The sequence below is a fragment of the Hyalangium sp. genome (assembly GCF_045802625.1).
Classification (GTDB): domain Bacteria; phylum Myxococcota; class Myxococcia; order Myxococcales; family Myxococcaceae; genus Hyalangium.
The window spans coordinates 1-57333 of the sequence record NZ_JBJMQP010000234.1; the positions used below are offsets into that span (position 1 = coordinate 1).

General features: G+C 68.9%; 46 protein-coding genes (1 of these 46 only partly in view). 18 read left to right on the forward strand and 28 right to left on the reverse strand.

Annotated features, from left to right (window positions below; all coding sequences use genetic code 11):
• Together ACJ8AT_RS36185 and ACJ8AT_RS36190 are read right to left on the reverse strand one after the other, a co-directional pair.
• The coding region (locus tag ACJ8AT_RS36185) for an ABC transporter permease (RefSeq protein ID WP_407742532.1) at positions 1–1456 on the reverse strand (1456 nt) is incomplete at its 3' end.
• Between the two features lie 258 nt (positions 1457–1714).
• Positions 1715–2845, reverse strand: coding sequence for a VIT1/CCC1 transporter family protein (locus ACJ8AT_RS36190; protein WP_407742533.1), 1131 nt, complete (start codon positions 2843–2845; stop codon positions 1715–1717).
• A gap of 249 nt (positions 2846–3094) precedes the next feature.
• Here ACJ8AT_RS36190 and ptsP point away from each other — a divergent pair, with 249 nt between their 5' ends.
• From ptsP to ACJ8AT_RS36210, 4 genes are all read left to right on the forward strand, one after another.
• Positions 3095–5974 (forward strand): phosphoenolpyruvate--protein phosphotransferase, encoded by a 2880-nt coding sequence (ptsP, locus tag ACJ8AT_RS36195; RefSeq protein ID WP_407742534.1) that lies wholly within the window; start codon positions 3095–3097, stop codon positions 5972–5974.
• Complete coding sequence (gene pfkB / locus ACJ8AT_RS36200) at positions 5974–6939, forward strand: 1-phosphofructokinase (protein ID WP_407742535.1); 966 nt, start codon at positions 5974–5976, stop codon at positions 6937–6939. The genes ptsP and pfkB overlap by 1 nt, the downstream gene beginning before the upstream one ends.
• A complete protein-coding gene (locus ACJ8AT_RS36205; RefSeq protein ID WP_407742536.1) occupies positions 6936–8786 on the forward strand; it encodes a PTS fructose-like transporter subunit IIB in 1851 nt (616 codons plus the stop codon). The genes pfkB and ACJ8AT_RS36205 overlap by 4 nt, the downstream gene beginning before the upstream one ends.
• Positions 8787–8934: 148 nt before the next feature.
• Positions 8935–9156, forward strand: a complete 222-nt coding sequence (locus ACJ8AT_RS36210; protein WP_407742537.1) for a hypothetical protein — start codon at positions 8935–8937, stop codon at positions 9154–9156.
• Between the two features lie 9 nt (positions 9157–9165).
• Here the strand turns inward: ACJ8AT_RS36210 and ACJ8AT_RS36215 are convergent, their stop codons facing one another.
• Positions 9166–10920 carry a M1 family metallopeptidase gene (locus tag ACJ8AT_RS36215; protein WP_407742538.1) on the reverse strand — a complete coding sequence of 585 codons (1755 nt, stop codon included), beginning with the start codon at positions 10918–10920 and terminating at the stop codon, positions 9166–9168.
• 112 nt (positions 10921–11032) lie between these two features.
• Between ACJ8AT_RS36215 and ACJ8AT_RS36220 the strand changes: the two genes are divergently transcribed.
• The 3 genes from ACJ8AT_RS36220 (at position 11033) to ACJ8AT_RS36230 (ending at position 15303) form a co-directional block, all read left to right on the forward strand.
• The gene (locus ACJ8AT_RS36220) at positions 11033–13432 is read left to right on the forward strand and encodes a 3-hydroxyacyl-CoA dehydrogenase/enoyl-CoA hydratase family protein (RefSeq protein WP_407742539.1); all 2400 of its coding nucleotides are present in this window, start codon (positions 11033–11035) and stop codon (positions 13430–13432) included.
• 84 nt (positions 13433–13516) lie between these two features.
• A complete protein-coding gene (locus ACJ8AT_RS36225; protein WP_407742540.1) occupies positions 13517–14689 on the forward strand; it encodes a thiolase family protein in 1173 nt (390 codons plus the stop codon).
• A 77-nt stretch (positions 14690–14766) separates the two neighbouring features.
• Positions 14767–15303, forward strand: a complete 537-nt coding sequence (locus ACJ8AT_RS36230) for a hypothetical protein (RefSeq protein ID WP_407742541.1) — start codon at positions 14767–14769, stop codon at positions 15301–15303.
• A 49-nt stretch (positions 15304–15352) separates the two neighbouring features.
• On the opposite strand, the gene ACJ8AT_RS36235 is transcribed toward ACJ8AT_RS36230, so the two are convergent.
• From ACJ8AT_RS36235 to ACJ8AT_RS36255, 5 genes are all read right to left on the reverse strand, one after another.
• Positions 15353–16759 (reverse strand): serine/threonine protein kinase, encoded by a 1407-nt coding sequence (locus ACJ8AT_RS36235; protein ID WP_407742542.1) that lies wholly within the window; start codon positions 16757–16759, stop codon positions 15353–15355.
• A 116-nt stretch (positions 16760–16875) separates the two neighbouring features.
• Positions 16876–17439 carry an imm11 family protein gene (locus ACJ8AT_RS36240; protein ID WP_407742543.1) on the reverse strand — a complete coding sequence of 188 codons (564 nt, stop codon included), beginning with the start codon at positions 17437–17439 and terminating at the stop codon, positions 16876–16878.
• A 21-nt stretch (positions 17440–17460) separates the two neighbouring features.
• Positions 17461–18804: an AHH domain-containing protein gene (locus tag ACJ8AT_RS36245; protein WP_407742544.1), complete on the reverse strand. Its 1344-nt coding sequence runs from the start codon at positions 18802–18804 to the stop codon at positions 17461–17463.
• A 125-nt stretch (positions 18805–18929) separates the two neighbouring features.
• On the reverse strand, positions 18930–21179 hold the full coding sequence (locus ACJ8AT_RS36250; protein ID WP_407742545.1) for a fused MFS/spermidine synthase: 2250 nt from the start codon (positions 21177–21179) through the stop codon (positions 18930–18932).
• Positions 21176–23917, reverse strand: coding sequence for an MFS transporter (locus tag ACJ8AT_RS36255; protein WP_407742546.1), 2742 nt, complete (start codon positions 23915–23917; stop codon positions 21176–21178). Before ACJ8AT_RS36255 ends, ACJ8AT_RS36250 begins: the two co-directional genes overlap by 4 nt.
• A gap of 154 nt (positions 23918–24071) precedes the next feature.
• Between ACJ8AT_RS36255 and ACJ8AT_RS36260 the strand changes: the two genes are divergently transcribed.
• Positions 24072–24476 carry a DUF4345 family protein gene (locus ACJ8AT_RS36260; protein WP_407742547.1) on the forward strand — a complete coding sequence of 135 codons (405 nt, stop codon included), beginning with the start codon at positions 24072–24074 and terminating at the stop codon, positions 24474–24476.
• A gap of 53 nt (positions 24477–24529) precedes the next feature.
• Positions 24530–25603: an NAD(P)H-dependent flavin oxidoreductase gene (locus ACJ8AT_RS36265; RefSeq protein ID WP_407742548.1), complete on the forward strand. Its 1074-nt coding sequence runs from the start codon at positions 24530–24532 to the stop codon at positions 25601–25603.
• A 9-nt stretch (positions 25604–25612) separates the two neighbouring features.
• Here the strand turns inward: ACJ8AT_RS36265 and ACJ8AT_RS36270 are convergent, their stop codons facing one another.
• The 4 genes from ACJ8AT_RS36270 to ACJ8AT_RS36285 all read right to left on the reverse strand — a co-directional run bounded on the left by ACJ8AT_RS36270 (position 25613) and on the right by ACJ8AT_RS36285 (position 31144).
• Entirely contained in the window at positions 25613–27460 is a 1848-nt protein-coding gene (locus ACJ8AT_RS36270; protein WP_407742549.1) for a MutS family DNA mismatch repair protein, read from the reverse strand.
• A 149-nt stretch (positions 27461–27609) separates the two neighbouring features.
• Positions 27610–28356 (reverse strand): Crp/Fnr family transcriptional regulator MrpC, encoded by a 747-nt coding sequence (gene mrpC / locus ACJ8AT_RS36275; protein ID WP_224243812.1) that lies wholly within the window; start codon positions 28354–28356, stop codon positions 27610–27612.
• Between the two features lie 286 nt (positions 28357–28642).
• Positions 28643–30097, reverse strand: coding sequence for a sigma-54-dependent transcriptional regulator (locus ACJ8AT_RS36280; RefSeq protein ID WP_407742550.1), 1455 nt, complete (start codon positions 30095–30097; stop codon positions 28643–28645).
• 9 nt (positions 30098–30106) lie between these two features.
• Positions 30107–31144, reverse strand: coding sequence for a sensor histidine kinase (locus tag ACJ8AT_RS36285; protein ID WP_407742551.1), 1038 nt, complete (start codon positions 31142–31144; stop codon positions 30107–30109).
• A 43-nt stretch (positions 31145–31187) separates the two neighbouring features.
• Here ACJ8AT_RS36285 and ACJ8AT_RS36290 point away from each other — a divergent pair, with 43 nt between their 5' ends.
• The 3 genes from ACJ8AT_RS36290 (at position 31188) to ACJ8AT_RS36300 (ending at position 34833) form a co-directional block, all read left to right on the forward strand.
• Positions 31188–34070 (forward strand): methyltransferase, encoded by a 2883-nt coding sequence (locus ACJ8AT_RS36290; protein WP_407742552.1) that lies wholly within the window; start codon positions 31188–31190, stop codon positions 34068–34070.
• Between the two features lie 112 nt (positions 34071–34182).
• Entirely contained in the window at positions 34183–34437 is a 255-nt protein-coding gene (locus ACJ8AT_RS36295; protein WP_407742553.1) for a hypothetical protein, read from the forward strand.
• Between the two features lie 141 nt (positions 34438–34578).
• The gene (locus tag ACJ8AT_RS36300; RefSeq protein ID WP_224366212.1) at positions 34579–34833 is read left to right on the forward strand and encodes a hypothetical protein; all 255 of its coding nucleotides are present in this window, start codon (positions 34579–34581) and stop codon (positions 34831–34833) included.
• 127 nt (positions 34834–34960) lie between these two features.
• Here the strand turns inward: ACJ8AT_RS36300 and ACJ8AT_RS36305 are convergent, their stop codons facing one another.
• The 8 genes from ACJ8AT_RS36305 to ACJ8AT_RS36340 form a co-directional block, all read right to left on the reverse strand.
• Complete coding sequence (locus ACJ8AT_RS36305; protein ID WP_407742554.1) at positions 34961–35272, reverse strand: type II toxin-antitoxin system RelE/ParE family toxin; 312 nt, start codon at positions 35270–35272, stop codon at positions 34961–34963.
• Positions 35269–35559 (reverse strand): type II toxin-antitoxin system Phd/YefM family antitoxin, encoded by a 291-nt coding sequence (locus ACJ8AT_RS36310; protein ID WP_407742555.1) that lies wholly within the window; start codon positions 35557–35559, stop codon positions 35269–35271. Before ACJ8AT_RS36310 ends, ACJ8AT_RS36305 begins: the two co-directional genes overlap by 4 nt.
• Positions 35560–35701: 142 nt before the next feature.
• Positions 35702–36775, reverse strand: coding sequence for a 3-deoxy-7-phosphoheptulonate synthase (locus ACJ8AT_RS36315; protein ID WP_407742556.1), 1074 nt, complete (start codon positions 36773–36775; stop codon positions 35702–35704).
• Positions 36776–36972: 197 nt separating this feature from the next.
• The gene (locus tag ACJ8AT_RS36320) at positions 36973–39219 is read right to left on the reverse strand and encodes a YfhO family protein (protein ID WP_407742557.1); all 2247 of its coding nucleotides are present in this window, start codon (positions 39217–39219) and stop codon (positions 36973–36975) included.
• The gene (locus ACJ8AT_RS36325) at positions 39216–40691 is read right to left on the reverse strand and encodes a hypothetical protein (RefSeq protein ID WP_407742558.1); all 1476 of its coding nucleotides are present in this window, start codon (positions 40689–40691) and stop codon (positions 39216–39218) included. Before ACJ8AT_RS36325 ends, ACJ8AT_RS36320 begins: the two co-directional genes overlap by 4 nt.
• A gap of 6 nt (positions 40692–40697) precedes the next feature.
• On the reverse strand, positions 40698–41945 hold the full coding sequence (locus ACJ8AT_RS36330) for a hypothetical protein (protein ID WP_407742559.1): 1248 nt from the start codon (positions 41943–41945) through the stop codon (positions 40698–40700).
• 34 nt (positions 41946–41979) lie between these two features.
• On the reverse strand, positions 41980–43209 hold the full coding sequence (locus ACJ8AT_RS36335; protein WP_407742560.1) for a hypothetical protein: 1230 nt from the start codon (positions 43207–43209) through the stop codon (positions 41980–41982).
• 8 nt (positions 43210–43217) lie between these two features.
• Entirely contained in the window at positions 43218–44615 is a 1398-nt protein-coding gene (locus ACJ8AT_RS36340; protein WP_407742561.1) for an MBOAT family O-acyltransferase, read from the reverse strand.
• 76 nt (positions 44616–44691) lie between these two features.
• Between ACJ8AT_RS36340 and ACJ8AT_RS36345 the strand changes: the two genes are divergently transcribed.
• From ACJ8AT_RS36345 to ACJ8AT_RS36365, 5 genes are read left to right on the forward strand one after another with little or no spacing between them, the layout of a single operon-like run.
• A complete protein-coding gene (locus ACJ8AT_RS36345) occupies positions 44692–46017 on the forward strand; it encodes an amidohydrolase family protein (protein WP_407742562.1) in 1326 nt (441 codons plus the stop codon).
• Complete coding sequence (locus ACJ8AT_RS36350; RefSeq protein ID WP_407742563.1) at positions 46014–47000, forward strand: class I SAM-dependent rRNA methyltransferase; 987 nt, start codon at positions 46014–46016, stop codon at positions 46998–47000. The genes ACJ8AT_RS36345 and ACJ8AT_RS36350 overlap by 4 nt, the downstream gene beginning before the upstream one ends.
• A 42-nt stretch (positions 47001–47042) precedes the next feature.
• Entirely contained in the window at positions 47043–48248 is a 1206-nt protein-coding gene (locus ACJ8AT_RS36355; protein WP_407742564.1) for a protein kinase domain-containing protein, read from the forward strand.
• 24 nt (positions 48249–48272) lie between these two features.
• Positions 48273–49070: a tRNA pseudouridine(38-40) synthase TruA gene (gene truA / locus ACJ8AT_RS36360; protein ID WP_407742565.1), complete on the forward strand. Its 798-nt coding sequence runs from the start codon at positions 48273–48275 to the stop codon at positions 49068–49070.
• A gap of 36 nt (positions 49071–49106) precedes the next feature.
• Complete coding sequence (locus ACJ8AT_RS36365; protein WP_407742566.1) at positions 49107–49826, forward strand: hypothetical protein; 720 nt, start codon at positions 49107–49109, stop codon at positions 49824–49826.
• Between the two features lie 49 nt (positions 49827–49875).
• Here ACJ8AT_RS36365 and ACJ8AT_RS36370 read toward each other — a convergent pair whose 3' ends face one another.
• Entirely contained in the window at positions 49876–50229 is a 354-nt protein-coding gene (locus ACJ8AT_RS36370) for a hypothetical protein (protein ID WP_407742640.1), read from the reverse strand.
• On the opposite strand from ACJ8AT_RS36370, the gene ACJ8AT_RS36375 reads away from it, so the two are divergent.
• Positions 50221–50409, forward strand: coding sequence for a hypothetical protein (locus ACJ8AT_RS36375; protein WP_407742643.1), 189 nt, complete (start codon positions 50221–50223; stop codon positions 50407–50409). The two genes, ACJ8AT_RS36370 and ACJ8AT_RS36375, sit on opposite strands and share 9 nt — an antisense overlap.
• Before the next feature lie 95 nt (positions 50410–50504).
• Here the strand turns inward: ACJ8AT_RS36375 and argC are convergent, their stop codons facing one another.
• The 7 genes in view from argC to ACJ8AT_RS36410 are tightly spaced (at most 34 nt apart) and all read right to left on the reverse strand, a layout consistent with a single transcriptional unit that may run on beyond the window.
• Complete coding sequence (gene argC, locus ACJ8AT_RS36380; protein ID WP_407742567.1) at positions 50505–51575, reverse strand: N-acetyl-gamma-glutamyl-phosphate reductase; 1071 nt, start codon at positions 51573–51575, stop codon at positions 50505–50507.
• Entirely contained in the window at positions 51572–52633 is a 1062-nt protein-coding gene (locus tag ACJ8AT_RS36385) for a hypothetical protein (RefSeq protein WP_407742568.1), read from the reverse strand. Before ACJ8AT_RS36385 ends, argC begins: the two co-directional genes overlap by 4 nt.
• Positions 52630–53820 carry an argininosuccinate synthase gene (argG, locus tag ACJ8AT_RS36390; RefSeq protein ID WP_407742569.1) on the reverse strand — a complete coding sequence of 397 codons (1191 nt, stop codon included), beginning with the start codon at positions 53818–53820 and terminating at the stop codon, positions 52630–52632. The genes ACJ8AT_RS36385 and argG overlap by 4 nt, the downstream gene beginning before the upstream one ends.
• A gap of 34 nt (positions 53821–53854) precedes the next feature.
• The gene (argH, locus tag ACJ8AT_RS36395; RefSeq protein WP_407742570.1) at positions 53855–55204 is read right to left on the reverse strand and encodes an argininosuccinate lyase; all 1350 of its coding nucleotides are present in this window, start codon (positions 55202–55204) and stop codon (positions 53855–53857) included.
• On the reverse strand, positions 55197–56267 hold the full coding sequence (locus ACJ8AT_RS36400; protein WP_407742571.1) for a M20/M25/M40 family metallo-hydrolase: 1071 nt from the start codon (positions 56265–56267) through the stop codon (positions 55197–55199). The genes argH and ACJ8AT_RS36400 overlap by 8 nt, the downstream gene beginning before the upstream one ends.
• Positions 56264–57112, reverse strand: coding sequence for an acetylglutamate kinase (locus ACJ8AT_RS36405; protein WP_407742572.1), 849 nt, complete (start codon positions 57110–57112; stop codon positions 56264–56266). The genes ACJ8AT_RS36400 and ACJ8AT_RS36405 overlap by 4 nt, the downstream gene beginning before the upstream one ends.
• An 18-nt stretch (positions 57113–57130) precedes the next feature.
• On the reverse strand, positions 57131–57333 hold the 3' end of the coding sequence (locus ACJ8AT_RS36410) for an N-acetylornithine carbamoyltransferase (protein WP_407742573.1). It continues 802 nt past the right edge of the window; the window shows 203 of its 1005 coding nt (coding positions 803–1005); its start codon lies off the right edge, out of view; the stop codon is at positions 57131–57133.

The following is a 57333-nucleotide window of genomic DNA, read 5'->3' on the forward strand; positions in this document are numbered from 1 at the left end:
CCACGTGCCCCTGCAGCCGCGAGTCCTCGTCGATCTTCCGCGCCACCCCCTTGGCCTCCAGGGTGGACGAGCCGCCGAACAGCTCCGCCTCCGCGGACTCGCGCGGCACGTCCTTCGCGCCGCTGGTCTGCCGCAGCTGCTTGAGCTCCTCCCGCATGTCCGCGGTGACGAAGCCGTACAGATCCCGGAAGGTCATGATGTCCATCAGGCTGAAGGAGCCCGCGACCGAGGACTGCTCCAGGCCCTGGAACTCGTAGGTGCCGTAGATGCGCACGTTGACGCTCTGCATGTAGCCGCTGTGGGTGAAGCCCGTGATGGACAGGGTGTCTCCCGGCTTCAGGCGGTACAGCTCCACCAGCGGGGCCAGCTCCGAGTAGAACTGCGTGTAGCGCTGCTCGAAGGCGGCGTCGTCCATGGTGAAGAAGGCCCTCAGCAGCTTCTCCACGTCCTGCTCCTGGCTGTTGAGGATGCGCTGCAGCCGCTCGCGCATGAGCGCCAGCTTCTGGGGATCCAACTGGTAGAGGATCTCGCGGGTCTGGTTCCGGTTGTTCTCCAGCAGCCGCTGCATCCGGGCGCTGTTGTCCAGGGTGTAGTGCGTGGTCTCGCGGGCGCGCTTGAGGAGATCCATCCGGTACGCGGCCTTGAGCTTGAGCGTCTCCTCGTAGAAGAGCTTGGACAGGAGCATGCCGCGCTGGCCCGGCGGCACCGCGGTGCCATCGACGATGCGCATCCGGTCGAAGTTCTGCTGGAATGCCGCCACGTCCGTGCCGACGTAGCGCAGGTAGAGCAGGTCCCCATCCGCCATCTGCGGCGCGATGCGGTTCTCCAGGAACTCCAGCGCGCCGAACGCATCCTGATCGAAGCTGGCCCAGAACTCCTCGGAGCGGGCCTTCTCGAGCGCCTCCTTCTCGAGCGGATCGACGTTGGCGTCGTTGATGAAGGCCCGGTTGCGCTCATGGTCCTGCTGGAGCAGCGCCACGAGCTGCCGCACGTGCGCCTTCAGGTTGGCGCGCTGCTCGCTGAGCTCCGGAGTGTCCCCCTTCTCCTCGCGCTGGCGGTACAGCGCTCGGAGGCGCTCGAGCGCCCGGTCCGCGGTGTTCCCCGTGCTGATGAAGGCGGCGTTGATGCCCATGGGCACCACCGTCTTCACGTTGGGGTGGCTCAGCAGCGCCGCCTTCACGCGCGAGAAGTCCTCCAGGGCGCTGAGCTCCGCCTCCTGTCCCAGGTCTCCGAAGAGGGCCAGCTCGTCCTGGGAGCTGGCCGAGTACACCTGCAGGTGACCCGCGAGGCTGCCGATGATGCTGCGCCGCAGCGCCTCGTCCATGCTGTCGAGCATGGAGCCACCCACCACCACCACCAACGTGCCCACGAAGATGATGCCGCCGATGACGCGATTGACACGGCGGGCCAGGAGGTTTCGCAGCGCCACCTCCAGCAGGAGCTTGAGCTGGCTCATCCACGCCCTCCCCTGGCCACCGCGCTGGCGCGAGCCATCAGCTTCTGGAACACCTCGTGGGCGAGGGGAGAATGCGGGAGTCGGAGAGCCATCAGAGGAGGGTGAGCCGGAGCTTCCATGAGCCGCGCGGGGAGAAGGAGATGGGGGTGGGAAGCCGATTCACACAAGAGCCTGGAGCGTACTTGTAGGGCTCCATTCTCGTACACTTGGTTGCACGAGGACAGGGGGTTGACTCCCGAGGTGGGCTGCTCTCCTGCTTCAGCCCGCCACGGAGCCGCCAATGAGCCGCCCGATGCCAAAGGTGATGGCCGCGGCGGCCAGTCCGAACACGAGCTGCCGCAGCCCCGAGGCGAGCATTCCCCGCCCGGTGAGCAGCGTGATGGTGATTCCCAGCAGGAAGAGCCCCAGCCCGCTGAGCGCCACGCTCGCCACCATGGCGGTGAGGCCGGTGAGGAACACGAAGGGCAGCACCGGCAGCACCGCCCCCATGGCGAAGAGGACGAACGAAGTGAGCGCCGCCGTCCAGGGCGAGCCGCCCAGCTCCTCCGGATCGATGCCCAGCTCCTCTCTCGCGAGCGCGTCCAGCGCCGTCTTCGGGTTCGCGATGAGGTGCGAGGCCAGCTCTCGCGCCTCCTGGGCGGGCACGCCCTTGGACTCGTAGATGAGGGCCAGCTCCTCCTCCTCTTCCTCCGGGGCGTGAGCCAGCTCCTCCTTCTCCACGGAGAGCTGATGCGTGGACAGCTCACGGGAGCTCTGCACGGAGATCCACTCGCCGAGCGCCATGGAGATGGCCCCCGCGAGCATCCCCGCCAGGCCCGTGATGAGGATGGCACGGCCGGAGAGGCTCGCCCCGGCCACGCCCATCACCAGGCTGAGGTTCGAGACGAGCCCGTCATTCGCCCCGAGCACCGCCGCGCGCAGCGCATTGCCACCGATGGCGCGGTGCCGGCCCTCGAGCCGTGCGACGGTGCCTCCGGGGAGCCCCTCTCCCAGGGGTCCGCTCAGGGTGCGCAGCAGCCGGGCGTGAGAGGCCTCCTGGCGGCGCATGCCGGTGCCATGTGTCTCTGGCTGCGAGTCGTAGACATGACGGTTGACCTGCTCCAGGTTGGCCATGGTGGGCAGGATCCAGCTCGCGCCGAAGCGCCGCGTCATCCAGGTGAGGGTGCGCGAGCGCCAGCTCGGGCGCCGCGGAGGCACGGGCGCGCCGGCCTTGCGGAGCTGCTCTTCCCAAAAGGTTGCGTGGCGCTCCTCCACCACGGCCAGCCGCTCATAGATGCGGGTGAGCTCGGCCTGGCTGGCCCGCTCGGCCATGGCTCGATAGACGTGGGCGCTGTCCACCTCGTCCTGCCAGTTGCGCCGGTACTTCCGCACGTCGATTTGAGGAGTCATCTGCCCGCCTGCCTCCTTTCGTCCTGCGCCGGGCCCACGGTACGTCTCAAGCTAGGCACCCGTACAGGCTCCGAAAGCAACTCCGAGAGGCCCTGGGGGCTGGCGAGCAAGCGTCTGTCCGTCTCTGGGGACTGCTGCCTCCGTTCTTTCCAATCCTGGAAGTTTGCGGTGAACGCTCCAGCGTACGGCCTGCATTGGTGAAACGATTCAACCGGTTGTCTGCATGCTCGAAGCGGAGGGGCTCAATCGATGCTGACGCTGACTCGGGAGGATGTCCGGCTCGGCTGCCGTGCCGCGGATTGGCGCGGGGCGCTGGAGCAGGCCGCCTCGGCCCTGGTCGAGGCCGGCCGCGTGTCGGCTGAATACCGCGAGGGGTTGTTCGCCCGCGAGGCTCAGTCCTCCACCTATCTCGGCAGCGGCATCGCGATTCCCCACGGTACGCTGGAGAGCCGGCGCTACGTGCATGCCACGGGCGTGCGGGTGCTGCAGTTTCCGGAAGGCGTTCAATGGCACGACGGATCCCAGGTGAATCTGCTGGTGACGATCGCCGCGCAGTCCGACGAGCACCTCGACATCCTGCGTCAGCTCACGCACGTGCTGGAGCGAACGGGCGTGGCCGAGACCCTGGCCCGCGCCACGAATGCCGACGAGGTCATCGCGGCGCTGTCCCGCGAGCTGGTGACGGCTAAGTTCGACGCCGACACGCTCTGCCTGGACGTGCCAGCCCGTGACCGGCTGGAGCTGGCGCTGGCCGCGGCGGCCCGCCTGCGCCATGTCGGCTGTGTGGATGCGAGCTTCGTCGCGGCAATCGCCGGCCAGATGCCGGTCCCCCTGGGTCAGGGGCTCTGGCTCGCGTACGGAGCGACTGGAGTGAGGACTCCCGCGCTGGGGCTGGCGATGCCGAAGCGGAGCGTCAAGGACGACGCGGGAGACGTTGCCGCCGTCTTCTGTCTGGCCGCCCAGGGAGATACTCATCGCGCGCTGCTCGAGCGTCTCGACGCGCTGCTGGCTCGTGGTGACGGTGCCCAGCTCGTGAACCTGCCGGTCGAGCAGATCCTCTCCCGGCTGTCGGGCGAATCCGCCCACGCGAAGACCGCCCGGGTCCAGTTGCTCAATGCCCAGGGCCTGCACGCGCGGCCCGCCAGGGAGCTGGTGCTGGTGGCGCGAGCGCAGCCTGTCCCCGTCCTCGTTCGATTGCTCGAAGGGGATGGCGAGGCGGTCGCGGTGACCAGCCTGATCAAGGTCCTCGGGCTTGGGGCGAGGCACGGCCAGACGTTGGTGTTCTCGGCCGAGGGTGACGGAGCCGAGAAGGCCGTCTCGGCCCTGGCGGACGCGGTCCGCGGGGGACTGGGCGAGCCGGTGACACCGCTCAACGAAGTGCCCGCAGAGCCTGTGGTCCGTGCTGTGGCCACCCCCTTGGTGCCTGTGGCTCCGGTAGCACCGCTCGCCGCACCGGCGGCGGATGAACCGTTGACGGCGGTCCCGGCGGCTCCAGGGCTGGCGATCGCTCCTGCCTACGTTCTTCGCCTGCCAGAGTTCCACTATTCCGAACGAGCGGACGACGCTGCGCGCGAGCGAGCGCGGCTGGAGGGCGCGCTCGCTGGTGCTCGGCAGCAGCTCAAGATGATCGTGCAGCGGACGGCTGCTGGCGAAGTCGCGCAGATCATGTCGATCCATGTGGAGATGCTGGATGACCCGGCTCTGCGCGACGCGGCCATCGCGGCCATCGGTGAAGGCGCGTCAGCGGAGGCCGGCTGGTGGCGAGCGATCGACACCGCGGCCCGTGCGCAGGAGGCGCTCTCCGACCCGTTGCTGGCGGGACGCGCCGCGGATCTGCGTGACGTGGGCCGCCGCGTGCTCGGGCTGCTGTGTGGCATCGAGATGCCGATCCCCCCCGAGCAGCCGTACATCCTGGTGGCCGAGGACCTGGGGCCCTCCGACGTCGCGCGGCTGGACACGGCGAAGGTGCGCGGGATCGTCACGGCGCGCGGAGGAGCCACGGCGCACAGCGCGATCCTCGCCCGGGCGCTGGGTATCGCCGCGGTGGTCGGAGCGGGCGAGCGCGTTCTGGCGCTCGCCTCGGGGGTCGAGCTGATCGTCGATGGTGACACCGGCCGAGTCGTCGCCGCGCCCAGCTCGGCACGCCGTCAGCGCACCGAGCGGCGCATGGAAGAGAAGCAGGTGCTTCAGCAGGCGGCGTACAGCCGGCGCCACGAAGAGGCACGGACTCGGGATGGTCACCGCGTCGAGGTCGGCGCGAACATTGGCAACACCGCGCACGCCGCCGAGGCCATCGAGCGAGGGGCCGAGGGCATCGGCCTGCTGCGCACCGAGTTCGTGTTCATGGCCCATCCGCAGATGCCGGATCTGGCGACGCAGATTGGCGAATACCGCAGGGCGTTCGATGCATTGGCGGGGCGCCCGCTGGTTGCGCGCACGCTCGATGTGGGAGGCGACAAGCCGCTGGCGTACTGGCCGATGCCGCCGGAGGACAACCCGTTCCTTGGTCTGCGCGGCATTCGCCTGACGCTGACGCGTCCGGAGGTGCTCGAGACGCAACTGCGTGCCCTGCTGACCGCGGCGGGTGCTCGCCCGCTGCGCATCATGTTTCCCATGGTCAAGGACGTGGACGAGTTCCGAGCAGGCAAGGCCATCTTCGACCGCGTCCAGGCCGAGGTGAAGGCAGCCGATGTCCAACTCGGCATCATGATCGAGGTGCCGTCCTGTGCGCTGCTGGCACCCACGCTCGCGAAGGAGGCTCACTTCTTCTCGATTGGAACCAACGATCTCACCCAGTACACGCTCGCGATCGACCGCGATCATCCCCAGCTGTCCGCGCAGTCGGATGCGCTGCATCCCGCCGTGCTCCAGATGATTCGCCTGACGGTCGAGGCCGCCCACGCCGAGGGACGGTGGGTGGGCGTCTGCGGAGAGCTCGGCTCCGATCCCTTGGCGATTCCGGTGTTGGTGGGGCTGGGCGTGGATGAGCTGTCCGTCAGCAGCCCCCGAGTGCCGCTGGTGAAAGCCCGCATCCGTGAGTTGACGTTGCCCCAGGCCCGCGAGCTCGCCGCGCTCGCGCTGAGGCAACCCACCGCTCCCGCGGTGCGCGAGGCCCTGGAGGCAGCCTGATGGCGCGAGTCTTGACGCTGACGCTGAACCCCGCCCTGGATCTCTCGATTCGCGCCGGAGCCATCCGGCTCGGCGAGGTCAACCGGACCGAGAGCACCCGCCTCGATGCCGGTGGCAAGGGCATCAACGTGGCGCGTGTCCTCGCGGGGCTGGGGCATGACGTCACGGTGTCGGGGTTGCTCGGCGCCGACAACGAGACCGCCTTCGTGCGGACCTTCGCCGAGTGCGGATTGCGTGACGCGTTCGTCCGAGTGCCGGGCGAGACACGCATCAACGCGAAGCTCTCCGAGCAGGACGGACGAGTCACCGACCTGAACGGGCCGGGCCCACGGATTCCGGAGCGCTCGCTGGAGGAGCTGATTGAGAGGCTCTGGCCGCTGCTGCCAGGGCTCGATGCGGTGGTGGTCTCTGGCAGCCTGCCGCCCAACGTCGCGCCCGAGCAATTCGCGGGCCTCATCACCGGGATCCGTGAGCGCAAGGTGCCGGTCTGGCTCGATACCAGCGGTCCGGCTCTGGTGGCCGGTCTGGCCGCACGGCCCTCTGGCGTCAAACCCAATGAGACCGAGCTCGCCGGCTGGGCGGGCCACTCGCTCGATACGCCCGAAGAGCGCCTCAGGGCCGCGCTGCGGCTCAATACCGAGGGCATCGATGACGTGCTGCTTTCAGTAGGGGCCGAGGGAGTCATCTGGGCCCAGCGAGGCAGCGCCCTGATGGCCAGACCGCCACGGGTCTCCGTCGTCAGCACTGTCGGAGCGGGCGATACGCTGCTGGCGGGATCGCTCCACGGCGTGTTGTCCCGGTGGCCGCGCGAGCGGAGCCTGCGCTTCGCGACGGCGCTCGCCGCTGAATCCGTGCGCCACGTAGGCGTGGGCGATCCGAACGCCACGGATTTCGAAGTGCTCCAGCAACAGACCCTCGTCCAGGAACTGTCCGTGAAGCAGCTCACCCGGGAGACGCACCGATGAACGTGATCATCGTCACGGCCTGTCCCAGCGGCGTGGCCACGACCTTCCTGGCCGCACGCGCCCTCGAGCGTGCCGCGACTCGGCGCGGTTGGAAGGTGTCAGTGGAGATGCACAGCCGGCTCGAGCCGCTGGTTCCGCTCGCCCCGGCCACGATCGCCGCCGCTGATCTGGTCGTCATCGCGGCGAGCGCGCCAGTGGAGCTCAAGCGCTTCATCGGCAAGCGCGTCTATCAGGCCTCCACCGCACAGGCGCTGCCAGCGCCGGACACATTCCTGGCACGTGCCGAGAGTCAGGCCCGTCCGCTGACCGAGGCCACTGGCGCCGCCGCCGCTGGCGCCACCGGAGCTCCGTCTGCTGGACCTGCGCCGAAGTCCGCCGCTTCCGGGCCGACGAAGATTGTGGCCGTCACCGCCTGTCCGACCGGAGTCGCCCATACGTTCATGGCGGCCGAGGCGCTCACCCAGGCCGCGAGCGGACTGGGCTACCCGCTTCGTGTCGAAACGCAGGGCTCGGTGGGGGCCCAGAACAAGCTGACTCCGGAGGAGATCCGAGAGGCCGAAGTCGTCATCCTGGCCTGCGATATCGAGGTCGACACCTCACGCTTCGCGGGCAAGCGCGTGTGGCGAACCTCCACCGGCGCCGCGCTGAAGAAATCGAGCCAGACGATCCATGATGCCCTGGAGAAGGGGCAGGTTCAGGGGAGCGGAGCGATCCGCCCGGCAGCAGAAGAGCGCGGCGGTGAAGGAGGCCAGTCGGGAGCTCGGCGCGGTCCCTACCGGCACCTGCTGACCGGCGTGTCCTTCATGTTGCCGATGGTCGTCGCAGGCGGCCTGCTGATCGCGCTGTCGTTCGTGTTCGGCATCGAGGCCTTCAAGCAGGAAGGCACCTTGGCGGCGGCGCTCATGCGGATTGGCGGGGGAACGGCCTTCAAGCTGATGGTGCCGCTGCTCGCGGGCTACATCGCTTATTCGATCTCCGACCGGCCGGGAATCACGCCTGGGATGATCGGCGGGTATCTCGCGGGCGAGCTGGGAGCGGGGTTCCTCGGAGGCATCGCCGCGGGCTTCATCGCCGGCTACTCGTCACGCGCCCTGAGCCGCTACCTCAAGCTCCCAGCCAGCGTGGAGTCTCTGAAGCCCATCCTGATCATCCCGCTCGTGGCGAGTCTGCTCACCGGGCTGGTGATGATCTACGTCATCGGTACGCCGGTGGCCTCGATCATGTCCGCCATGACGGCGTTCCTGAAGAACATGGGCTCGGGCAACGCGATCCTGCTCGGCGTGTTGCTCGGAGCAATGATGTGCTTCGATCTGGGTGGCCCGATCAACAAGGCGGCGTACACTTTCGGAGTGGGTCTGCTCGCGGAGGGCGGAGCTGGCGCGCAGATGCCGATGGCCGCGATCATGGCGGCAGGTATGGTGCCGCCGTTGGGCATGGGCGTCGCGAGCATGATCGCCCGCTCCAAGTTCTCGGAGCCGGAGCGCGAAGCCGGCAAGGCGTCGTTGGTGCTGGGGCTGTGCTTCATCTCGGAGGGCGCGATCCCGTTCATGGCCAAGGATCCGCTTCGCGTGATTCCCACCTGCATGATCGGCGGGGCGCTGACGGGCGCGCTGTCGATGTACTTCGGAGTGCAGTTGATGGCCCCGCATGGCGGGCTCTTCGTGCTGCTGATCCCCCATGCCGTGAATCACGTGTTGCTGTACCTGCTGTCGATCTGTGCCGGGACCCTGGTGGTCGGCGCCGGTTACGCGCTGGTCAAGGCCGGCAAGGCTGATATGCCGGACGCGACGGGGCAGGCCCCAACCCGGCCCCTGGCCACGCAACGCACGACAACCGCATCGAACTGAGCCGCCAGTCCGGCGGAGGCGTGTGAGCGTCTCCAGCGCTGGACGGTTCGGGCTGAAGCGGAGGGGCTTTGCCCTCTGAATCACGGAAGCGGAGGTGGTGTCCCAGGTGGACTGGTCCAGCTCAGATGAGCAGCGATCGGAGGAACTGATGATGACCGTGGGGGAGAAGCTCAGGGAGCAGGGGCGCCAGCAGGGGCTTGTCGCGGGGCGCGCTGAGGGTGTGCTGCGGATCCTGACCGTGCGCGGCATCGCCGTGGACGAAGAGACTCGCAAGCGCATCCTGTCGTGTACCGACTTGCCAACGCTCGATCAGTGGTTTGATCGAGCGCTGACCGCGGCCCGTGTCTCGGACCTCATGACAAACGGATGACGTAGGGGCTCACGCCCGGGCGAGGATGCCCTCGATGCCCTGGCGGGCGATGGGGTGGTAGCGCTCGGCGTACCTCTGGAAGATCGCTCGGGCCTTGCTCCGGTACTCCTTCGAGGAGTGCAGGGTGCTGTAGAGCGGCTTGAGGTACTTCATCCGGCCCACCTCGCCCAGGAATGCCTCGGCGCGCTCCAGCGCGGGGGCGTACTGAGCCCGCAGCGCCGCGACCAACCAGGACACCAGCACCTCCGAGTTCGTGCTCTTCGTGAACTGGAAGCGCTCGTCCAGCTCCCGGAGCGTGTCACGCGGGGTGTCCGACGGCAGCCACTCCAGGAAGAGCTGCCACTCGGAGGGCGTCCACTCCTTCACCGCCTCTTGCGAGGGCACGGTGCCCATGAGGCGCTGCAGCTCCTCCAGCCGCCGCGAGCGGGGCGAGGGCGCGCTGGCCGGAATCCCCGGTTGGTGCAGGTAGCTCTCCCCATTCACCTTTCCGAGCACCCCCGGCAGCTCGCGCTCGGTGAAGGCCACCCAGTCCTCCGTGGTGAGCGCCTTGAAGCGGAACGTGTCGATGTACTTGCGCAGGTACTTGTCGAACGCCGGGCGCCCCGCCATCGCCTCCATGGCGCACAGCAGCAGGTAGCCCTTCTCGTAGGGGACCTGCGAGAAGACATCGTCCGGATCAATGCCCGTCAGGTGCGTGCGCAGCGCGGTGAGGTGCGGGTGGGCGCGGAAGTGCTCGATCGCCGTCTCCAGCGAGCGCCGGCCCAGGGCGGCATGCAGCGCGGCCTCCTCCGGGCCTTCCAGGGCCTCGAGGATGCGGCGCTCGGCGAACACGGTGAAGCCCTCGTTGAGCCAGAAGTGCTCCGCCGAGGCGTTCGTCACCAGGTTGCCCGTCCACGAGTGGGCCAGCTCGTGCGCCACCACGTTCACCAGGCTCTTGTCCCCGGCCAGCAGCGTCGGCGTGAGGAACGTCAGCCGCGGGTTCTCCATGCCGCCGTACGGGAACGAGGGAGGCATGGTGAGCAAGTCGAACCGCTCCCAGTCATACGCGCCGAACAGGGACTCGGCCACGCGCAGCATGGCGTCCACGTCCTCGAACTCGGAGGCGGCGCTCTCCAGCAGCTCCGGCTCGGCCCACACGCGCGAGCGCGGCCCGAGCTCCTTCGCCGCCAGGCTCCCCACCGCGAACGCCAGCAGGTACGGGGGGATGGGCTGCGGCATCTCGTAGTGCTCCACCGCCTCCACGCTCGGCTCCTCGCGGTGCACGAAGCCGGCGGCCATCACCGCCTTGAGCGCCTTGGGCAGGGTGAGCGCCGCCTTGTAGCGGATGCGGATTCGCGGGGTGTCCTGGAGCGGAATCACCGAGCGGGCGTGGATGGCCTGGCACTGGCTGAAGAGGAACGGGTGCTGCCCGCCCGCCGTCTGCGAGGGCGTGAGCCACTGCAGCGCGCTGGCCTGGGGAGAAGTCCGGTAGCGCACCGTGAGCTGGCGCAGCCCCGCGGGCAGCTCCACGCGCAGCCGGCTGCCCAGGATGGGCTCGGGGGGCGCCAGGTGGAAGGGCAGGGGTTTTCCCTGAGCATCCACCACTGCACGGATGTCGAGATCCCGAGTGTCCAGATCCAGCGGTCCGGCGGAGGCCTCCTTGAGGGTGAGCGTCACCTCCGCGTGCAGGCGGTGCGTCCGGAAGTCCACACGGGCCTTCCAGTCAAGGGATTCAGTCTCGGGCTGGGTGCTGTCGTTGTACGAGTGCGGGTCGAGGCGGGGCATGGGCCCACAGGTTGTAGTCGTAAGGGCGACCCACTGGCGAGACTCTCGATTGACTTTCGGGTCAAACGCCGACATTTGTGCAGTCCCCTCTTCCCCACAGGGAGCCTTTTTGATGACGACGCGGATCCGCAAAGTGGCAGTGCTGGGCGCTGGCGTGATGGGCAGTGGCATCGCCGCGCACCTGGCCAACTCGGGCGTGCGCGCGCTGCTGCTGGACATCGTCCCGCCCAAGGCAGGGCCGGGCGAGGACACCTCCTCCAAGGCCTTCCGCAACAAGTTCGTGCTGGGCGCGCTGGCCAACATGCGCAAGCAGCGCCCCAGCCCCATCGTCTCCGAGCAGGTGTTCACCGCCATCGAGGTGGGCAACTTCGAGGACGACATGGCCCGCCTCGCCGAGTGCGACTGGGTCATCGAGGTGGTGAAGGAGGACATGGCCGTCAAGCAGGCCCTGTTCGCCAAGGTGGAGCAGCACGCGCGCAAGGACGCGATCGTCAGCTCCAACACCTCGGGCCTCTCCATCGTCGGCATGCTGCAGGGCCGCGGCGCCGAGTTCCGCAAGCGCTTCCTGGTGACGCACTTCTTCAACCCCGTGCGCTACATGAAGCTGCTGGAGCTGGTGGCCGGCAAGGAGACGGATCCCGAGGTGGTGCGCACCCTCCACCGCTTTGGCGAGGAGGTGCTCGGCAAGGGCATCGTCTACGGCAAGGACACCACGAACTTCATCGCCAACCGCATCGGCGTGTACGGGATGATGAAGACCCTCTCGGACATGGTGAAGGCGGAGATGACGGTGGAGGAGGTGGACAAGATCTTCGGTCCCCCCATGGGGCGGCCCAAGTCCGCCGTGTTCCGCACCGCGGACATCGTCGGCCTGGACACCTTCGTCCACGTGGCGAAGAACTGCTACGACACGCTCACCCAGGACGAGGAGCGCCAGACGTTCGCCATCCCCGACTTCCTCCAGAAGATGGTGGAGAAGGGGATGCTGGGCGACAAGAGCGGCTCGGGCTTCTACAAGAAGTCCAAGGGCGGCGGTGGTGACGGGGAGAAGGAGATCCTCGCGCTGGACTTGAAGACGCTCGAGTACCGGCCGCAGGCCAAGGTGCGCTTCGAGTCGCTGGGCGCCGCCAAGGACGTGGAGGACGTGCGCGAGCGCGTGGCCGTGGTGATGAAGGGCCAGGACAAGGCCGCGAAGTTCGCCGAGCGGGTGACGCTGGACGTGCTGGCCTACTCCAGCCGCCGCATCCCCGAGATCGCCGATGACATCGTCAACGTGGACCGCGGCGTGCGCTGGGGCTTCGGGTGGGACCTGGGCCCCTTCGAGACGTGGGACGCGTACGGGGTGAAGGCGGGCGTGGCGCGCATGAAGGAGCTGGGCCTCAAGCCGGCCGCCTGGGTGGAGGAGATGCTGGCCGCGGGCCGCGAGTCCTTCTACGGCGTGCAGAACGGCCGTGACACCTACTGGGACATCCCCAGCAAGTCGGTGAAGCCGGTGCAGGAGAACGAGCGCACCGCTCGCGTGGAGTACCTCAAGCGCGGCAACAAGAAGATCACCGGCAACGACAGCGCCTCGCTGTGGGACATGGGTGACGGCGTCACGCTGCTGGAGTTCCACTCGAAGATGAACTCCATCGACGATGACATCATCGCGATGATGAACAAGGCCCTGGACGAGACGGAGAAGAACCACCTGGGCCTGGTGATCGGCAACGACGGGGCGAACTTCTCGGCGGGCGCCAACATCGCGGGCCTGCTGATGGCGGCCAAGAGCGACGAGTTCGACGCCATCCGGAAGATGGCCTCGGCGTTCCAGGCGGCCAACCAGCGCATGCGCTACAGCCCGGTGCCGGTGGTGACGGCGCCCTTCAACCTCACCCTGGGCGGCGGCGCGGAGGTGACGATGGGCGGCAACGCCATCCAGGCCTCGGCGGAGCTGTACATGGGCCTCGTCGAGGTGGGCGTGGGCCTCATCCCCGGCGGCGGCGGAACGATGATGCTGCTGCGCAACCTCTTCGGCCCCTACGCGGCGGACAAGGACTTCGACGCGCTGCCCTTCCTCAAGAAGGTGTTCCTGGCGATCGGCATGGCGAAGGTGGCCACCAGCGCGGAGGAGGCTCGGGAGCTGGGCTTCCTGAGCGCCAGCGACGGCCTCAGCGCCAACCGGGACTTCCTCCTGGCGGACGCCAAGCAGCGCGTGCTGGGCATGGCGAAGTCGGGCTTCCGGGCGCCTCGGCCTACGCGCTTCCGCCTGCCGGGGCCCAGCGGCGCGGCCACCATCGACATGATGCTGTACGACATGCAGCTCAACAACCAGATCTCCGCGCACGACCGGAAGATCGCCCAGAAGCTGGCGCGGGTGCTCACCGGTGGGGACACCAGCCCCTCCGTGCTCCTCACCGAGGAGCGGCTGCTGGAGCTGGAGCTGGAGGCCTTCATGAGCCTGTGCGGCGAGGAGAAGACCCAGGATCGGCTCATGTACATGCTGGAGAAGGGCAAGCCGCTGCGGAACTAGCTCGCGGCCTTTATCCAACGTTCGCAGAGCTACGCAGATGAGGACTTTGATTGCCTGGACGCTGTCCAGGCGAGGAGACGCAAGATGGCCAGCCGAGTCGTGATTGCCAGCGCGGTGCGGACCCCGTTCACCCGCGCGCACAAGGGAGAGTTCAAGGACACGCGGCCCGACACGCTCGCGGCCCACGTCATCAAGGAGGCCGTGGCGCGCGTGCCGGGCCTCAAGCCCGAGGACGTGGAGGACGTGATCCTCGGCTGCGCCATGCCGGAGGCCGAGCAGGGGATGAACGTGGCTCGCCAGGCCACCCTGCTGGCGGGGCTGCCGGACAGCGTGCCGGCGATGACGATCAACCGCTTCTGCTCGTCGGGCACACAGTCGATCGCCCAGGCGGCGCAGGCCATTCAGGCGGGGATGATCCAGGTGGCGGTCGCCGGCGGCACCGAGTCCATGACGATGGTGCCCATGGGCGGCAACAAGGTGAGCGCCAACCCGGAGATCATGGACAAGCACCCGGAGGTCTACACCTCCATGGGCGCGACGGCGGAGAACATCGCCACGCGCTACAGCGTGAGCCGTGAGGACGCGGACAAGTTCGCCTACGAGTCCCAGCGCCGGGCGGCCACGGCTCGCGAGCAGGGCAAGTTCAAGGAGGAGATCCTCCCCATCACCACGACGATGTTCGACGACGACGGCAAGCCGAAGCAGGTGACCGTCACGTTCGACACCATCCTCCGGCCGGACACCACGCTGGAGGGCCTGGCGAAGCTGAAGCCGGCGTTCAACGCGAAGGGCGTGGTGACGGCGGGTAACGCCTCGCCGCTGACGGACGGCGCGGCGGCGGCGGTGGTGATGAGCGAGGAGAAGGCGAAGTCGCTCGGGGTGAAGCCGCTGGGCTACTTCCTGGACTTCCAGGTGGCGGGCGTGCCGCCGGAGATCATGGGCATTGGCCCCATCCCGGCGGTGAAGAAGCTGCTGGCGAAGAACAAGCTCAAGATCGAGGACATTGACGTCTTCGAGCTGAACGAGGCCTTCGCGGCGCAGGCGCTGCACTGCATCCGCGAGCTGGGCATCCCGCTGGACAAGGTGAACCCGAACGGCGGCGCCATCGCCCTGGGCCACCCGCTGGGAGTGTCCGGTGCGCGCATGGTGGGCACCATCCTGTACGAGCTGAAGCGCCGCAACGGCCGCTACGGCGTCGTCACCATGTGCATTGGTGGCGGCATGGGCGCCGCGGCGCTCATCGAGCTGGCGAAGTAGCTGGGAGCGGTAGACCTATACTGTTGTTGGAACAGGCCTCTCCTCGGCTCGGGGCGAGGCCGTTTCTTTTGGAGGGAATGTCGATGCGAACGCGGCAGTGGGTAGCGGTGACTGCTCTGGTGGTGGGCGCGGCGGCGGTCCTGGGGTGCGGCCAGGATCCGGCCACGCACGTGAACACCAACTATTACAAGGGCATCAACACGACCCGGGCTCCGGATGGGCAGGTGACCGGGACGGGCGAGACGTTGCTGCGCCGGGTCTTCGATGGGGTCAACCACCAGATCATCGAGGACGTGATGACCAAGGATGATCAGCAGGGCGTCCAGCAGAACACGCTGACGTTCGTGGTGTCGGGCTCGAGGTTTGAGGATCCCACCACGGGCTTCACGGGCGAATTGCACGGGGACCCGTGGGATTGGAGCTCATGGACGGCCACTGGGACGCTGCCGAACGGGCTCACTGTGGAGAGCACGAGCACCATCAGCCCGAACAAGGTGATCGTCGACATGAACTTCAAGAGCGGTGACGCGGTGCAGTTCACCGTGAAGCACGAGGTGGCAGCCATCCTGGAGGAGAATTACGAGCGGATTCGCTCGCAGTGGAAGCCCCAGTAGCCAGTTGCTCGAGTGGGCGAATCAGCGACTGGCAAAAGCTTGCGCGAGTTCATCGCGGCTCCTGCGAGGTGGGTGTGGCAGAAGCGTTGAAGGAAGCCATGTAGCACTCCCCTTTGTAATCAAACATCCTATCGCCGCAGGGAGGTTCCTGACCCTTGATAGGACCGAGCCAGCATCCGCCGTTGATTGCTCGTTCTGCCCTCGGGTCGCACGGCGGCCGACGCTGATTGGGGTAGGGAGTGGCGGGCATGGAGCGGCCGAGAGACAGAATGGGGGAGTAGACGGTCTTGGGAATGTTCTCCATGCTGATGAGCGCCTCCTCGGCTACCCCACCGTCAAGAGCCTCGGGCACTGGGCGCGCCAATTCCGCTCGGCGCTCGGGCGGCAGGGCTCCAGCCGCCACGCGGGCGCAGAGGTGAATGACCACGAGCAGCATGGCCCCCGCTGCAAGGCCGCCGCCCAGAGCCGCCACCGCTGTAGACGCCCACGAAGGCCAAGACCACCGCCAGCGTGGGCGTGGCCCCGGGCTCGATGTCTCGGCTGTGTCCTCCGCTGCCGGAGTGGGCACGATGGGCTGAGCAGCCTCCCGCTCCGCCGCAGCGGCCGACAGCCCTATGGCCAGAGCCGCGGCGGAAGGGCGAGCCCGCCGATCCTGAGAGAGGCAGGCCAGGATCAGCCGATCCAGGCCGATGCTCACCGTCGCGAGCTCACGCGGGGGCAGCAGCCGCCGCTGAGGCAACGAGCCCTCCTCGGGCGCGGGCGGGTAGATGTCCGTGCAGAGGCGATAGGCGGTCGCCCCCAACGCGTACACGTCATCCGCCGGGCCGGCCTGATAGGGCTCTCCCGTCTTCCGATGCGCCCAAGCCCAGCGCACAGCCTCCGGAGCCCTGTAGCTCGAGGTGCCTGGGGGCAGCACCGTGTCCGTCACACCGTGGGCACCCTCATGCGTGCCGCACCCCCAGTCCAGAAGCACGGCGCGGCCCTCGGCAGTCACGAGGATATTGTCCCCCTTCACATCCCGGTGGACACCACCGGCAGCGTGGGCCGCAGCCAGGGCTCCAGCGAGCTGCGCGAGGATCTGGAGGACCTGAGCAGAGGTGGGCTTTTGCTGCCGCGCCCACTTGTACAGGGGCAGGCCCTCCACCCACTCCATGACGACGTAGGGGAAGTCCCGCCCGCTGCTGCTCTTCCACCAGCCCCGGTCCTCGAAGCGAGGGATGCTGGGGTGGGTGGTGCGCTGGAGCAGCCACACCTCGCGCGGGAAGCGCGGATCGTCAACGTAGAGCGCGATCTTCAGAGCGAAGAAGCCAGCCTCGGGGTGGCCGGCGCGCGTCACCTTGAACACCCAACCGAAGCTGCCCCTGTCCCGTCGCTCGCGGATCACCCACGGACCGATGATGACACCTGGCACCAGCTCGGTGTGGTGCTGCGCGTGTGTCAGGCCGCTGTCGATCATGGCTTACCTCCCAATGAGTTGGAGGCGTGGCACCCTACCTCTTAAGTTGGAGTGGTGCTAGCCATGCGCCACCGCAGTTCCCAGGGCGGCGATCTGTTTCGCGAGTGCCGTAACCGCTAAACCTCCTCGAATCTCGTGCCGGTGGCGCCCATTTTCTCCAAGCTGTCCTTGATGGCCTCGGAGACAATCAGGGGGCCTTCCCACCCCTCGCAACGAAACACCTGGGCGGTGCCCACTGCGGACTTGTCGATGCGCATGTCCCGCACGGACATGTACTGACCCACCATGTGAGGCACTCCATTTTCATGGGTCCAGAGCCGGATCCGGGAGGCCTGCTCGTCAATGCAGCGGAATCGGCGTGTGGCCACGAGGATGAGGTACTGATCTGGCTGGCCCTCTACGTCCACGGGGAGCAGTTGCACGTCATCCGAGGCCAGCTCTGCGAACAGGGACGCGACCCGGACATGGACGACTGGAAGGCCCACGTTCGCTTCCGTGAAGTCCAGCGGCTTGCCAGGGATCTCTACGGGGATTCTCAACCGTTCCTGGATGTGGACAGGAACCCCCAACCTGAACTGCCAGTAGTCCACCTCCTGACCATGACGGTCCTTCGGGGTGTCGAGATGCCAGCGGTGTGGGACATACACATCGTCAGCGAGCCTGAAGAAACGCAGGGGCATGAGCTCCATCTAGCGCGGAGGCTACTTGGTGACGAGTTGGTTCAGCTCGGTTCCCGGGGTGGCAATATCCTGGGCGAGAGTCCTGAGGGCCTCCGTCAGGGCTGCCCGGCACTCCACGATGCTGCGGCAGATCTGCGTTGCACGGTCCAGTTCATCGTAGACGAGCTGGTGATACCGCGCAGGGTGAGGACCGTAGTGCCCTTTCAGAGGCATCTTGTTCGCGGGGTCCTCCAGCGACATTCCCGCCCTGGCGAAGATCTTCCGGAACCTTGGCGTCCACGGTCCTCCGCGCGAGGCGTCCTTGTCGTTGCAGACGGTGGCGATGTGGTGCTTCTCAACGCAGGGGCCCTTGCCGCCACCGGTGCCCCGTGCCGCCATGGCCACCGCGTTGGCGGCCAGCGTGACGGTGACACCCTCGTCCGCCAGCGCGATCTCCTCCACCGTTCCCAGGGCCGGCAGAGAGAGTCCCATCTGCTCCTCGGCCTGCGCAGCCACTTCAGCCGAGCCCGGCAGCGTCTGCACCGTCGCCGCGAACCCCTGCGCCGTCTGCCCGATAGCGGCCAGCAGCAGCATGGCCACCGCCTTGGCGGACTCTTGCCCCAGAATCCTCCCGAAGCGCTCACCCGCGTCGCGGATCTGCTCGAAGGTGGTGGCCCCCTTCATCGCCTCCATCAACTCGAACCAGCCGGCCACCAGGTCATGGAGCGTGGCGTAGCCCACGTAGAGAATGACCCCCACCCCCAGCGCCGCCACCAGCGCGGGCGCCACCGGATTGAGCACCAGAATCAAGAGCAGGGAGCCCAACGTCCACAGGGCCGAGTTGATCAGCGCCTGGACGTTCACCATCTCTCCCAGCGCCTTCTTCATCTCCTCCAGCACGGGGCTCTTGCTCAGGGCCATGGCCCACATGTACCGGCCTTGCATGTCCAGGTAGCGCCCGGCCACCAGCGCGCCTCCGAGACAATCCCCGGAGGTGCCTTGCGCTCGCTGGCACCAGAGCCGGTAGCGCTCGGCCAACTCCACGTCGGCCTGGGTCAACGTGCCGTCCCAGTCGCCCGGCCCGGTGGGCACCAGCTTCTTGTCCCTCAGCAGATAGAGGTAGTTGCCGCTCATCGGGTCGAGCTGAAACGTCCGCTCCGCCGTTTGGCGTGGGGTGCCCGTGAGCCGGACCTGGCGCGCCAGCTTCCTCATGGCCTGCTGGTACTCTTCTTCCTCCAGCTCGACGGGCTGCGCCTCCACGGTGCGGGGAATCTGGATGACCGCCTTGCCCCGCTCCATCGCCACGCGGACACGAGGGACTCCCGCACAGCTGACCATCACCGCCAGCAGCAGCGGATTGAGCCGCCACAGGATGCGCCACAGCATGGGGTGCTCCCTTCAACGTGCGCTCCTAACCGGTTAGGAGCGGCAGGGGGAGGGGCACTCCTAACCGGTTAGGAGCGCTGAGGGTGGCCAGATGTGGTGCCAGAGCCGGATGCTCAGTCTCAGTCTCAGTTGTTCGAGTAGAAGAGGCCGAGCTGCCCTGGCAGCCGGCGGAACTCCAGCGAGGGCATGTCGTCGCTGTTGCGGAACGCGGGGGTCCGGGAGGACAGGTCCTTCAGGGTCTCGTCTCCCAGCAACACCAGCCGCTCGAAGCCCGCCAGCCCGTCCTTGATGCCGATCGTCCCCAGCAGGGCTCGGCCCTCGTCGTAGTGCTGCATGAACAGCTCCCGCTGGTGCGGCTGCAGCGGCTCCGCCGAGGCGATGATCGTCAGCCCGTTCCCGTACGCCGGGATGCCCTTCACGTGCGGGAAGACCTCGTGGATGCCGTGGTAGAGCGAGGCGATGTCCGGCCCGAAGATGTGCTGCGCCAGCACGCCCCCGGGCTTCAGTCGCGAACGGGCTAGCTCGTAGAACTCGTGGCTGAAGAGGCTCGATGAGCCCGGCAGGTACGGGTCCGAGACGTTGATCGAGATGATGTCGTAACGCTCAGTCGTCGTCGCCAGGAAGTGGCGCCCGTCCGTGACGTGGATCTGCACTCGCGGGTTGGAGAAGTAGTCGTGGTTACCCGGGCTGAACAGCTTCGCGTTCTCGATCAGCGCCGGGACGATCTCCACCGCGTCGATGGAGCTCACCTCCGATACTCGCGAGAAGGCCCCCGCCGTGATTCCGTACCCCGAGCCGATGACCAGCACCTTCTCCAGCTTCGGCGCGTAGAGGATCGGCAGGAACGCCTGCGACTCCTGCACGTACTGCGTGCTCGGATCCCCGTACAGGTACACGAGGTCCGTCCGGTTGTTCAGCACCCGCAGCTTGGTCTCATCCACTCGCACCACGCTGAAGATGCCGTGCGCGTCCTCACTCCGGACGACCGCCTTCTCGGCATCCACCACCGGCGGCACCTGGAGGCTGCGCGGCCCGATGATCGCCAGGAAGCCCAGCACCGCCACTCCGCCGAGCGCGTGGTCCGTGAGCTTGAACTGCGGACGGAACGCATACGCCAGCCCCGCCAGGGCCATCAGCAGCAGCACGGAGTTGAAGGCGATGAGGCCGTTGGAGCCGATCAGGTTGATGAGCACGTAGCCGCTCGCCAGCGAGCCCAGAAGGCTGGCCAGCGTGTTCATGCCGTACACCAGCCCCACCCAGCTCGCCCCGTTCGTCACACCCGCGGGCCTCGCCGCCAGCGTCAGCGGGAAGATCAGCCCCAGCGCCGTCGCGGGGAACACCACCATCAGCAGGATGAAGAGGACCACCCACTCCGGCTGCTTCGGCTGGAACGCCGAGCGCTCCAGCAGGAACGCGCCCGCGAACGAGATCAACGTCAGCGAGCACGCGTACAGCAGGATGCGCCACAGCGGAGTCGGCCCGCGCAGCATGGCGCTGCTCATGCGCGCCGCCTGTCCCATGAAGAGCAGGATGATGGCCAGCGTGATGCTCGTCACATAGATGCGGTTGCCGAAGCACAGCGACAGGAAGCGCGTCCAGGTGATCTCACACGAGAGCGCCACGAAGCCCGAGAACACCGCCAGCGCCAGCATCAGCGGGCGGCTGAGCATCCGCCCCTCCGGCGTTCCAGAGGCGCCCTGGGCAGGCTCCTCGGCGGCGGGCTCCGAGGCGGGCGGGAAGAACCGGTTGCTCAGCAGGGCCGCGGTGAAGATGAGGGCGTTGACCACCGTGGCGATGGCTCCGGCCCGGATGCAGCCCACGTAGTAGATGAGCACGAAGCTGGAGAGAATGCTCCCCGTGGCCGCGCCGATGGTGTTGACGCCGTAGAGCGCGGACACCTGCCGGCGATCCACGACGAGCTGGCTCAGCAGCGGCAGCGTCATCCCCATGAGCGCGGTGGGAATGCCAATGAGCGCCAGGCACACCGTGAACTGCGCGGCCAGCCGGGGCACCAGCGGCGCCGTGGGCGAGCCCGACAGCGAGAGGTAGAAGTCCTGGTGGGTGAAGAGCGTCCAGGTGACGATCAGCGAGCTGAGCCCCACTAGCAGCTCCACCATGCCGTAGGCCGCAAGTGGGCGCTCGGCCAGCCGCCGGCCGTTCTTCAGCAGCCGCGACATGGCCAGGCTCCCCAGCCCCAGCCCGAGCATGAACACGGTGATGACACACGCCATCGAGTAGATGGTGCTGCCGAGGATGATGCTGAACCCGCGCAGCCAGATGATCTGGAAGGTGAGCGACGTCATCCCCGTGCAGAACAGGAGCGCGCACAGGAAGCGGAAGCGAGAGCGGCTGAGCGTGGCGGGTGAGTCGTTCATGGCATCTCGGTGGCGGCGAGCCGCGAGTAGGGGGCGAGCGTGCGGACCCGCTCGAGGTACTTGTGGGCCTCGCTCTTATCACCTCGATCCAGCGCCAGCCGGGCGAGCGCCTCGGCCACGGTGAGATCCGAGGGGTTGTAGCGCAGGGCTTCTTCCAGGAGCCCTCGGGCCTTCTCGGGATCCAGCGGCGGCTGCACCTTCGCCGCCAGTCCCAAGACCTGTGCCATCCACACGGCGGCGGCGTGGTGGCGCGGGTAGATCTTGAGCGCCCGCCGGAAGTCGGCCGTCAGCGTGTCGGCGTTCGCCAGCACCTCGGCCGGAGGGCGGGCGCCAAACTGATCGAGGGCCTCGACGCCGCGGAAGAAGAGCAGGTCCGCGTCGTGGACGCGCTGGACCTCGTCGCGCAGGACTGTCAGGGCCTCACTCGACTCGGGGCCTGCCCGCAGGTGCGGGAAGACCGCGCCCGCCGGGTACACGAGGAGCTGGCGCACGGCGGCGTCGATCTCGGCGGGGGTTTCCTGTGGCAGGAAGTCCAGCACCGGGTTCATGTCCCGGTTGACCAGCGGAATGCGTGAGGCGATCTGGCGGAGCTGCTCGGGCCCGGCGCGGAAGCTGCCGAAGAAGAGCCCTGGAGAGTCCCAGCCGAAGGACTGGAGATCCTCGCGCGCCACCTGCTCGTACTTCTCCTGCCAGGCCTTGAGATCGATCCGCGCCTCGTCCCGGAAGCCGATGATGAACGCCTCCTGCGTGTTCAGGCCCAGCGGCAGCCACAGCAGGCTCTGCGGGAAGACCTCCTGGAACGTTTTCAGGATCACCATCGCCTTGCTCGTGCCCGCGTTGAGCGGCAGCCACGCGAGCGCCACGCCTCCGGGCCGCAGGTGCCGGCGCGCCTCGCGGAAGTGCTCCTGCGTGTAGAGCCGGAGGCTGCCCTCGCTGGCGAGGATCATCGAGTCCGACATGATGACGTCGTACTGCTCCTGGCTCATCTTCAGGAAGTGACGGCCGTCCATCACGTCCACGCGCACGTTGGGCTTCTGGCTCGCGTGCTCGTTGAGCGCCCCGAAGTACTGCTCGGCCATCGGGACCATGTTCTCGTCGAGCTCCACCAGGTGGAGCAGCTCCGGGTTGTAGAGCAGCAGGGTGCGCGCGAGCTCTCCCACGCCGTAGCCGATCTCCAGCACCCGCTGCGGATTCGGGTGCACGAGCATGGGCAGGTGGGCCTGGAGCTTCTGTGTCTGCCTCCGCGCCGGCACCGTCTCGCCGGACTGAAAGGGGCCTCCCAGGAGGACGCGCTCGCCCTGGGGATTCTCCGCCACCAGCACCGGCTGCAAGCTGCTCTCGCGCTCCGCGATGATCCGGAAGTCCGGACGGAGGCTGACGTGCTCGTAGTAGTGCGTGATCCAGTCTTCACTGACCCAGCCGGCCAACCCCAGCACCGCGAGCCCCGCGCTCAACCCGATCCACCGGGCACTCAGAGGGCGCACCGAGAGGACAGCCACGCCCGCCGCGATGGCCAGGTTGAGCCCCGCCACGAGCAGCAGCGTGTTCGAGGTGCCGATGGCGGGGAACAGGACAAAGCCCGTCAGGAACGAGCCCAGCACCGAGCCCGCCGTGTTGGCCGAGTAGATGTTCCCCACGGACCTTCCGAGCAGGCGCAGCGGCCCCGCGTAGAGCTTGCCCGCCAGGGGGAAGAGCCCGCCCAGCAGCAGCGTCATCGCAAACAGGATGAGGAAGCCGGCGGCGATACTGACCGTTCGGTTCCCCCATCCGCTGATCACGGATAGCAGCGGCAGGCTGACGAGCCCGAGGAACCCCAGCAGGGCCTCGAAGGCCACGAACAGCTTGAGATCGCTCAGGCCCGAGGGGCTCCAGCGGCTGAACGCGACGCTGCCAAGGCTGATGCCCAGCAAGTACACCGATAGAACGCAGGCGAAGGTGGTCAACCGGCCCAGCAGGAGGAAGTCGAGCAGGCGGAACCAGATGACCTCGTAGGCGAGCGCGCAGAAGCCGGAGATCGCGAAGGCGGGCAGGAGGATGCGGCCGTCGATGGCCTCCCTCGCCTCGGTGGGAGCAGGGGAGGTGGCAGGGGCTTCGTCATCGGAGCGCGGCGCCGAGCTCTCCCGGCGGGCCAGGAGCAAGGCCGCCAGACCCGTCACGGCGTTGAGCGTGAGCGCGAGGTGATAGCCCACCTCGTAGCCCAGCACCCACACCAGCCCGATCATGAGGATGGCGCCCGCGGCCGCTCCCAGGGTGTTGATGGAGTAGAGCTGGCCCAGCGCGGCCTTCAGCCCCTCGTCACGGTCCACCACGTACCGGGCGAGCACGGGCAGGGTGCCACCAATGAGCGTGGCGGTGATGGAGACAAAGGCAAAGGCGATGACGAAGACGAGCCACTTGATCGTGGCCTGCGGCGCCAGGGCATAGAGCGCCGAGTAGACCGAGTCGATGCGGTGGAAGGCGTAGAACGCGAGGAGCCCGCTGAAGGCGACGCCCAGCTCCAGCAGCCCATAGATGCGCAGCGGCCGGGGGTGGCGGTCCGCCATCCTGCCGAAGAGGTACGAGCCCAGCCCGAGGCCCAGCATGAACGCCGTGATGACGGCGGTGACGCTGTGGGTGGTGCCCCCGAGCAGGAACGTGAAGATCCGAGTCCAGAGGACCTCGAAGAGGATCCCTGAGAGGCCCGAGACGAAGAAGAGACGCAGCACCCAATGCTGGGCGGTGGGGGCGGGGGCGGCCATGTGGGTCGCGTGAGGATGCCACAGGAGAGGGTTCTTCTGCCCGGCTGCCTGCTGGGCATGCCGCGCGCCGCCACGAGACAGGGCTGTAGCCCACCGGCCGAGCGCCGCTCGTCACAAAGCGGCTCCAAGGCTCTCGGACACTGCGGGGGGAACCATGAAGCTCCTGACCGAGATCTTCTTCTATGGCTACGTCGGCTTGCTCATCATTGCTGGAGGCTGGGGTGTGCTCGGGGCGAGGCTCGACCACCGGCTCCTCTTCGGCATGGATCCGAGTACCCTGGAGCGCCGCACGGGCGCGAGTCTGGTCAGCCAGTATCGTTTTCTCCGGGCGATCGAGTGCGGCTTCGGGCTCTTCGCGCTGCTCTGGCGGCACGAGATCTTCACCGAGCGGCCCTTCAATCGGCTCTTCCTGGCAACGATGACCCTGGGCGTCGTGGCGCGAGTGGTCTCCCTTCTCGTGGAGGGCCGGCCGCGTCCGATCTTCTATTTCTTCCTGGGCTCCGAAGCGATCGGGGCGATCCTCATCTTCGCGTACACGCGAGGCACGCTTTGCTTCTGAAGATGCGCCGCCCGACGCACTTTGCTAGGCAAGGAAGCGGGAGGTGCCCTGTCATGGACTCAAGTGCGTGGCGCAAGCTGGCGGCTCGGCTCGGGGTGGAACATCCGCTCATTCAGGCCCCCATGGGCGGCGGAGTCACCACGCCGGAGATGGTCTCGGCGGTCTCCAATGCCGGAGGGCTGGGCGCTATCGGCGCCTCCTACCTGCAACCCGAGGACATCGTCCGTCAGGCGCGAGCCGTGCGTGCGCTCACGCAGCGGCCGTTCGCCATCAACCTGTTCTCTCCCACAAGCCCCCAGGCGAGCGTCGAGCCGGCTCCCATGCTGGAGATCCTCGGGCGCTACTATCAGCAGGTCGGGGTGCCCGTGCCCCAGGCTCCGGCGACCGCGTTGCCTGACTTCTTCAAGCAGGTCGAGGCGGTGCTCGAAGCCGCCCCGGCCATCTTCAGCTTTACGTTCGGCATTCCACCGGCCCACGTGCTCGAGGCGTTCAAGTCCCGGGGCATTCTGGTGGGGGGAACGGCCACGACCGTCCAGGAGGCTCGGCAGCTCGAGGCCGCGGGGGTTGATTTCATCGTGGCCCAGGGCGCGGAGGCCGGCGGACACCGAGGCTCCTTCGCCGGTCCGTTCGAGGCGGCGATGGTCGGGACGATGGCGCTCGTTCCCCAGGTCGTCGATGCGGTGAAGCTCCCCGTCATCGCGAGCGGGGGAATCATGGATGGCCGCGGCATCGCCGCCGCGCGCATGCTCGGGGCGAGCGGTGTGCAGCTCGGCACGGCCTTCTTGACGGTTCGCGAGGCCGGGACCGCCCAGGCTCACAAGGCTGCGCTTCGCTCGACCCGGGATGATGCGACCCGCGTTACTCGCGCGTTCACGGGCCGCCCGGGCCGCATGATCTCCAACGAGTTCATCGAGGCCCTCGAAGGCAGCAAGGCCCTGCTCCCGTTCCCGGCCCAGCACTACGCCACGAGTCCCTTGAGAGCCGCCGCGGCGAAGCAGGGCGACACCCGCTTCATGGCCCTGTGGGCGGGACAGGCCGCGGCGCTGTCTCGAGACGTGTCCGCCGCGGAGCTCGTCCGGGCCTTGATCCGCGAGTCCGAGTCAGTCCTTCGCGCGGCCCTTGAGTGAGCCAGCAGCTCAGGACGGCCGCTGGGCGGGAGAGGCTTCTGCCTCCGTGACGGGCACTCCCGCCATGCGCAGCACCCGGAGCGCGTTGGTGGTGTCCACCACTCCCGGGCGCAGCTTGTAGTCGAAGACCATCTTTCCTTCCTCGAGGTGGTCTCGGAAGTGGACGTTCACCACGAGCACACCCGGCTCGTCCGCCAGCGCGGCCAGGGACAGGTCATGGGTGGTCACCGCTCCGCAGGCGCCCGTGCCCAGCAGCAGCCGGAGCACCTCGCGCGAGGCGATCTGCCGCTCGCGCGTGTTCGTGCCCAGGAGGATCTCGTCGAGCAGGAACAGGCACTGCCCCTGTGCTGCCTCGGCCGCGTCCAGCACGGCCTTGATGCGCTGCACCTCCGCGTAGAAGTAGGAGACGCCGCGCTCCAGCGAGTCCTTCACCCGCATGCTCGTGAGCACCTGGAGCGGGGACAGGGTGAGCGCTCGAGCGCAGACCGGCGCTCCCGCCAGCGCCAGCACCACGTTGGCTCCCACCGCTCGCATCAGCGTCGTCTTCCCGGACATGTTCGAGCCGGTGATGAGCAGCGCATGGCGCGGGCCCGGCAGCGACACGTCGTTGGGCACCGGGTTGTCCAGCAGCGGGTGGCCCAGCTCCTCCGCTTCCACCTTCGGCCCCTCGGACACCAGCGTGGGCCACGCGAAGCCGGGCCGATCGTGCGCGAAGCCCGCCAGGCACGAGAGCGCCTCCAGCTCCGCGAGCGCCTCGAACCAGCCGCGCACCTCCTTGCCGTGCCGGGCGCGCCAGTTCTCCAGCGCGAACAGCGCGTGGATGTCCCAGAGCGTGAACAGGTGCACCACCGGGTGGAACTGGTGGCGCTTGAACTCGACGAACGAATAGAGCCGGCTGAACTGGTGGAAGTGGCTGGAGACCGCGGGCTCTCCTGCCCGTTGCAGGCCCGACTGGAGCCGCTGGAGCAGCGGGTGGCGTAGCTCCTGGCGCTCGAGCCGGGCGAAGAGGGGTGCATAGCGCACGAAGCCCTCCTCCCCGGCGGACATCTCCTGCTCCATCTCCTTGAGCCGCCGGCGAGTGATCACCACCACCGCGAACTGCGGCAGGAAGCTCACCCACCACACCCAGTGCGGCAACACCTCGAGCTGGCCGAGCACGTAGAGCGCCAGCGTGAGCGGCGGCAGGAGGAAGGCCAGCGGCCGGGACCAGCGGATGGAGTCGAGCGAGGGCCCGGCCTCGGCCCATTGAATGAAGTGGCCCGGCTCTGCCTTCTCACGAGACACCACGCGCGCCTCGACGCACACGTCCTGCCGGAATCCCACCAGCGGAGCCAGCTCCCGCGCCGCGCCCTGCCTCTCCGCCACCTCCTGAGCAGGCGAGGGGGCGGACAGCCAGGACGCGAGCCGCTCCTCGCCGAACCCGGTCGCCGTTTCATTCAAGAGCTGGAACAGGCTGGCCTGACCGAAGACGTCCAGGTCCGGAATGTAGAGGTGGGAGGAGGACAGGAAGCGCTCGCCCCGCTCGGTGAACTCGCGCCAGGCTCCGCTCAGCCGCGCCAGCCCTCGCTCATTCAACGAAACGTACAGCCGCTCCCGCGCCTCCCGGCGGAACACATAGTGGTGCAGCACGGCGAGCACGGCATACAGGGCCACGGCTCCCGCCACCGCCCACCAGTACGGCTTCGGCAACCGCCCGAAGAGGGTGAGGCCCGCGATCACCGCCGCCGCCAGGAAGGCGAGGCCCCGCAGGTTCGCGTACCGCGCGCTGATTCGATCCAGCTCCGCCAGCTTCGCCTGGGAGGCGGCTCGACGCTCGGCGTACGTGCGCTGCGGAGTGGACTCGGCGGTGGAGCTCATAATCCCCGGGCGTGCAGTTCAGGAGCCGGGAAGATAGCGGCGCCGGGCACGCAAGGAACCCCCAAACGAACTCCCAAAAGCACGACGGGCTCGACCGCTGCGCGCGGCCGAGCCCATTCGTGTTCGTTCACTCTGGGGACAGGAGCGGTTTACTTCTCCTTGCCGGCAATCTTGCGCAGCGCCTTCTGATCCCTCACGCAGAGGATGCGGCCCACGTTGCCGAGCACGCCCTCGCGCTTCATCTCGTTGATGAGCGTGGAGACGAACGAGCGCGAGGCGCCCACCAGATCCGCCAGATCCTGCTGCGTGATGCCGCGCAGGTCCGTCTCGCCGCCGTGCGGGCAGCGCTCGCCGTGGGCCTCGACCAGGGTGAGCAGGGTGTCCGCCAGCCGGGCCGGGACCTCCTTGAAGGTCAGCCCCAGCACGCGCTTGCGCAGCGCACGCACGCGCTCGGCGTAGGCGCGCACCACATCCAGCGCCAGGGCCGGGCGGGCCTCGAGCTGGGCGCGGAAGTCACGGCCCTCGATGGACCACACCTCGGCCTCGCCGGACGCCACCGCCATCTCCTCGATGGTGGTGCCCTCGGGGCGGAACACCTCGCCGAAGATCTCGCCAGGGCGCAGGATGCTCACCACCGAGCGGGTGCCGTTCTTGCCCACCCGCATCAGCCGCACGCGGCCCGACTTCAGCAGGTACACCCGGTCCGTGGTGTCGCCGTAGCGGTAGATGACCGAGTTGTGCGGGAAGGACTCGACCTTGAAGTAGCCCTTGAAGTCGATCGCCTCCTGGCCGGGGACGATCTTGTTCGCGGTCACCATCATGCCGGAGCTGGTGGTCTGCAGCGGGGCGACGACGTTGGAGCCGATGGGGCCGAGGGGACGGTTGAAGCCGTGCATTGAGTTCTCTCCTGCGAGCAGAGTGGGTGGGGCAGAATCCCGAGTGCCGAACGCAGGACCGTCAATCCAAGGATTGTGCCAAGCGGGAATGAAATGCTCCCAGGGCAACAAACTGAGGAATGCCGGGTACTTAGCGCTATAGGATCAAATCCCGGCGCTCGCGGTGTCCGAAACTTGAAACAGAACGTTCAAACAGTCTGATCAACGTGAACGAAACGTTCAATTCGGCGGGGGCTTTGTCGAGGGGGTGACACTGTCCGAAACGGGACGGCTCCTACACCCGACGCTAACCCTGTCCACCCAAGGACGAGGGCAGTCCCTGGGAGAGCCCAAATTTCTGGAGTTTGCGCTCCAGGGTGGGCCGGCTGATGCCCAGAATCTGGCAGACCTTGCCCTTGTGGCCCTTGGTCACGGCCATGGCGCGCTGGATGAGGATGCGCTCGGCTTCCTCGAGCGTGGGGATCTGGCTGACGTCGTCCACCGCGGGGGCCGCGAGCATGAGGCCCGGGGTGGGGAGGGGGGCGGGAGTGGTGGGGGTACGGCCGGGCTCGGGGGCTCCGGGCTCAAGGGCGGGCAGATCGTCCCCCAGCAGCACCTCGCCCGGCGCCAGCACCACGGCGCGGGTGAGCACGTTCTCCAGCTCGCGCACGTTGCCGCGCCAGGGCAGGCGGGTGAGGTGCTCGAGCACCTCCGGCGGCACGCGCGTCACCCGCTTGTGCACCTTCTCGTTGATGCGCTCCAGCAGGTGGTGCACCAGCAGCGGGATGTCCTCGCGCCGCTCGCGCAGGGGCGGAATGGTGAGGGTGATGACCTTGAGGCGCTGGTAGAGATCCTCCCGGAAGCGCCCGGTGGACACTTCGTCGGCGAGGTGGCGGTGCGTGGCGGCGATGATGCGCGCTCGCAGCTTGACCTTCTTCACGCCACCCACGCGCTCGAACTCGCGCTCCTGGAGCACGCGCAGCAGCTTGGACTGGAGCATCAGCGACATGTCGCCAATCTCATCCAGGAACACGGTGCCGTCCTCGGCCAGCTCGAACTTGCCCTGCTTGGTGGCGGTGGCGCCGGTGAACGAGCCCTTCTCGTGGCCGAACAGCTCGCTCTCCAGCAGCGTGTCCACGATGGCCGAGCAGTTGATGCCGATGAAGGGCTTGGCCTCGTCGTACGAGTAGTTGTGGATGACGCGGGCGAACAGCTCCTTGCCCGTGCCGCTCTCGCCGTTGATGAGCACCGTGGCGCGGCTGCTGGTGACCTTGCCGATCTCCTTCACCAGCTGCTGCATCAGCGGGCTGGTGCCGACGATGTCGCCCAGGCGCGCCGCCGCGTTCTCCACGCTCATGGAGGCCGCGCGGCGTGAGAGCTGCCGGTACTCCAGCGCCCGCTCCACCACGAGATCCAACGCCGCCGGCTCGGGGAAGGGCTTGTGGATGTAGTCGAACGCCCCGGCCTTCATGGCCCGGATCGTCGTCTCCATGTCGTGGTGCGCGGTGACGAGGATGATGCGCGCGTCGCCGCACAGCGTCTTCAGCTCCTCGATGATCTCCAGGCCGCTGCGGTCCGGCAGCATCATGTCCAGGATGACCACGCTGGGCATGGAGTCCTGGGCGGCCTTGAGGCCCGCGGCGGCGCTGGTGGCCGTCACCACGTGATAGCGCGGTGCGCCATCCTGGAGGATCTCCTCGAAGTGCATCTGGAGATTCTCCAGGAGCCCCACGTCGTCATCGATGATGAGAACGGTCTCCATTCGACTCACTCACACGGCGAAGGTGAGTGTGAACACCATTCCCGGCTCCGAGCTTCCCTCGGCCGAGATGTCCCCGCCCTGATTGAGCATGACACGTCGGAGCGCCGCGAGGGAGAGCCCCGCCCCCCGCGCCAGCCGCGAGCCGAAGGGCTCGAACAGCGTGCCCCGCTCCTCCGGGGGCAGGGCGGCGGCGGAGTCCTTCAGCACCATCAGCGCCCGGCCCGAGGGGCCTTGACGCAGCTGGACCTCGACCTGGGAGCCCTCGGCCAGGCCCATGGCGATGTTGAGCAGGAGTTGGGCGAGCACGGGCCGCAGCCGTGTGGCATCCACGCGCACCCGGGGCAGCTCGGGAGCCTCGTCGACCTTGAGCTCGATGCGGCGCTCGGCCAGCTCGGGCGCCACCATGGCGTGGGCCTCTTGAACGACGGTGCGCAGCGGCTGCTGCTCCAGGTTGGGCACGCTGTCGCGGCCGTACTCGGAGAGGAGCCAGAGCATCCGCTCCATGGTGCGGATCTCCCGGTTGGCGATGGTCAGCCGGCGCTTGTCGCGGTCCGACAGGCCGGTGTTCCGCTGGAGCGTCTGCACCGCCATCTTTACGGAGCTGAGCGGGTTGCGGATCTCATGGCTGAGCGAGGAGGAGAGCTTGGAGATCTGCACCGGCGGGGCGCCCTCCAGCAGTCCGTCGAGATCCTGGATGGCGGCAGTGGGCTCGCCCGTCTGCATGCCGAGCACGAGGCGGAGCGGCGCGGGCTCCTCGGGGCGAGAGGGGGGACCATCCATGAGTGGGTTCTCGCGTCGCTCCTGCGGGGGCTTCGCCTTGGGGCCGAGCCGGGCGGAGATGAACTCCACGGCGCGGTGATCCTCACGGGCGCGGGCGTCGAGCTCGCGGGCGCGCTCGGGGGAGATGCCCAGCGCCACATGCAGCGGAGTGTCCTGCAGCTCCGCGGCGGAGCGGCGAAGCACGGCGGTGCAATCGCCCTCGGCGCGAGTAACCCGGAGGCTTGGAGACCAGACGAGCTGGACGGCTTGCAGGAGCGGGGCGTTCATTGGTCGGACCTGAACATAACGAGTAAGGTTCCGCGCTGTCCCCATGCACGGCGCCTCGGGTTTTCCGAAGAATCTGGTTTCAAGCTTCCTCTTCCTGTCCGGGGCCACCGCCCTCGTCTACGAGCTCGTCTGGTCGAAGTATCTCGCCAATGTGCTCGGGAATAGCGGACAGGCGCACGCCGTGGTGCTGGCCACCTTCATGGGCGGGCTGGCGCTGGGGGCATATGTCTTCGGGCGAACAGCAGACCGGGTAAAGAGCCCGCTCGCCATGTACGGACTGCTGGAGCTGGGGGTGGGGCTGTACGCTCTGCTGTTCCCCTCGGTGCTGCACGTGCTGAGCGCGGCGTACCTGGCGGTGGCGGTGAAGGTGCCGGACGGGGTGCGCGTGGGGCCCAAGCTGGCGCTGGCGGCGCTGTCCCTGGTGGTGCCCACCATGCTGATGGGCGGAACGTTGCCCGCGCTGGTGAGGCACTTCTCCGCCACGCTGGCGCATGTGCGGCGCGAGCTGGCGCGCCTGTACGCCATCAACAGCCTGGGCGCCGCGCTGGGCGTCTTCCTCGCCGGTGTCAGTCTGGTGCCAGCGCTGGGCCTGTCGCTGTCGGCGAAGCTGGCCGCGAGCATCAACATCCTGCTGGCGCTCGGGGCCCTGGCGCTGGCTCGGAAGCATCCGCCGGCGCTCACGCAGAGCGCTCCGGCCGAGGGTGCAGCTCCCTCCGAGGGCGGGGATGAGCTGTCCTATCCCCACTCCGCGGTGCGAGCCGCGCTGCTGGGCGTGGCGCTGTCCGGCTTCACGTCCATGCTCTACCAGGTGACGTGGATCCGGCTGCTGTCCATCGTCCTGGGCGCCTCCACGTACGCGTTCACGCTCATCCTCACCGCGTTCATCCTCGGCATCGGCCTGGGCAGCTTCTGGCTGATGACGCGCAAGGGGAGGGGAGATCTGCTGCGCCTCTTCGCGTGGCTCCAGGTGGCGTTGGTGGCCAGCGTGTGTGTGGCGCTGCCGCTCTACGTCCGGCTGCCGTACCTGTTCCGCAAGGCGCAGTTCATGATGAACCGCACGCTGGACACCTGGCCGTACTTCCAGGGGCTCACGTTCGCGTACTGCTGCCTGGTGCTGCTGGTGCCCACCTTCTTCATGGGCGCGGCCTTCCCGGCGGCGGCTCGAGTGGCCACCGCCAAGGTGACGGAGGTGGGGCGGCAGCTCGGCGGCGTGTACCTGTGGAACACCCTGGGCACCATCACCGGCGCGGCCCTCGGCGGGCTGGTGCTGATGCCGTGGTGGGGCATGGAGGGCAACTTCATCGCCGGGCTGGTGGGTAACCTCATCGCCGCGGGCGTGGCCTTCGCCGCCATTCCGGGCCGCCCCGCGCAGCCGGCCCGCGCCTTCTGGCCGCTGGGGATCGGCGTGGCGTGCGGCCTCCTGTTCCTCCTGCCCATGAGCGGCTGGGCCGTCACCTTGTCCGGTATCGCCTCGTTCCGCATGCATGAGGCGCCGCCCGAGAGCTACACCGCCGCCGTCTCCAACTACGAGAAGAGCACCCAGCCGCTCTTCTACCGGGATGACACCTTCGCCACCGTGCTCGTGGGCGAGCTGAAGAACGGCCACCGCTTCATGAAGCTCAACGGCAAGGTGGACGCCTCCACCGGCCTGGACATGGAGACGCAGATCCTCGCCGGCCACCTGGGCATGCTGCTGCACCCGCGCTCGCCGGAGAACGTGCTCCTGGTGGGCGCGGGCTCGGGCGTCACCGCGGGCTCCGTGCTGGCCCACCCCGTCAAGCACCTGGACATGGTGGAGATCTCTCCGGCCGTGGTGGATGCGGCCCGCCTCTTCAAGGCCGTCAACCGCAACGCCGTGGATGATCCGCGCACGCACGTCCACATCGACGATGCCAAGACGTTCATGGCGCTGGCGCCGCTCCAGTACGATCTCATCATCAGCGAGCCCTCCAACCCCTGGGTGGCGGGCGTCTCCGGCCTGTTCTCGCGGGACTTCTTCCGCACCGCGGATCTGCACCTCACCGAGGACGGCATCCTGGTGCAGTGGATCCACACCTACGAGAGCAGCGAGGAGATCATCAAGCTGGTCATGCGCACCCTGCGCGAGACGTTCCCCTACGCCACCACCTGGCTGGGGCCCACGGATCTCATCCTCGTGGCCAGCCGCAAGCCCATCACCTTCGATGCGAAGAAAGTAGCCGAGCGCCTCGCGCTCCCGGACGTGCGCGAGGACCTGGGCCGCACCGACATCCACGACGTGTTCGGGCTGCTCGCCAAGCAGGTGCACAGCGACCAGGGCCAGCAGGAGTTCGCCAGCACCGGCCCCATCAACACCGACGATCGCAACCTGCTCGAGTACGCCGCGCCCGTGGCCTTCTTCCTCCAGAACCAGGAGACGCGCGTCCATGACGAGCGCCGCGGCCCCGATGGCGGCGCGCGGCTGTGGATCCACCGCTACCTCCAGGAGAACCCGCCCACCGCGGAGCAGGCCGCGAACCTCTACCGCAACCTCGACCGCAACCACGCCATCAATGATCCGCTCGTGCGCGGGTCGGCGGCGCTCTGGTACTCGCTGGCGCCGGACAGCCTGGAGGCCCGGGTGGCGCTCGCCAACACCACCCTCGCCCAGAAGGATCTGACGCTGGCCGAGTCCGTGCTCGCGCCCGCGCTGGAGCGGGGCCGCGAGGATCCGCGCTTCGTCACCGCGTGGATGAAGCTGATCACGGCGCGGGCCTGGGCTACGCGCACGGCGTGGACGCCGGCCTCCGGGCTCACCGAGACCGTGGCGCTAGGCCAGGCCCAGGTGGCCGCCCATCCGGATGATCCGGAGCTCTCCAAGGCCCTCAAGGCGCTCTGCGAGGTGGTGCCACAGTCTTGTAGCTCCCCAGGTTCTGCCCCCGCCGTGGCGGCTCCTGCGGGGCCGTGATCCTCCTTCCGAGCGCTGAGAAGGCTCGAGCAGCGGGTCTCCCAGGGTTTTAAACGGCCGGGACATACTGTAAGTGTAAGGGCCGTCGCGTCGTCCTCACGAGGAGTCCGTCATGAAGGCGCTTTCCCAGAAGCAGCTTCGCAAGGCCAAGGGTCAGGGCATGACCGAGTACATCATCATCGTGGCCCTCATCGCGATCGCGGCGATCGCCGTGATCATGCTCTTCGGCGACAACATCCGAAAGCTGTTCGGCGCCTCGGCCGCGTCGCTGGCCGGTAACTCCACGGTGTCCAACGACGGCGCCAGCTCCAACGACACCTTGAACAAGAAGACGATGAAGAGCTTCGCCGAGAACAACGCCTACTAACCTAAAATCCAGGAATTTCGCACCTTTCCAAGCATCCTCCCGATGACGGATGGTGGCCCTTGCCAGATCCCTCTAGGGTGCGATTGCCCTCGAAATCAAAGGGTGCCGTTTCCCACCGCCAAAACCCCCAGGGAGTCACTCATGAAGGCCCTTCCGAAGAAGCAGCTGCGCAAGGCTCGTGGTCAAGGCATGACCGAGTACATCATCATCGTTGCCCTCATCGCCATCGCGGCGATCGGCGTGATCACGCTGTTCGGCGACAACATCCGCAAGCTGTTCGGCGCCTCCGCGGCGGCCCTCGCTGGTAACTCCAGCGTGTCCAACGACGGTGCCAGCTCCAACGACACCCTGAACAAGAAGACGATGAAGAGCTTCGCCGAGAACAACGCCTACTAGTTCTCGCTCGTCGGTGGGAGCCCCGCTTTGGCGGGGCACCTTCCGGCTCGAAAAGGCGGCACGGACCCGAAAGGGACTCCGGCCGCCTTTCTGCTTTTCTGGGCTCCGGGCGCTTGGAGCCGCCTTGTCACTCCTCTTCGGCGGGTAGGTCTCGTGGGGATAGACGGTGGCCCTCGAACACCGTGAGTACGACGATGCCGGTGGGCTCGACTCGGTAGACGATGCGGTAGTGGCGCAGCAGCACTTCCCGGATGTCGTCGCGCCCGGCTTCCGGCACGCGCCTTCCGGCCCGGGGCGTGCTTGCCACCCAACGGGCTTGCTCGCGCAGTTTTTCGATCCAGGCCCTGGCGGCGACCGGGTCATCCTCGCCAATGAAGCGAGCAATCTCGAGCAAGTCGTCCTTCGCCCGCAGCGACCAACGGACGCGCGGCGGACTCACGCCTTGCGCTTCCCGAGCTGCTCGGTCAGCGCCTCATCGAGCTCCTCATCGGACAGGACACGGCCTGCCTCGGCATCCGCGAGCCCTTCATCGATGGCTGTGAGAAACCGTGCTCGGGAGGCCAGCTGATCGAAGTCTTCGGGAGCCAGGAGCACCGCGGCGGGTTTGCCCCCTTGAGTGATGATCACAGGGCGTCGATGCTCTCGCAGCTGCCGGACGACCTCTGAGGCCCGGGTCTTGAACTCGGCGATGGGCAAGATGTCCTCCGAGACTTGGAGGGGCTTCATAGAGGCTCCGATGGTCAGAACTCTGGTCTGAAGATAGCCCTCTATGGAGCCCATCAGCCAGGGCTGCGGGAGCTTTCCATCGCCGATCACCCTTGCTCGGCTGCTCTCTGGTGCAGGGGAGGAGCCAACGAGGCAGCCGTAATCAGGCCTTCCGGCGCGCGGGCAGCAGCTCGCGCAGCACCTTGTGGGTGTTTCGCAGCATCTCCTCGGTGGTGTTCCAGTCCACGCAGGCGTCGGTCACCGAGCAGCCGTAGCGCAGCTGCGAGAGGTCCGCCGGGATGGGTTGGCTGCCCGCCTCGAGGAAGCTCTCCACCATCAGGCCCATGATGGAGCGGTTGCCCTCGCGCAGCTGGTGCACCACGTCCTTCATCACCAGCGGCTGCAGCTCCGGCTTCTTCCAGGAGTTGGAGTGCGAGCAGTCGACCACGATGTTGACCGGCAGCTTGGCCTTGGAGAGCGCCTGCTCGGCGAGCGAGATGGACACCGTGTCGTAGTTGGGGCGCCCGCCGCCGCCGCGCAGCACCAGATGGCCGTAGGCGTTGCCCTTGGTGCGGATGATCGCCGACGCGCCGCTCTCGTTCAGCCCCAGGAAGCTGTGCGGGCGAGACGCCGAGAGGATGCCGTTGACCGCCGCCTCCAGCGAGCCGTCCGTGCTGTTCTTGAAGCCCACCGGCGTCGACAGCCCCGAGGCCATCTCGCGGTGGGTCTGAGACTCCGCCGTGCGCGCGCCGATCGCCGTCCACGAGATCAGATCGCCGTAGTACTGGGGCGCGATGGGATCGAGCGCCTCCGTGGCCGCGGGCAGGCCGAGCTCGGCCACGTCCCGGAGGAAGCGCCGGCCCCGCTCCATGCCCTCCTCGATGTGGAAGGAGTCGTCCATCCGCGGATCATTGATGAAGCCCTTCCAGCCCGTGGAGGTGCGCGGCTTCTCGAAGTACACCCGCATCACCACGTGGATCGTCTCGCGGACCTCGTCGGCCACCTTGCGCAGCCGGCGCGCGTAGTCCAGCCCCGCCACGGGATCGTGAATGGAGCACGGGCCGATGATCACGAACAGGCGCGCATCCTTGCGGTCCAGGATGTCCACCAGCGCCCGGCGGCCGGAGAGCACGGACTCGGCTGCTCGCTCGGTCATGGGGACTCGCGCCTTGATCTCGGCGGGAGAGGGCATGTGGTCGACACCAACGACATTCAGGTTTTCGGTGCGTGTGCTCATGGTGCGAGTTCTGCCGTCCGGGGTGCGGCGCGGGGGAGGCCCTATTGTATGACCAACGGGGCCGGTGTTCTCCACGTTCTCTGCGGAGCGGAGGGCTCGCCAGCCGCCTGCCCTCCGGGCACCCCTTAGATCAGGGGTTGAGCGCGGTAGGGGTGGACGCCCCACACCTCGGCTCTCGGACTGGACTCCCGGGATGGCTACGTGCGTGAGCGGCGTGTGGCGAAGATGGAGGTGACGAGCCCGCTCAGCGCGAGCAGGGACAGCGCGAGCCCTACGCGGAAGCTCAGCGGGGAGTAATCGAAGCGGACGGTGTGAGGGCCCGCGGGGATGCGCACGGCGCGCAGAGCGAAGTCCGCGCGGTGGATGGGCGTGGTGGCCCCGTCCACCGTCGCTCGCCAGCCCGGGTAGTGGCTGTCGCTGACCACGAGGTAGCTCTCGTCACAGGCCTCCACCGCGACCTCCAGGTGCCGAGCGCCTGAGCTCACGATCCGCGTGTGGCCTCCGCAGGACAGGCGGTCCAGCGGCTCCCCGGTGGCCAGGAACGCTGTGCTCCGGAAGGGCTCGGTGGGGTCGAGCACGGCCTTCAGCGCGTCGGCGTCCGGTGTCACCTGGGCCTTCTGCACGAGGAAGGCGCGGGGCAGGGCCGTCTTCGAGCGGGAGAGCGTGGTGCCGTCCTCCAGCGTCTGGAGCAGCTCCAGGTCCTCGAACGGTGGAGGCCCGTGGCGCACGTACCAGGTGACGCCGGTCAGATCGTACACGCTGCGCTCTCCGGCCAGGTTGAACACGTCGCTGCGAGCGGGCTCGGGGGCTCCATAGCCCTCCAGCGCGGGCAGCCGCTCCTCGACGAAGCGGTTGGGGATGAGCCGGTCCCGGCTCAGCTCGATGGTGCGCGACACGGCGTTGGGGACCTTGGTCGGATCCGCGGGGCCTCCGATGTCGGCGCTGATGCGCCCGTCGAGCGGCTCGGGCAGGTGGGGCCGGATGGCCGAAGTCCGCGCGAGCGGTTCGTAGGGCGAGTACTTCGGCACCGTGAGCAGGTGGTGTGCCGCGATCAGCTCCAGGATGGCGAGCGCCGCCAGCGCGTGGCGCACCCGGCTCGGGCGCGCGAACGAGTCTCGCAGGACGAAGAGGAAGACAGTGGCCAACCCCAGGAAGAGCAGCGGCCAGGTGACTCCGGCCTCGGCGGACTCGCGCATCGGCAGGCGATGGACGATGGGGCCTGCCACGCCCATCGCCACGCCCATCGCCACGAACGTCACCGCCGCTCGAAGCAGCGAGGGCCGCACGCGCCGGGAGAGCCGGCCCATGGCCTCCAGCCCGAAGCCGGACAGCAGGGAGAGACAGAACGCGGCCCCCACGAAGTACTTGGCCGGGTAGCGGAACAGGGAGAAGGGTGGCGCCTGCAGCAGCACCGCCGCGGGAGGGAAGTGGCGGCCCAGGCTCAGCAGCGCGAGCAGCACGGCTCCCACCGCGAAGGGCCGGGCCCGGCGAGGACCCGAGATGGCTCCCACCACCGCGAGCGCGCACGCCACCGAGCCGAGGAATTGGTTGAGGATGAACCACTGGTCCTCGCCCCAGTAGGGGCCTCGGGGCCAGTCCGCCAGCGGCCACACCATGGACAAGAGCTGCGGCCAGGATACGGACCACGCCAGCCGCTGGCTCGCGAAGCCCTCCGTCCGCGTGCGCAGAGAGTTCATCGCGAACTCGGCGGCGGGCAGCAGCACCAGGGCCGCCAGGGCTCCGGCCAGCGCCAGCCCGCCCGCCACTCGCACCACTCCGGTCCAGCGCGTGGCTCGGGCCTGAGGCAGAGCGCTCGTCCCGCGCTGCTCGGCGCCCCAAACGGCCAGGAGCGACACGATGCCCTGCCAGAGCGTCGTCTCCGGTGAGCCAGCCAGCAGGGACAGGGCCGCGAACGCCGCGAGCCTGGTCATGGGAGCAGGGCCCGGTCGGCGCGCAGCCGCGAGCGCCGAGGAGAGGATGAAGCCGCTCCACGCCGCCGCGTCGACGACGTTCTGCTGGATGCCCAGGTCCGTCATCATCGGCGACACGCCGAACATGGCCCCCGCGACGAGCGAGGCCGCCCAGGACAGCCGGAGCTTGCGCGCCAGGAGGAACATGCCCACGGCGGCCACCGCCGCGTGGAGCACCTGCATCACCGTCATCGCGGCGATGGGCCCGGCGAGCACCACCGCCAACCACCGAGGCGGGTAGAAGACCTGCGAGTAGAGCGTGGCCGCGAACGGCTGCCCCAGCCGCAGGTACGGGTTCCACAGGGGCAGCTCGCCCGTGTGCAGGGACTCGAGGAGGAAGGCCGAGTCCGGGAAGAAGATGCGGAACACGTCCCGCCCGGCGAGCATGTTGCCCGAGAACACCGAGCGGTAGAGGAAGGCCAGCACGGCCAGCAGCCCGAGGAGGGTGAGCGCGTTTCGCGTGGAGCGTTTCATCGCGAGCTTGAGCGGGTGCGGACCCAGAGGACGTACTGCCCGTCCCGGGCCTCCTCGCGCCAGCCGCCGCGCTGCCGGAGCTGGTTGAGGAGGATGTTGCCCGGGTTCTCCTCATCCCACAGGAGGTAGTCCGGATCGTAGCGGGCGAGCGACTCCTCCCAGCCGGGCTCCGACCAGAGGATCCGCGTGTAGTCGTCGTGGATCGGCTGGGGGAAGGGATCGTTCCGGCTGTCGATGAACACCTTGTAGTCCGTCCCCGCGAAGTACGAGATGGCTCCGCCGATGGTGAAGCGGTTCAGCACCTTGCCCGGGGGCAGCTTGCGCAGCGCCTCGAAGCAGGCCAGCGGGAAGCGCGAGCGCATCACTCCCTGCTCCACCGGAACTGGGTGCTGCCAGCTCACCGCTGCGAGCAGGACGAGCGCCAGCGCTGGCCAGAGGGCTCCCCGCGCGCGCGCGCTCCAGCGCGCGAACGTCTCATCGATGGCACGTGCCGGACGACGGACGAACTCTGGCCACACGAGTCCTCGGATCGGCGCCGCATGCTCCAGCAGGGCCAGCCCGACGAGCACCGCGCCGAAGGGAGCATGGCGCTGGACCTTCAGCGCTGCGATGCCGAGCCCCAGCGCAGGCAGGAGGATGGCGACTCGCCGCACGGGAGCCTGGCCCACGCAGAAGATCGCCACGCCGAGCAAGGCCAGGTACGCCCAGCTCCAGCCCACGGCGAGATCCAGCGGCACCCACTCGTTGATGTTCTGCGTGGAGGCCAGCGCCGAGTGGTGGAGCGGATAGAACCAGATGCTCGGGCCGCTCGGAGACAGCGCCGAGGCCAGGAACATGGCGAGGCTCGCGACGAGCGCTCGGACGGCTCGGGGGCGCTGCTCCGGAGCGTCCAGCGCATGGCCCATCGCCGTGGCTCCGAGCAGGGCCGGACCGAGCAGCCAGCTCCCATGCAGGTTGGCCCAGACCGCGCCGACCAGCGGAGCGAACCACAGCACCCGGTCATTCCCCGAGCGCCACGCCTGCGCCCCGAGCACCGCCAGGGCAAACAGCAGGTGTCCCAGGTGGAAGGGGCGCTCCTGGCTCCAGGTGGGCGACTGGACAGCGAGGACAAGCCCGAGCACTCCAAGCGCCAGCAACCCCCGGCGCGGAGTGGCCCGGCCGAGCACGGCCCAGAGCAGCAGCACGTTGGCGGCGACGAGCGCTCCCGTGAGCAGCGCCGGGCCCGCGGCGCCCAGCACCTTCACCAGGAGCGCGGAGATCACCCCGAAGCCCCACTCGTGCGGCACCCAGCCCGCGGTGCCCGTCACGCTGAACGGATCCACGCGGTTGAAGCCGTGCTCCAGCACGTAGCGCCCACCGGCGAGGTGGAAGAACAGATCGTAGTGCTTGAGCGGAGACACCCCCAGCCGCACGCCGAGGAACAGGGCGAGCAGTGCGGCCGGTCCGGGGAGCAGCAGGGCCCGACGGCTCACGGCGGGCTATCCCACGCTCGCGACAGGAGGCATCGCGGCACCGGGAGTGGCAGGAGCCACAGGAGTGCTGGCAGGTACGGCCGGAGGCGCGAAGCCAAGCCGGCGCAGCATCACCTTGCGGATGCTCGGGATGCGGAACCGATAGATGAACGCGTCCGAGAAGTAGTGCGCCAGCACCACCCCCAGGCTCAGCGACGTCAGCACACGCAGGATCAAGTGCGAGCTGCTCCCGGAGGGATCGCCCGTGCCCAGGGTGCCTCGGCCCGCGCCTTCGAGGATGAGCCCGTGGATGACTCCGAGCGTCAGCAGCGGCAGCATGGACAGGATCATCAGCGGCCAGATCCACGCGCGTCCCAGCCGGGCCGGCGGATCGCCCTCGCGAGGCTCCATCATCCGCGCGGTGATCATGTAGTACTCGAGCCCGTGCATGGCGGGCAGCATCACGTTGCCCCACATGGGACTGACAATCGTGAGCCCCGTCGCCGTGGCCACCGCGAGCAGGTAGAGCACCTTGGGGCCACTGGCGTTCCCGGCGCGCAGCACCGTGCGGAACAGCACCGCGAAGAAGCCGAGCCACACGGTGAGGATCACCGCGAGCATCCCATGGGGCAGCAGCGCGCCCTGGCCCACATCCAGGTAGGGCGTGGCGCCCGGAGCCGCCGAGTCCGGCACGAAGAAGAGCCGCACCAGGATGAGGCTGAGCATCAGCGGCACATACGTCTGCTGCAGCGTGCGCTCCCGAGGACTTCCCGGCCCGAGCCCGGCCTGGTGCCCGCGCAGGGAGTGCAGCGCCCAGAAGCCCTTGTGCTGCGACAGCGTGTGGTGCAGCCCGAAGATGTTGAAGACGACGCCGACCAGGTACACGTGGGCGTCCTTGTTCGCGTAGTACGTGAAGATGAACCCCGCGCCCACCGCGAGCATCGCCAGCGTGCCCGCCAGGACCGTGCGCGGCTGCTTCGGCTCGGCGGTGAGCACGTCCCGGTGCACCGCGAAGAGCAGGTAGGTGAGCACCACGTGGGTGCCGTTGCCCAGGATGTTCTGCGCCGTCCACACCGCCAGCCGGTTCACCTCGTCGGCGGCCCGAAGCCCCATCAGCGCCGCCGCCACCGCCGAGCCCGCCGTGAGCAGGAGCGGCAGCGCGAGGAACGCCGCGTCCGCCCGAGGCGAGAAGAGCCACAGCCCTCGGAACGGCAGGCTCCCGCTTGGAGTGGAGGTGGTAGGCCCGTTGGCCAGGGTGGGGGTCGACGCGGTCATCACTCCCAGTATACCCGCCCTTCCAGGCGGGAGATCAGGGGGCCGCGTCCTTCGCCACGCCCTGGCTCCATTGCTCGGCCACCGCCTCCGCGAGCCGCCGCGACAGCTTGGGCCGGCCGCTCGACTCGTTGAGGTGTGTCACATCGATGAAGTCCTCCGGGCCGAACTCCGGGCTCTCGGCCAGGTCCAGCACGCGGGCGCCCGTCTCGCGCTCGATGCGCGCCAGGACAGCAGCCAGGCGGGTTCGGCCCTCGGGGGTGGGCTGGTTCCAAGCCCGGTTCCGGGGCGCCAGCACCACCCGCGTCTCGCGCGACACGGAGGCCAGGGCTCGCACGGCCTCGATGAAGGCCCCCACCTGCTGATCATCGAAGCGCAGCTCCAGCAGATCGCTCGAATCCACCCGCCACTGGCGATCGGCCTCCAGCAGCTCCGGGGCGCTGCGCAGCCGGGCCCAGGCCAGGTAGGCCTCTCGCGTCTCGTCGAAGACCCAGCGCACCTCTCCCCGGCGGACCGGATCCCACTCGGGGACTTCCCGGTGCTCGATGGCGGCCCGGCTGGCGTGGATGCGCTCCACCCAGGCCTTGCGCTCGCTGCCCGAATCTCGAGGCTCGGGCACCGGCCACCAGGAGGGCGTGGGGCCATCGAAGATCCGGTCCTCCAGGATCGACTTCACGGAGCGCGGGGAGACGCCGCCCAAGAGCCAGAGGGCTCCCAGGTGTGAGGCCTGCTCCGGAGAGTGGCGCGCGACCTGGGCCAACAGGAGGGGCTTGGCCAGGATGGCCCTCTTCACGTCCGTGTGCTCTCGGAAGTACGGAGCCCGTCCGCGAGCCAGCGTGGCCTGGAAGGGCGTGAACTCCACCAGTGAGAGCCGGGCCTTGTGGCCGCTGCGCTCGAAGGTGTCCGCCACCTTGCGAGCCAGCAGGGCCTGCATCTCGGGATCCACGCCTGGAAAGCCCAGGTTGTACGCGGTGACGGGCGTGCCGAGGTGCTGCTCGAAGGTCTCCGGAGAGAAGCCGTGCTGGATGATCGACGAGCCGAACACGAGCACCGCGTCGTCATGCTGAGAGATCTCCGGAAGCTGTCCGAGGAAATCCTCGAGCCGGCCAGCGCCCTCGGTGATCTGCCCCCGGAGCTCCGGAGGCGTCTCGTGCATGACGAGGGCGGCGAACCCCCGAGCCAGCCCCAGCGCCGCCACCAGCAGCACGAGCCCCACCCCGAGAGTCCGGGCGGCGATCCGATCGCTGGAAGGAGAGGGCGAAGGCACAGGCGGGCTCAGAACTGGAAGTAGATGAAGCTATGGCCGGGCATTCCAATGGCGATGGCCACGGCGAGGCACGTAGCCACCACGGGCCAGAGGGCGAGGGAGCGCTGGCGCAGCTCGGTCTTCTCCGCGAGCGCCGAGGCCGCATGGCACAGGACGATGCCCACCCCCACGAACAGCAGGGTGAGCACGGCGGGCCACGTGAAGGAGGACGGCACCGAGGGCGCGTGCATGCCTCGCAGGACTCCGAGCGCCGCGGACAGGCTCTCCGCGCGGAACAGCACCCACCCGAGCACCACGAGGTAGAAGGTGCCCAGCCGCTTCACCCAGCGCACCGCCGCCGAGGGCGTCTGCTTCAACACGGGGAACCGTCCCACCAGCAGGTGCGCGGCCACCAGCAGCAGCCCGTGGTACAGGCCCCAGAGGACGAACGTCCAGTTGGCGCCGTGCCACAGTCCGCCCAGCAGCATGGTGAGCAGCAGGTTGCGGTAGCGGTGGTTCCGGTTCCCGCCGAGCGGGATATAGAGGTAGTCCCGCAGCCACGTGGACAGCGACAGGTGCCAGCGCCGCCAGAAGTCGATGGGCGAGGTGGCCAGGTACGGCAGATCGAAGTTCGGCGGCAGCACGAAGCCCAGCAGCAGCGCCACGCCGATGGCGATGTCCGTGTAGCCCGAGAAGTCCGCGTAGATCTGCCCCGTGAAGGCGAGCGCCCCCGTCCAGGCCTCCAGCGCGCTGCTGGCTCCCGTGGCGTGGAAGAGCGCATCCGCGGGCGAGGCGAGCAGATCCGCCACCGTCTTCTTGAACAGGCCCACCGCGATGAGCAGGTAGCCGCGCCGCACCTGCTCCCAGCGCGGAGCCTCCAGCTTCTCGAACTGCGGCAGCAGCACCGAGGCGCGGATGATGGGCCCGGCCACCAGGTGCGGGAAGAACGACACCGCCGCCAGGAACTCCTCGGGCCGCTCGCGTGCGGCCAGCTCCCGCCGGTACACGTCGATGGTGTAGCTCATGCTCTGGAACGTGTAGAACGAGATGCCCGCCGGGAGCAGGAGCGAGAAGGTGGGCTCGGGCAGCGCCACGCCCAGCGCCCCGAGCAGCCCGTGCGCCGAGTCCGCGAAGAAGCGCGCGTACTTGAAGAAGCCCAGCACCCCCAGGTTCGCCGCGAGGCTTATGGCGAGCAGCCCTTTGCGCCGGCGCTCATCCTGGGAGCGGGACAGGCGCAGGGCGATCCAGAAGTCCAGCAGCGCCGTGCCCAGCAGCAGCGGCACGCAGCGCAGGTCCCACGCCCCGTAGAAGAGCAGGCTCCCGCCAACCACGAGCCACAGCTTCGCCACGCGCGTCCTCGCGGCGAAGTGGAACGCCACGAAGAAGGCAACGAAGAACAGCCAGAACAGGGCGGTGGTGAAGAGCATGCGACCCGGGCGGCCGCATCATGTCTCGCTCACAGCCGGGGACGCTACCCTCCGCACGTGCTAAGAGAGGGCGCGCATGGAAGGCCGCCTGCTGCTCAAGAACTGCGCCGTCTTCCGGGCGGACGGGCGCGTCCGCACCGGTATGGCCCTGGTGGTGCAGGACGGGCTCATCCACCGCGTGGCTCCGGACGCCGAGATTCCCGTGCTCCCCGGAGACTGGGAGGTCGCCTGCCGTGGGCGGTTGGTCGCTCCCGGGTTGGTGGATTGCCACACCCATCTCGTCGGTGGCCAGCTCCTGCCCCCCACCGGCAACTTCCTCTTGAGGACGCCGGACAGCCGCCAGGAGCGGCGCAAGGGCGTGGCCTCGCTGCTGACGGCGGGGGAGGTGGAGGTCCTCACCCGGTTCGCCCTGGCTCGCGCGCTGCGAGAGGGCATCACCCTGGTGGTGGAGCACGTGGAGGCTCCCTCGGATGTGGCGGGCGCGCTCGCGGCGCAGGCGCGCGTGGCCGAGCAGCTCGGCATCCGGCTCGCGACAGGCCACATCACCCACAGCCTCTCGGGGGATGAGCCCGCCATGGCCTGCCTCGAGGCCAACGCCGAGTTCGTGCGCCGCTACCGCTCTCACCCGCTGGTGCGCGGCGCGCTGGGCTTCCAGTCCTCCCACTCCTGCGAGGACTCGCTCCTGCGCCGCGTCAGCGCGCTGTCCACGGAGCTCGAAGCCCCTGTCCTCTTCCACCTCGCCGAGGGAGAGGAGGATCTCGCCGCCACCTACAGCCGTCACGGCAAGCGCGTCGTCCCCCGGCTGGAAGAGCTGGGCCTGTTGGGCCCGCGCACCATCGCCGCCAGGGCCCGGAGCATCGACTCGGGAGAGGCCGTGCGTCTGGCGGCCACCGGCGCCTTCGTGGCGCTCAGCCCCCGCGCCCACCTCACCTCCGAGCGCACCGCCGAGTCCATGGAGGCCGTCCTCACCCGGCACCACCTGGTGGGGCTGGGCACCAGCGGCCATGGCTCCCTCTGGGACGAGGTGCTCGCCGCCTTCATGGGCTTGATGCGGATCTCCCGCACCGGCCGCCTACCGGATCCGGACGGCGCGCTCGATCAGCTCCTGGTGAGCGGGCCCGCGGAGCTGTGCACCCGCCTGTTCCACGCGCCCTCGGGCCGAGTGGTGGAGGGCTATCTCGCTGATCTGGTGGTGTACGACTACGTCCCCTCGGCGGACCCGGAGACGGGGCACTCGCCGCATCTGATTGGCCAGCTGGCCCGCTCGCGGGTGGCGTGGACGATCGTCAACGGCCGCGTCGCCGTGCGCGAGGGACAGCTCCTCGGCACGGACTACGTGGAGCTGGCCACCGCCGCCGCCGCCGCGCTCGCCAGCATCTGGTCCCGCGCCCACCTCGGATGAGCTCCTCCGCCTCCGCGCTCGTCGAACGGCTTCGCGCCGCCCGGGAGCGGCGAGGCGCTCTGCTCACCGATGAGCGCACCACCGCCCTCCGGCTGGTGAATGGCGCTCCGGATGGGGTGCCCGACGTCACCGTGGACACCTATGCCGGCGTCCACGTGGTGAGCCTCTACCGGGACTTCACTGCCTCCGAGGAGGAGGCCCTGCTCGCCGCGGCGCAAGAGGCCTGGGCGCCGCGCAGCCTCTACCTCAAGCGACGGCCTCGCGAGGCCCGGGTGCTGGCCAACACCGCGCGGGACGTGGTGGCACCGGAGCAGCCTGTCCTCGGCGCTCCGGTGGAGTCCCTGGAGGCGCTGGAGAACGGCCTGCGCTTCCTGATCCGCCCGGCTCAGGGGCTCTCGGTGGGGCTGTACCTGGACATGCGCGAGACGCGGGCGTGGCTGCTGGGGCAGGTGAAGGGGCTCACGGTGCTCAACCTCTTCTCGTACACCTGTGCCTTCGGCGTGGTGGCCACCGCGGGAGGCGCCACCCGGGTGCTCAACATCGACACCAGCCGCCGCGTGCTGGACTGGGGCGAGGAGAACGCCCGCCTCAACGGCCAGCCGGTGGACCGCTACGACTATGTCGCGGGGGACGTGTTCGACTGGCTCGGGCGCCTGGCGAAGAAGGGGCAGGGGTTCGACGTGGTGATCTCGGATCCGCCGTCCTTCTCCACCACGCGCACCACCCGGTTCTCCGCGGCCAGGGACTACCCCCTGCTGGCCGAGGCCGCCGCCCGCGTGGTGGCTCCCGGGGGCCGGCTGGTGGCCTGCTGCAACCTCGCCGCGCTGACCCCCCGCCGCTTCGAGGCCATGGTGGCCGAAGGCGTAGGGCGCGCGGGCCGGCAGGGGCGCCCGGTGCTCTCGCTCGGCCCCTCGCCCATCGACTTCCCCTCCTCGCCCGAGGCTCCCTCCGGGCTCAAAGTCAATATCCTCCAACTGCGCTAGAATCGCGGCGCTGTCACGCTTATCGGTTATTGTCCTGATCCGATGTCCTCTAGCGCTGCCACCCGAGATTACAGCCGCTTCGGCAAGTACCGGCTCGTCGATCGCATCGCGGTCGGGGGAATGGCGGAGATCTTCCTCGCGCATCAGGTCGATGGGGAGGGGCTGGAGCGGCCCGTCGTCATCAAGCGCATCCGCCCGCACCTGTCCAAGCACGCCACCTTCGTGAAGATGTTCCTCAACGAGGCGCGGCTGGCGGCGCAGCTCAACCACCCCAACATCGTGCAGATTCACGACTTGGGGAAGATTGGCGAGAGCTACTTCATCGCCATGGAGTACATCTTCGGCCGGGACATGCGGAAGGTGATCCCCAAGGCCGAGGAGCTGGGGATTGCGTTCCCGCTGGTGTACGCGCTGCGGATCGCCTCGGACGTGTGCGCGGGGCTGCACTACGCGCACAAGAAGGTGGACCTGTACGGCAACCCGCTGAACATCGTCCACCGGGACGTGACGCCCGAGAACATCTTCGTGGCGTTCGACGGCACGGTGAAGCTGCTGGACTTCGGCATCGCCAAGGCGGCCAACCAGGTGGAGCAGACGCGCTCGGGCGAGCTCAAGGGCAAGCTCAGCTACATGAGCCCCGAGCAGTGCCACGGCAAGTCCCTGGACTGCCGCAGCGACATCTTCTCGGTGGGCGTGGTGCTCTACGAGTGGCTCACCGGCTTCAAGCTCTTCACGGGCGAGTCCGAGGTGGCGGTGATGCGCAGCATCACCGATGGGAAGATCTACGCCCCGTCCTACTTCAAGTCGGACATCCCCGAGCCCGTGGAAGCCATTCTGATGAAGGCGCTCGAGAAGGACCGGGAGAAGCGCTACCAGACGGCGGGGGAGATGCGCGCGGCGATCGACGCGTTCCTGAGCACCTACGAGTTCACGCCCACGCCGCTGCACCTGTCGAACTTCCTGCGGCAGCTCTTCCACGACGAGCTGAACGAGGAGCAGGGCCGGCTGAAGAAGCAGACCACGAGCTCGGACGAGGTGCTGGCGCTGGACGACGAGGTGACGCCCATGGCGGCCAGCCCCATAAAGGAGGGCCAGGCGAAGGAAGGCCGCAGCCCCTCCGAGCGCCTGCTGAGCCTCACCTTGCCGGGCGAGCAGATTGAAGCGCTGGAGGCCATCGCGCAGAGGAGCGGCGTCAGCGTGAACAAGATGGTGGGAGAGCTGCTCGCGGCCTGGCTGAAGTACCGCTAGGCCTCGGGGAGGCCGCCGGACGCCATGCCTCGCGTGAAGCTGGTCCTCGAGTATGACGGAACGCGTTACGTGGGCTGGCAGGTGCAGCCCAACGGCCGCTCCATCCAGGCCGAGCTCCAGGAGGCGCTGGGACGGCTGCTCGGCGGAACGGTGGACGTGGTGGCCGCGGGGCGGACGGACTCGGGCGTCCATGCGACGGGGCAGGTGGTATGCTTCGACACGGAGCGTCAGCTCCCGCTCAAGGCGTACTGGAGGGGGCTCAACGGCCTCCTTCCCGATGACATCGCCGTGGTGCGCGCCGAGGAGGTTCCTCCGGAGTTCGATCCGCGCCGCTGGTCCCGGGGCAAGCGCTACCGGTACCGGGTGAGCAACCGGCCCTCGCGCTCGCCGCTGCGCCGCCACACGCACTGGGAGATCTTCGCCCCGCTCCAGGTGGAGGCCATGGCGCGCGCCGCCACGCACCTGCTGGGCCGGCATGACTTCTCCTCCTTCCGCGCCTCGGACTGCCAGGCCGCGCACGCGCTCCGCGAGCTCCGCCGGCTGGCGGTGGAGGGGACGGCGGGGGATGCCGTGTCCTTCGTCGTGGAGGGCACCGCGTTCCTCAAGCACATGGTGCGCAACCTGGTGGGGACGCTGGTGGAGGTGGGCAAGGGCCGTAAGCCCGAGGCCTGGGTGGCCGAGGTGCTGGCCTCGAAGGACAGGACCCGGGCGGGGCCCACCGCGCCTCCCCAGGGGCTGGTGCTGGAGGAGGTCTTCTACGGGGAGGGGCCGCCTCCTCGCTCGGCCGGGGATGCGGCGGACGTGTTCGATGACGAGCCGTGACACCTCCCGGGCGGGCTTGGGCTAGGCTCCCCCGGCGTGAGCTCCCAGCCGCCCAAGGTCCTCGACTCGCTGCGTGTCCGTGTCCGCCGCCTCCAGTTCATCGTGGGGCTCGGCTTCTTCTCGCTGGTGCTCGGCTCGGTGCTCACCGTCAACCTCACCGTGCGGTTGAGCGCGCGCGTCCAGGCCCTGGAGTCGGATTCCCTGCGCCTGCTCCTCGCTGTCCTGCTGGAGCACCTGTGGATCCTCGGGGTACTGCCGCTGCTGTGCTACGGCGCCGCGCGCATCCTCGAGCTGAAGCCGCTGTCCACGGCGCTGGGAGCGGCGTTCTCCGGAGAGATCTTCGTCGTCGCGCTCTACTTCGTGCGGGACGGCGTCGATGGGCTGTGGGCCGGGTGGTTCTACACGGCGCTGCGGCTCATCGCGATCGCTGCCGGAGTGCTCCTCTCCTTCCGGGCGGTGACGCGCGGGCGAGCGGCGGCGGCTGAGAGCGCGGCCAAAGCTCAAGCCCAGGCCCAGGCTCGGAAGGCGGAGTACGTGGAGTTCCTGCGCGAGGCCGAGCGCGGCGCGGAGAAGAGCGCCCAGCGTGAGGCGGAGCGCGCCACGGTGGCGGCCCCTATGGGTGGTGCGGCGGTGGCTGTGGCGGAGGCTCCGGCGCCCGCGGTGGTGGAGGCCGCTCCCGCGCCAGCCAGCGGAGAGCCCTCTGCCCCGAGCCCCGATGCTGCAGCAGAGCCGAAGGCCCCGACGACGGAGGGGTGAGTCGGTCCCGTGCCACGTTCATCCCGGCGGATGCCCGCCCGCGTTTTCCTCAGGGCTGGGATTGGTCGCGCCGATCACTGCATGTCGTGATACCGAAGTACGACCACGGGCACTCTGACGCACTCAAGAACGCGCTCGACTTCGTGCATCGCGTGTGGAGAGGCATCCCCTCATAAAAGTCCGAAGCACTGGCGGAAGATGGGCTGCTGGCAGACGAGTTGGGCGAAGCGCTCGACCAGGGGGCGCAGGCGGTGCTCGGGCATGTTGGGGATGGCCTGGTAGTACAGGCAGCGGAGCGGTTGTTGCCCGGATGCTCCGGCAGTGCCACCACGAAGCCAGCACGCGCCAAGTGCGCCGCCATCCCGCGATACGTCCACGGAGACCCTCCTGTCCCGTGACTGATGACGACGAGCGGGAGTTGCTCTCCCTCAACCGGGGCGTCGGTGGCGACCGCGAGCGAATAGGGTCCGAAGTGTTCGAGTCGTTCCGGCGCTCGCGCCGGGTAGAGCACCCGCACGGGTACGCGAGCGCCTTGAACCGCGTCCTCGACGTCCAGGACGCGGCAGCCGACGGTCACTTCTGAAGGCATCTGAGCATCAGGCACGGCGCTGCTTATGCCACGGCTCCGCTCGCGCCCCCAGAGAGGCAGGGCCGCGAAGAGCCGCGGCCCGCCTCAGCTCAGCAGGGGAAGCACGCGGCCTGACGCAGCGCCGTGTCCTCGGGCAGCCCGAGCGCCACGTTGAGGTTCTGCACCGCCTGCCCGGCCATGCCCTTGACCAGGTTGTCCAGCGCCACCATCACCGCCACGGTGCGCCCGCGCGAGGCCACGGAGATGTCGCAGAAGTTGCTGCCCACCACCGAGGCCAGCCGCGGCGTGCCCTCCACCACGCGCACCATGGGAGAGGTGGCGTAGTAGCGGCGGAACACCTCCGTGAGCGACGCGGTGCTCACTCCGCCCGCGGTCTCGGGCCACTCGAACTGCACGGTGGCGAAGATGCCGCGCACCAGCGGCGCCGAGTGCGGAATGAACGTCAGCCGGTGGCGCGAGGCCTTGTGCGCCACGAGCATCACATCCATCTCCGCCTCCTGCGGATGCTCCAGCGGCTTGTAGACGCGGAAGTCATGCGCGCGGGTGGGGTGGTGGGTGCCCTCGCCCGGCAGCACCCCCGAGCCCGAGGAGCCCGTCACCCCCGTGGCCGCGATCAGCCCCAGCCCCGGCGTGGCCGCCACCGGCAGCAGCGCGAGCTGCACCGCCGTGGCGAAGCAGCCCGGGTTGGCGATGCGCTTCGCGTTCTTCAGCTTGTCGCGGCGCCACTCGGGCAGCCCGTACACGAAGCGCTCCAGCAGCTCGGGCGCCGGGTGGGAGCGGCCATGAGTGGCGGCGTAGCGCCCCGGGTGATCCAGCCGGAAGTCCGAGGACAGATCGATCAACATCAGCCGATCCGAGAGCCCCAGCTCCGCCCACTTCTTCTCCAGCGCGGGGAGCTGCTGGGCGAGCTCCTCGTCCTCCAGCACGGAGAAGACCACCGGCTGCGGCGAGTCCGTGAGCCAGCGCCAGTCCGGCTCGGAGTCGAACTTGCCGTCCACCAGCCCGCGCAGGTGCGGGTGCACGCAGTGGAAGGGCATGTCCGCGTGCGGCTTGGACACCGCGCGCACCGCGGCCACCGCCGGGTGTCCGGACAGCAGCCGCAACAGCTCTCCACCACCGAAGCCCGAGGCTCCGAGGATATAGGCGTGAACCCGTTTCATGCGCTCTTCCTCCCCGCGATCCGCGGTGCGACCTTCTCCAGGATGAGGCCCCCCAGGCCGGCGGCGTCCGCGCGTGCGTTGTGCGCGGGCAGCCCCACCTCGCGCTCCACGAAGCGGATGCCCACCCGGTTGTCCGTGGCGGGCCCGGCCACCACGTCCACCTGGATGCCGTACTTCTCCTTCAGGTGGCTCACGCCGCCCGCGGCGCCCACCGGATCATTCGCGCACAGCACCCACGCGCCGCCCAGCTCGCGCAGCGCCGAGTCCTCGAGGATGGACTGCACGCCGTACTCGCCCATGATGCCGTCGCCCGTCTCCGCGACGATGATGTCCACCTCGGAGGCGGCCAGCTCGGAGAGGATGATGCGCGACACCTGCGCCGCCGTCTTCGGGCTGGTGCACACGGTGCCCGCGTCGGTGAAGTCCATCACCACCTCCGCGCCCGAGTCCCGCATGCTCAGCGTGTCCCGCATGAGCGACACGCCGGTGAGCTTGGCGCCGCCCACCCGGTAGCCCGCCTGCGCCAGCCGCCGCACCAGGGCGCACGCCGCGTAGGTCTTCCCCGCGTTCATGCAGGTGCCCACCACGTACACCACCGGCACCATCACCGGCCGCTCGGTGCCCTTCAGCGCTCCGGCGCGCACGTGGGCCGGCTGCCCGGCGCGAGACTGGAACTCGGGGAACACGAGCACCTGCCCGAGCACCTCCGCCTCGAAGGGCGTGCCCACGCCGGGGTTGTGCGAGGTGCACTGGCCAATCACCCCGCCCATGTTGAGCACGTGCAGCTTCTGCCCGGGGACCACCTTCTCCGGCACCACGCCCTCGTAGCCGTGCAGCGCGTTTCGGTGGCCCAGCGCTCCCACGACGATGTCTCCGCCGTGCAGCTTCACCAGCCGGCCGTGCACGTCCTCGAGCTCGTTGTAGACGGACTTCTCCCCGTGGATGCGCACGGCGATGACGGCGCCCTCCACGGCCTGGATCTCCTCGGTGAGGTGCAGGTTGCGGCCCAGCCGCAGGTTGCGGGTGACACTGCCTACCTTGTCGACATGCACTTTCATGGCTTCACCTTGAGGGCCAGGGTCTGCGCCACGCCGTACACCTTGGCGAAGCCGGCGGCCTCGGCACCGGTCCAGAGATGGTTGGCCTCGCCGTAGCTGGCCACCTTCGCGTCCATCAGCGAGTGCGGCGAGCGCACCCCCTCCACCACCATGGCGCGGGGGTGCAGGGTGACGCGCACCTCGCCTGTCACTCGGGCTTGCGAGGACTGGAGGTAGGCCTCCAAGTCACGCGCCAGCGGATCAAAGAAGTTCCCCTCGTGCAGCAGCGTCCCGTAGAGGTTGCCCAGCGTCTCCTTCCAGAAGAGCTGCTTGCCCGAGAGCACCAGCTTCTCCAGCTCGCGGTGCGCGGTGATGAGCAGCACCGCCGCCGGAGCGTCGAAGCCCACCCGGCCCTTGATTCCGAGGATGGTGTCTCCCAGGTGCACGCCGCGCCCCACGCCGTAGGGCTGGCCGAGCGCGTTCAGCTCGGCGATCAGCGCCACCGGCGCCAGGGCCTTGCCGTCCAGCGCCACGGGCCGGCCCTTGTCGAAGCTCAGCACCAGCGTGCGCGGCTTCAGGTCCGAGGGCACCACGCCCGCGGGGTAGGCCGCCTCGGGCAGGTGGCTCCACGAGTCGTGCGTCTCCTTGCCGCCCACGGAGGTGCCCCACATGCCCTCGTTGATGGAGTAGGCGCCCGTCTTCGCGGGGAAGTGGATGCCTCGCTCGGCCAGGAAGGACATCTCCTGGGCGCGGCTGAGCCCCAGCTCGCGGATGGGGGTGATGAGCTCCAGGTCCGGCGCCAGCGCGCGGAAGGCCACGTCGAAGCGCACCTGATCATTGCCCGCGCCGGTGGAGCCGTGGGCCAGGGCCTTGGCGCCCACCTGGCGCGCCAGCCGCACCACCTCGGTGGCCTGGCAGACGCGCTCGGCGGAGACGCTCAGCGGATAGGCCTGGCCGCGCAGCACGTTGCCGGCGAGCAGGTGGCGCAGGTAGTCCTCGAAGAGCAGCGCGCGAGCATCCACGGTGTGGTGGGCCACCGCGCCCAGGCGGGCCGAGTGCTCCGGCATCTTCGCCAGCGTCTCGGCGCTGAAGCCGCCGGTGTCCACGGTGACGGTGGTGACGGCGTGCCCCTGCTCCCGCAGGTAGATCACGCAGAAAGAGGTGTCCAAGCCGCCGGAGAAGGCCAGCACCACGGGTTTCTTGTTCATGTTCCTCGGAGTCCTTCTGCGGCTGCTGCGTGAGTCAGGGTTGCCAAATGCGCTCGGCACAGGCGGCGAGCGCGCGGTGGGTCTCGGTGAGCCAGGAGCGGGCGGTGGCCAGCTCGGCGCGGGCCTGATCCAGCGCCAGGTTGCCGGCGCCTCCCAGGTGGGTGGCCGTCAGCGCGGCGCGGTCCGGCTTGAAGGTGCCATCGCCGAGCTGGCGGGCCACCTCACGGTACGCGTCGCGGAAGGGCATTCCGCGCCCGGCGAGCACGTAGGCCTGGTGGGCCGCGTACAGCGTGTCATCGCTGGCGCGGGCGGCGGCCTCGGCGCGGATCTGCAGCGCGGGGACGAGGCGGGTGAGCACGTCCAGCAGCTCGCGCAGGGAGCCCAGGGCGGCGAGGGTGGGGCGCTTGAGGAGCTGGAAGTCCCGGTGGTAGCTGGAGGGCAGTCCCCCGGCCACCTCCTCCACCTGCCGAGCCAGTCCGCGCAGCTCCCGGCAGCGGGCGCGCGCCAGCTCCACCACGTCCGGGTTCTTCTTCTGCGGCATGATGGACGAGCCGGTGGTGAAGGCCTCCGGCAGCGAGAGGAAGCCGAACTCCTCGGTGCTGAAGAGGGACACGTCCCACAGCCATTTCTCCAGGCCACCCGCCACGGAGTTGGCCCACGCGAGCGCCGCCGTCTCGTAGCGGCCCCGGCTGTTCTGCACGTCGATGGGGCTGCGCTGCACTCGGGAGAAGCCGAGCAGGGTGGCCACGTACTGGCGATCGATCGGCAGCGGCACGCCGAAGCCCGCCGCCGCGCCCAGGGGACTGCGGTCCAGCCGGGCCCACAAGCCGCGCAGGGCCTCCAGCTCCTCCAGCAGTCCCTCGGCGAAGGCGGCGCCCCACATGCCGAAGGTGCTCGGCATGGCGCGGCGCATGTGCGTGTAGCCGGGCATCGCCACGGTGGCGTGAGCCTGCGCGAAGTCCAGGAAGGCCCCGGCCAGCTCCGCCGTGCGGGCGCCGAGCACCAGCACCTCCTCGCGCAGCATCAGCCGCAGGGCCAGCTGGACCTGATCGTTCCGAGAGCGCCCCAGGTGGATGCGCCGGCCGGGCTCGCCCACGCGCTCCACCAGCGCCGCCTCCAGCGCGGTGTGCCCGTCCTCCTGCTCCGGCCGGATGGTGAAGGCCCCCACGCGTGCCTCGTCATGCAGCGCGCGCAGGGCGGCCACCAGCTTCCGCATGTCCGCCTCGGGCAGCAGCCCCACGTGGGCCAGCATCCGCGCGTGCGCCGCGCTCCCGAGCGCGTCATGCGGCGCCAGCGCGAGGTCCACCCAGGGATCATCCCCGACGGTGAAGCGGTGGATGGCCGAGTCCAGCGGCAGGCCCTTCGACCAGAGGGTGTCAGCCACGGGCCGCCTCCTCGAAGTAGCCGCGGATCAGCCGCTGGTAGAAGGCCACGCCCGCCTCCAGCTCCCCGAGCGCGAGGTACTCGTCCGGCTTGTGCGAGCGCAGCGTGTCGCCGGGGCCCACCTTCACCGCGGGCACGTTGCCCAGGAAGGCCCAGTCGGACGCCGTGCTCGAGCCCACCGGCGCCGTGCCCTCCGAGGCCGCCACCGCCGCCCGGACAATGGGCTCGCTGGACGCCGTGGACTTTGGCAGGTAGCGCGCGGAGTGGACGATCACCTCGCTGTGGAGGACTCCGGAGAGCTGCCGGGCCACCGCCTCGTGGTCCATGCCCGGCGTGGTCCGGAGGTCCACGAAGAACTCGCAGCGATCCGGCACCTGGTTGCGTGCCAGCCCCCCCTGGATCTGCGTCACCTGCGCCCGCGCCTCGCCCAGCAGCGGGTGAGCGGGGAAGCGCAGCTCGGCCAGGGTGGAGATGTCCTGCGCCGCCAGGTGGATGGCGTTCTGGGCCTCGGCGGCGAGCGCATGCGCCACGTGCGCCGAGCGCCCATGCGCCACGCAGCGCAGCAGGAGCATCCCGCGCTGGGCGGTGCAGGGCTTCAGCCCGGTCGGCTCACCCACCACGGCCGCGTCCAGGGCCCCGAGCGCCGGCAGCACCGTGCCCAACCCCTTGCCGCCCGTCTCCTCCTCGGCGGTGAAGGCGAAGACGAGCTCGCCCCGGCCCTCCAGCGCCTGGGGGTTCTGGATCAGCCCTCGCGCCGCCAGCAACATGGCGGCGACACAGCCCTTGGCGTCATTGCTGCCCAGCCCGTACAGCTTGCCCTCGCGCCACACCGGAACCTGGGGCTCCAGCGTCCACCCAGCGCACGGGGGGACCGTGTCCAGGTGCGAGTTGACGAGCAGTCTCCGAGGACCGCTGCCCACGGTGAACCAGAGGTTGGACCCCTGGCGCTGCACGCGTGCGCCCCAGCTCTCGACCCAGGAAGCCACCTGATCGGCGATGCGTCCCTCCTGACCGGAGACGCTCGGGGTGGCCACCAGGGCCTCGAGCAGGGCAGCCGGAGTCACGCCTTGATCCCGGGCATCCGAGCCGCTTCCCGCACCACCATGGTGCCGCTGCCCTCGTTGGTGAAGACCTCCTCCAGGAGCGCGTTCGGCTGCACGCCGCTCACCAGGTGCACGCTGGCCACGCCGCCCACCAGGGCGGAGCGGATGGCATGCACCTTGGACAGCAGCGCGGGCGACATCTGCCCCTCCTGCTCCAGCGCCGCCAGATCCGTCAGCGTGGCCTGCGGGACGAGCGAGGTGGGCTCCTCCGGCCGCCGCAGCAGCCCCGGCGTGGGCAGCAGGAAGAAGAGCTTCTCGGCGCCGAGCGCCACCGCCACGGAGGCGGCCACCGTGTCCGCGCTGGCGTTGTAGACGGCGCCCGATGGATCACCCGCCAGCGGAGCCACCACGGGCACATAATCCCCGGTGCGCAGGTGCTGGAGCAGGCGCGTGTCCACGGACTCGATGTCGCCCACAGGGCCGTAGTTGCCCGGCCGGTTCGCCTCCCAGGAAGGCTCCGAGCCGCCCTCGCCGGGGCGCCGCCGGGCCCGGAGCAGGCCCGCGTCCACGCCGCTCAAGCCCACGCACGGCACGCCCGCGGCCTGGAGATCCGCGAGCAGATCCATGCGGACCTTGGCGGACATGGCATCAAAGGGGGTGTCCAGCTCCGGGCCGGCGCCGTGCACCACCACGGGCTGGATGGAGAAGGTCCACAGCAGGGCGATCTGCTCGCAGGCCGCGCGCCGCAGCCGCGCATCCCCGAGCACGGGGCCGTCCACCAGCAGCACGAAGGTCTTCCGGCGGAACTGCCGGACATAGCGCGCGGCGGACCGGAGCGCCGCGTAGGGATCAGGAGAGAAGGGCAAGGGAGACCTCGGAAGGTGTCAGGCGGCCAGGAGCCACTGGAGGATGGAGCGCTGGACGTGGAAGCGGTTCTCCGCCGTGTCGATCACGCGGCTGGAGGGGTGATCCAGCACGTCGTCAGCCACTTCGACGTTGCGGCGCACCGGCAGGCAGTGCAGGAAGATGGCGTCCTTGGCGGCCTGGGACATGGCGCGCCGGGTGGGCATCCAGCTCGAGTACGAGG

What these genes read in the sequence shown, in the direction of transcription:
- ACJ8AT_RS36190 (WP_407742533.1), bottom strand. Translation starts at nt 2,845, where the DNA reads ATGACTCCTCAAATCGACGTGCGGAAGTACCGGCGCAACTGGCAGGAC.
- ptsP (WP_407742534.1), top strand. Translation starts at nt 3,095, where the DNA reads ATGCTGACGCTGACTCGGGAGGATGTCCGGCTCGGCTGCCGTGCCGCG.
- pfkB (WP_407742535.1), top strand. Translation starts at nt 5,974, where the DNA reads ATGGCGCGAGTCTTGACGCTGACGCTGAACCCCGCCCTGGATCTCTCG.
- ACJ8AT_RS36205 (WP_407742536.1), top strand. Translation starts at nt 6,936, where the DNA reads ATGAACGTGATCATCGTCACGGCCTGTCCCAGCGGCGTGGCCACGACC.
- ACJ8AT_RS36210 (WP_407742537.1), top strand. Translation starts at nt 8,935, where the DNA reads ATGATGACCGTGGGGGAGAAGCTCAGGGAGCAGGGGCGCCAGCAGGGG.
- ACJ8AT_RS36215 (WP_407742538.1), bottom strand. Translation starts at nt 10,920, where the DNA reads ATGCCCCGCCTCGACCCGCACTCGTACAACGACAGCACCCAGCCCGAG.
- ACJ8AT_RS36220 (WP_407742539.1), top strand. Translation starts at nt 11,033, where the DNA reads ATGACGACGCGGATCCGCAAAGTGGCAGTGCTGGGCGCTGGCGTGATG.
- ACJ8AT_RS36225 (WP_407742540.1), top strand. Translation starts at nt 13,517, where the DNA reads ATGGCCAGCCGAGTCGTGATTGCCAGCGCGGTGCGGACCCCGTTCACC.
- ACJ8AT_RS36230 (WP_407742541.1), top strand. Translation starts at nt 14,767, where the DNA reads ATGTCGATGCGAACGCGGCAGTGGGTAGCGGTGACTGCTCTGGTGGTG.
- ACJ8AT_RS36235 (WP_407742542.1), bottom strand. Translation starts at nt 16,759, where the DNA reads ATGATCGACAGCGGCCTGACACACGCGCAGCACCACACCGAGCTGGTG.
- ACJ8AT_RS36240 (WP_407742543.1), bottom strand. Translation starts at nt 17,439, where the DNA reads ATGCCCCTGCGTTTCTTCAGGCTCGCTGACGATGTGTATGTCCCACAC.
- ACJ8AT_RS36245 (WP_407742544.1), bottom strand. Translation starts at nt 18,804, where the DNA reads ATGCTGTGGCGCATCCTGTGGCGGCTCAATCCGCTGCTGCTGGCGGTG.
- ACJ8AT_RS36250 (WP_407742545.1), bottom strand. Translation starts at nt 21,179, where the DNA reads ATGAACGACTCACCCGCCACGCTCAGCCGCTCTCGCTTCCGCTTCCTG.
- ACJ8AT_RS36255 (WP_407742546.1), bottom strand. Translation starts at nt 23,917, where the DNA reads ATGGCCGCCCCCGCCCCCACCGCCCAGCATTGGGTGCTGCGTCTCTTC.
- ACJ8AT_RS36260 (WP_407742547.1), top strand. Translation starts at nt 24,072, where the DNA reads ATGAAGCTCCTGACCGAGATCTTCTTCTATGGCTACGTCGGCTTGCTC.
- ACJ8AT_RS36265 (WP_407742548.1), top strand. Translation starts at nt 24,530, where the DNA reads ATGGACTCAAGTGCGTGGCGCAAGCTGGCGGCTCGGCTCGGGGTGGAA.
- ACJ8AT_RS36270 (WP_407742549.1), bottom strand. Translation starts at nt 27,460, where the DNA reads ATGAGCTCCACCGCCGAGTCCACTCCGCAGCGCACGTACGCCGAGCGT.
- mrpC (WP_224243812.1), bottom strand. Translation starts at nt 28,356, where the DNA reads ATGCACGGCTTCAACCGTCCCCTCGGCCCCATCGGCTCCAACGTCGTC.
- ACJ8AT_RS36280 (WP_407742550.1), bottom strand. Translation starts at nt 30,097, where the DNA reads ATGGAGACCGTTCTCATCATCGATGACGACGTGGGGCTCCTGGAGAAT.
- ACJ8AT_RS36285 (WP_407742551.1), bottom strand. Translation starts at nt 31,144, where the DNA reads ATGAACGCCCCGCTCCTGCAAGCCGTCCAGCTCGTCTGGTCTCCAAGC.
- ACJ8AT_RS36290 (WP_407742552.1), top strand. Translation starts at nt 31,188, where the DNA reads ATGCACGGCGCCTCGGGTTTTCCGAAGAATCTGGTTTCAAGCTTCCTC.
- ACJ8AT_RS36295 (WP_407742553.1), top strand. Translation starts at nt 34,183, where the DNA reads ATGAAGGCGCTTTCCCAGAAGCAGCTTCGCAAGGCCAAGGGTCAGGGC.
- ACJ8AT_RS36300 (WP_224366212.1), top strand. Translation starts at nt 34,579, where the DNA reads ATGAAGGCCCTTCCGAAGAAGCAGCTGCGCAAGGCTCGTGGTCAAGGC.
- ACJ8AT_RS36310 (WP_407742555.1), bottom strand. Translation starts at nt 35,559, where the DNA reads ATGAAGCCCCTCCAAGTCTCGGAGGACATCTTGCCCATCGCCGAGTTC.
- ACJ8AT_RS36315 (WP_407742556.1), bottom strand. Translation starts at nt 36,775, where the DNA reads ATGAGCACACGCACCGAAAACCTGAATGTCGTTGGTGTCGACCACATG.
- ACJ8AT_RS36320 (WP_407742557.1), bottom strand. Translation starts at nt 39,219, where the DNA reads ATGAAACGCTCCACGCGAAACGCGCTCACCCTCCTCGGGCTGCTGGCC.
- ACJ8AT_RS36330 (WP_407742559.1), bottom strand. Translation starts at nt 41,945, where the DNA reads ATGACCGCGTCGACCCCCACCCTGGCCAACGGGCCTACCACCTCCACT.
- ACJ8AT_RS36340 (WP_407742561.1), bottom strand. Translation starts at nt 44,615, where the DNA reads ATGCTCTTCACCACCGCCCTGTTCTGGCTGTTCTTCGTTGCCTTCTTC.
- ACJ8AT_RS36345 (WP_407742562.1), top strand. Translation starts at nt 44,692, where the DNA reads ATGGAAGGCCGCCTGCTGCTCAAGAACTGCGCCGTCTTCCGGGCGGAC.
- ACJ8AT_RS36350 (WP_407742563.1), top strand. Translation starts at nt 46,014, where the DNA reads ATGAGCTCCTCCGCCTCCGCGCTCGTCGAACGGCTTCGCGCCGCCCGG.
- ACJ8AT_RS36355 (WP_407742564.1), top strand. Translation starts at nt 47,043, where the DNA reads ATGTCCTCTAGCGCTGCCACCCGAGATTACAGCCGCTTCGGCAAGTAC.
- truA (WP_407742565.1), top strand. Translation starts at nt 48,273, where the DNA reads ATGCCTCGCGTGAAGCTGGTCCTCGAGTATGACGGAACGCGTTACGTG.
- argC (WP_407742567.1), bottom strand. Translation starts at nt 51,575, where the DNA reads ATGAAACGGGTTCACGCCTATATCCTCGGAGCCTCGGGCTTCGGTGGT.
- ACJ8AT_RS36385 (WP_407742568.1), bottom strand. Translation starts at nt 52,633, where the DNA reads ATGAAAGTGCATGTCGACAAGGTAGGCAGTGTCACCCGCAACCTGCGG.
- argG (WP_407742569.1), bottom strand. Translation starts at nt 53,820, where the DNA reads ATGAACAAGAAACCCGTGGTGCTGGCCTTCTCCGGCGGCTTGGACACC.